Here is a 57,671-nt window from a genome sequence, read left to right on the forward strand (position 1 = left end):
CGTTCCGGTCTTCAACGGACTCACCGACGACTGGCACCCGACCCAGATGCTCGCCGACGTCCTCACCATGACCGAGCACAGCGAGAAGCCGCTGGAGCGCATCGCCTTCGCCTACCTCGGCGACGCCCGCTTCAACATGGGCAACTCCTACCTCGTCACCGGCGCGCTGCTGGGCATGGACGTGCGGATCGTCGCGCCCAAGTCGTACTGGCCGGCCCAGGAGATCGTCGCCGAGGCCCGCGCGCTGGCCGAGGCGAGCGGCGCGACGGTCACTCTCACCGAGGACGTCACCGAGGGCGTCAGGGGTGCGGACTTCGTCGCCACCGATGTCTGGGTCTCCATGGGTGAGCCCAAGGAGGTCTGGGGCGAGCGGATCGGGGCCCTTGCGCCGTACGCCGTGACCATGGACGTCCTGCACGCCACCGGCAACGCCGACGTGAAGTTCCTGCACTGCCTCCCGGCCTACCACGACCTCGGCACCAAGGTCGGCCGGGAGATCGAGGCCGCCCACGGGCTGACGGAGCTGGAAGTCACCGACGAGGTCTTCGAGTCCGCGCACTCGGTCGTCTTCGACGAGGCCGAGAACCGGATGCACACGATCAAGGCCGTTCTGGTGGCAACCCTGGCGGCCTCGCACTGAGCACTGCATGAACATGCACCCAATTGGGTGAACATGCACGAAGGCGACTATTATGTTGCCTCCTGGTGGGGTTCGGGCTCGCACGCTCGAACCCCATTTTCGTGCGGCCCATGCTCCCGAGCCCTGAGCCCGGAGCCGGAGCCCCCCACAGGCCCCGGGGCGCACCTCCCCCACATGTTCCACCAGAGAAGAGACCATCCCCGTGAGTCCGCTGCGCCCACCGAGCCCCACGCGCCCGTCCGGGCCACGCATCAAGAACCCGCACCAGTTGATCGCCGAGTCCGGCGCCGACCTGGAGGGGCACGGCCTCAAGCGCTCCATGGGCCTCTTCCAGCTGGTGTGCTTCGGTGTCGGCGCCGTCGTCGGCACCGGTATCTTCGTCGGCCTCTCCGACAGCGTCGCCGAGGCCGGCCCCGCCGTCGTGCTGTCCTTCGTGCTCGCGGCGATCACCTGCATCTTCACCGCGTTCTCCTTCGCCGAGCTGGGCAGCGCGATCCCGGTCTCCGGCAGTTCGTACTCCTTCGCCTACGCGACGCTCGGCGAGCGCATCGCGTTCCTCGTCGGCTGGTGTCTGCTGCTGGAGTACGGCGTCTCGGTCTCCGCGGTCGCCGTCGGCTGGAGCCAGTACGTCAATGAGCTGCTGAGCAGCCTGTTCGGTCTGCAGCTGCCCGCCGCTCTCTCGGCGGGGCCCGGTGACGGCGGAGTGATCAATCTGCCCGCCGTCCTGGTGATCATGATGGCCGCCACCCTGCTGGTGCGCGGCGTCCGGGAGAGCGCGGGGGCCACCACCGCGATGGCGATCCTCAAGATCACCATCCTGATCATGTTCTGCGTCATCGCCTTCACGGCCTTCGAGCACGGGAACCTCACGCCGTTCATCGCTCACGGAGCGGGCGGGGTCACCGCCGGTGCGTCGCTGGCGTTCTTCTCGTACATCGGCTTCGACGCCATCACCACCGCGGGCGAAGAGGTCAAGAACCCGCGGCGGAACATCCCGATCGCGATCATGATCTGCATCGGCCTGGTCACGCTGCTCTACTGCGCCGTCGCGCTCGCCGCCATCGGAGCCCTCGGCCCGGAGGCCGTCGCCGACCGGCCGGCCGCGCTCTCGATCGTCGTCGACCAGGTCACCGACTCGAACGTCGGCGGCGGGATCGTCGCCTTCGGCGCGGTCGTCGCGATCGCGTCCGTCGTGCTCGCGGTGATGTACGGGCAGACCCGCATCCTGATGTCGATGTCCCGCGACGGCCTGATCCCCCGGGTCTTCGAGCGGGTCTCGCCGCGGACGGCGACGCCGGTCGCCAACACCTGGATCGTGGCGGTCGTCTTCGCGGTCCCGGCGGCCTTCTCCTCGCTCGACGTAGTGGTGAATCTGACGACCATCGGCGCACTGGCCACCATGGTCGCGGTGAACATCGCGGTGATCGTGCTGCGCCGCCGCAACCCTGAGGTGACGGGCTCGTTCCGGGTGCCGTTCTACCCGCTGAGCCCGGTCCTGGGCGTCGGTTTCTGCCTCTATCTGATCTACGGGACGGGCTGGGCGACCTGGGTGCAGTTCGCCGTCTTCCTGGCCGTCGGCGCGGCGGTCTACGCCTTCTACGGCCGCAGCCGCTCCCGGCTGGCCGCTGCCGACGCGGGGTGATCAGGGGGACCGGGGTGGTGCGGGGGCGGCGGGTAAGTTCTGAGGCGTACGGGACGGCAGGGTGAACCAGACCGCCTTGCCGTGCTCCGTCGTGCGGTGGCCGCAGGACGAGCTGAGCGTACGGATCAGCAGCAGCCCCCGGCCGTGCTCCTGCCAGGGGTCCGGCTCGCTGCCGGGCCGCGGATGCGAGAGATCACCCGGCGGGGCGGGGTCGCGGTCGTGCACTTCCACCTGGCAGTGGGTCGGCAGCAGCTCCACCACCAGCTCGATCGGCTCCTCTCCGCGGGTGTGCTCCACCGCGTTGGTGACCAGCTCGGCGGTGAGGAGCTCGGCAGTGTCCGAATCGGCCGGTGCGCCGATGTCCGCCAGCGCCGTACGGATCAGGGCGCGGGCGACCGGTACGGCCACCGTCGAGTGCGGCAGGGCAATCCGCCAGGAGGCAGGGAGGGGGGCATCGGGGAGCACGGCAGGGTTTCCGTTCCGGAGTTGGGTGGACTTTCTGGACGTCAACACTTCTTTCGATTCAACCTTTACGAAGTGCAACGAGTGAGGACAAGGGTCTGCCGACCGGCATGAAGGGGACGTTCGGCACTGCTCTCTCACACTCCGCGTATCGCGTGCCGGTGACGGGAGTCACGTACGAGTGATAAGTTCGGTTGCAGGTACTCGCAGGCAGCGGCCCGACGGCTGAAGGGGAGCCCCCTCCATGAGTCCGTTTCCCAGCTCCGCCCCCCGTACGGATGACTGGCGTCATCTGCGGCTGACGACGGACGACGGAGTTGCCACCGTCACCCTCGCCCGCCCCGAGAAACTCAACGCGCTCACCTTCGGTGCCTACGCCGATCTGCGCGATCTGCTTGCCGAACTGTCCCGCGAACGCACCGTGCGCGCGCTGGTGCTCGCGGGGGAGGGCCGCGGATTCTGCTCGGGCGGAGATGTCGACGACATCATCGGCGCGACACTCGCCATGAACACCGCCCAGCTCCTCGATTTCAACCGCATGACCGGGCAGGTGGTGCGGGCCCTTCGTGAAACCCCCTTCCCCGTCATCGCCGCCGTACACGGTATGGCCGCAGGTGCCGGCGCGGTTCTCGCGCTGGCCGCCGATTTCCGGATCGCGGACCCGTCCGCCCGCTTCGCCTTCCTCTTCACCAAGGTCGGTCTCTCCGGTGGCGACATGGGCGCCGCCTACCTGCTGCCGCGCGTCGTCGGGCTCGGTCACGCCACCCGGCTGCTGATGCTCGGCGAACCGGTCCGCGCGCCCGAAGCGGAACGGATCGGACTGATCAGCGAGCTGACCGAGGAAGGCCAGGCGGACGTGCGCGCGGCGGCGCTCGCCCGCCGCCTCGCCGACGGACCGGCCCTCGCCCTCGCCCAGACCAAGGCACTGCTCACCGCCGAACTCGACATGCCGCTCGCCGCCGCGGTCGAGATGGACGCCGCGACCCAGGCCCTGCTGATGCACGGCGACGACTACGCCGAATTCCATGCCGCCTTCACCGAGAAGCGGCCACCGAAGTGGCAAGGCCGGTAGCGCGATGCCGCCCGACACGAGCACCACCGGCTCGGGGCCATCCGCCGCGACGGCACCCGGCGCGATTCCATCCGCCAGGACGGCGACGGCGCCCGGCGCGCATCCCTCCACCACGAAGCCGACCGGCGTGAAACGGATCGCGGTCATCGGCGGCGGACCCGGTGGGCTCTACGCCGCGGCCCTGCTCAAGCGGCTCGATCCGGAACGCGACATCACCGTCTGGGAGCGCAACGCACCCGACGACACCTTCGGCTTCGGCGTCGTCCTCTCCGACGAGACCCTCGGCGGCATCGAGCACGCCGACCCCGTCGTGTACCGGGCGCTCCAGGACGAATTCGTACGGTGGGACGACATCGACATCGTCCACCGCGGCGTGACCCAGACCTCCGGCGGCCACGGCTTCGCGGCGCTGGGCCGCCGCAGGCTCCTGGAGATCCTGCACGACCGCTGCGAGTCCCTCGGCGTACGCCTCCGCTTCCGCACCGTGGCCCCGCCGGCCGCCGAGCTGGCCGCCACCCACGACCTGGTGATCGCCGCCGACGGAGTGCACAGCCTCACCCGCGCCGCGCACGCCGACACCTTCGGCCCCCGCCTCACCGACCACCGCTGCCGCTACATCTGGCTCGCCGCCGACTTCGCCCTCGACGCCTTCCGCTTCGAGATCGCCGAGACCGCGTACGGGGTGATGCAGCTGCACGGCTACCCCTTCTCGGCCGATGCCTCCACCGTCATCGTCGAGATGCGCGAGGAGGTCTGGCGGGCCGCCGGATTCGACACCTGCGACGTGGAGCACTCGACCGTACGCTGCGCCAAGATCTTCACCGAGGCGCTCGGCGGCCGGCCGCTGCGCTCCAACAACTCCTCCTGGCTCACTTTCCGCACCGTCGTCAACGCCCGCTGGTCGCACGGCAACACGGTCCTCATCGGCGACGCCGCCCACACCGCGCACTTCTCCATCGGCTCCGGCACCAAACTCGCCGTCGAGGACGCCCTCGCGCTCGCCGCCTGCATCGAGGAACAGCCCGACCTGCCTGCCGCGCTGTCCGCGTACGAGGCCGAGCGCCGACCGGTCGTCGAATCGACCCAGCGGGCCGCCGCGGCCAGCCTGCGCTGGTTCGAGGAGCTCGGCACCTACGTCGACCAGCCGCCGCGCCAGTTCGCCTTCAACCTCCTCACCCGCAGCCGCCGCGTCACCCACGACAATCTGCGGCTGCGCGACGCCTCCTTCACCGCCGCCGTCGAGGAGGAGTTCGGCTGCGCCCCGGGCACCCCGCCGATGTTCACCCCGCTGCGGCTGCGCGGCCTCGCACTCCGCAACCGCGTCGTCGTCTCACCCATGGACATGTACTCGGCCGTCGACGGCGTCCCCGGCGACTTCCACCTCGTCCACCTGGGCGCACGCGCACTCGGTGGCGCCGGGCTCGTCATGACGGAGATGGTGTGCGTCAGCGCCGAGGGCCGCATCACCCCCGGCTGCACCGGGCTCTACACCCCCGAACAGGCCGCGGCCTGGACCCGGATCACCGGTTTCGTCCACGCGAGCGCGCCCGGCACGGCCATCGGTGTCCAGCTGGGCCACTCCGGACGCAAGGGTTCCACCAAACTCATGTGGGAGGGCATGGACCAGCCCCTCGACCACGGCAACTGGCCGCTCACCGCCGCTTCCCCGATCCCGTACGCGGACGGTGTCAACCAGGTCCCGCACGCCCTGGACAGGGCCGGACTCGACGCCGTACGCGAACAGTTCGCGGCGGCGGCCCGCCGTGCCGATCTCTGCGGCTTCGACCTGCTGGAACTCCACTGCGCCCACGGCTACCTGCTCTCCGGCTTCCTCTCGCCGCTCACCAACCGTCGCACCGACCGGTACGGCGGATCGCTGGACAACCGGCTCCGCTTCCCCCTGGAAGTCTTCGACGCGGTCCGCGCCGACTGGCCCGACGACCGGCCCATGACCGTCCGCATCTCCGCCACGGACTGGGCCGAGGGCGGCACGAGCGCCGAGGACGCCGTCGAGATCGCCCGTGCCTTCGTCGCGCACGGAGCCGATGCCATCGACGTCTCCACCGGCCAGGTCGTCCCCGACGAGCGCCCCGAGTACGGCCGCTCCTACCAGACCCCGTACGCGGACCGGATCCGCAACACGCTGTGCGTGCCGGTCATCGCGGTCGGCGCGATCTCCTCCTGGGACGACGTCAATTCACTGCTGCTCGCGGGCCGGGCCGACCTCTGCGCCCTGGCCCGCCCCCATCTCTACGACCCGCACTGGACGCTGCACGCGGCGGCCGACCAGGGCTACAGCGGTCCGGGCGCGCCCTGGCCGCTCCCGTACCGCGCGGGCAGCCGCACCCCGCCGACGGGCCGCACGGACGCACCGAAGCCGCGGCTCACCCTGGGGTGACGGGCTCCTCCGCCGCGCTGATCAGCAGCCGGTCCGAGACCGCCCGGAAGCCGATGCGCCGGTACACGCCGTTGCTGGTCGGGTTCGCGAGGTCGGTGAAGAGCAGCACCTCCTGCGCGCCCGCCTCCCGTGCCGCCCGGGCGACCTCCGCCGTCACGGCGGCCGCGTACCCCCGGCCGCGGTATTGGGCAGGTGTGTAGACCGCTGTGATCCGCACCGTGCCGGCGATCCGCGGTGAGACGCCCGCCATCGACACCGGGGCGCCGTCCGCCTCCCAGAGCGTCAGTCTGCCGGACGCCGTCTGCTCGTCCAACAGCCGTTCGGTATGGGTACCGGGCCGGCCGGTCTGGTCGGCGAACGCGAGGAACCAGCGCACCAGCAGTTCCCGGTCGGCGGCGGTGGCGGCCCTGGGCCTCCCCGACGGTGCCCCGGAGGGCGGGACCAGTGTCCCCAGCCGGTAGAGCCGCTGCTCCTGGTCGACCCGGTGGCCCGGCCAGGTGGCGGCCAGCGCCTCGGCGGTGGCCCGGTCCGCGTTGATCCCGGTCAGCGGGAGCGCGGCGGCCAGCGGGGCGAGCGCTTCCGGGGCGACGGTCCCCAGCAGCGGCCGGTGCGGCGGGGTCTGCACCAGCGTCCCCGCGACCTCGCCGTCCGCCCCGCGCCACCAGCCCAGCAGCGGGGCGGCGTCACCATAGGCGTGCGGGCCGCGGCGCCGCAGGGTCGCGGTGACGGTCAGCACCAGGGTGTTCTCGGCGGGCCGGGCGGTCAGCGAGGCACCGGCCGCGTCCAGAAATACGTCGACGTCGTCGGTGAAGGTCCAGGTCATGCTTCATCCTGCCGGGTGCGGATGGCGCGAAGCACCCGGTATTTCCGGGTCACTCGTCCCGCAGCCGGAAACGCTGCAGCTTCCCGGTGGCGGTCCGGGGCAGTGCGGGCAGGAACTCGACGACGCGCGGGCACTTGTGCGGGGCCAGCTCGCTCTTCATGTACGTACGCAGCTCGTCGGCCGACAGTTCCGCGCCCTCGCGCAGCACCACGTACGCCACCACGATCCGGCCGCGCAGCTCATCGGCCCGCCCCACCACCGCGGCCTCGGCCACCGCGGGGTGACGCAACAGGGCGTCCTCGACCTCGGGGCCCGCGATGTTGTAGCCGGAGGAGATGATCATGTCGTCGGCGCGGGCCACGTAACGGAAGTAGCCGTCCGGTTCGCGCACGTACGTGTCACCGGTGATGTTCCAGCCGTGCGCCACGTAGTCCCGCTGGCGTTCGTCGGCGAGATATCGGCAGCCGATCGGACCGCGTACGGCAAGGAGTCCGGGCTCCCCGTCCGGCACCTGTCGGCCCTCGCGGTCCACCACCCGGGCCTGCCAGCCGGGCACGGGAACTCCGGTGGTGCCGGGGCGGATCGCGTCGTCGGCGGCGGAGATGAAGATGTGCAGCAGCTCGGTGGCGCCGATGCCGTTGATGATGCGCAGACCCGTCCGCTCGTACCAGGACCGCCAGGTGGCGACCGGGAGGTTCTCGCCGGCCGAGACACAGCGCCGCAGCGCGGTCAGATCGTGCTTGTCGATGTGGTCGAGCATCACGCGGTACGCGGTCGGCGCGGTGAACAGCACCGAGACACGGTGGGCGGCGAGCGCGGGCAACAGCTGCACCGGGCCGGACTGTTCGAGCAGCAGGGAACTGGCACCGGCCCGCAGCGGGAAGACCACCAGACCGCCGAGCCCGAAGGTGAAGCCGAGCGGCGGACTGCCCGCGAACACGTCGTCGGGCGTCGGGCGCAGGACATGGCGCGAGAACGTGTCGGCGATGGCGAGCACGTCCCGGTGGAAGTGCATACAGCCCTTCGGCCGCCCGGTGGTGCCCGAGGTGAACGCGATCAGCGCGACATCGTCCGCCGCCGTGTCCACCGGACGGTACGGACCCGGCCTGGCCTCGGCCAGCCTCAGCAGGTCGTCCGGGGCGTCACCCCCGTACGCCGTGATCCGCAGTCCCGGTACCTGAGCCTTCACCAGATCGTCGATCGCCCGGATGTCGCACAGCGCGTGGCTCACCCGGGCGATCGAGCAGATGGTGGCGAGCTCGGCGGACCGCTGCTGGGCCAGCACCGTGACGGCGATCGCGCCCGCCTTCAGCACCGCGAGCCAGCAGGCGGCCAGCTGGGGCGTGGTGGGGCCGCGCAACAGGACGCGGTTGCCGGGGACGACCCCCAGATCCGACGTGAGGACATGGGCGATCCGGTCCACCCGGTCCCGCAGTTCCCCGTAGCTCCACACTCCGCCGTCCGGGGTACGGAAGGCGGGGCGGTCGGGGCCGAAGCGCTCGGCCGTACGGTCCAGCAGCTCCGCCGCGCAGTTGAGGCGGGCCGGGTAGTTCAGTTCGGGCAGGTCGAAGAGCAGTTCCGGCCACTCGTCCGGAGGTGGCAGGTGCTCCCTGGCGAAGCTGTCGAGGTGCGCTGAGGTCTTCGGGTCCATGACGGATCGCCCCCTTGTCGCCTCCGGAGCGTATCGTTTGGGTGACGGTAGTCAACGGTCCGCGATAAGAAGAGGAAAACGAGATGCGCCCGCCGGGCGCCTCGGACACCGACAAGAGAGGCGCCGGTATGACGGCATTCTCGCTCGATCCGGCACAAACCGCCTGGTGCGAGGAGCTGAGAGTCCTTGCCGAGCAGCAACTGCGCCCCCTCGCCGAAAAGGGCGACCCGGGCCACGTCAACCGCCCCCTGATCACCGCACTCGGCGAGTCGGGCCTCCTCGACCGGCTGCTGAACTCCGGCGCCCTCGACCTCTGCCTGCTCCGCGAGTCCCTGGCCCGCGGCTGCACGGAGGCCGAGACCGCACTGGCCCTCCAGGGCCTCGGCACCCACCCCGTGGTCCGGGCGGGAACCCCGGCCCTCCGCGAGCGCTGGCTCCCCGAAGTGCGCGCCGGCCGCGCCGTCGCCGCCTTCGCACTCAGTGAACCGGGCGCGGGCTCCGACGCGGCGGCCCTCGCCCTGAACGCCGAACGCGCCCCCGACGGCTGGCGCCTGACCGGCGAGAAGTGCTGGATCTCCAACGCACCCGAGGCCGACTTCTACACCGTCTTCGCCCGTACGACCCAGGGCGCCGGATCCCGTGGCGTCACCGCGTTCCTGGTCCCCGCCGACCGCCCCGGGCTGACCGGCACCGCCCTCGACATGCTCTCGCCGCACCCCATCGGGGCCCTGGTCTTCGACGGCGTCCCGGTCACCGCCGACGATGTGCTCGGCGAACCCGACCGCGGCTTCCGGGTCGCCATGGACACCCTCAACCTGTTCCGCCCCAGCGTCGGCGCGTTCGCCGTCGGCATGGCCCGCGCCGCCCTCGACGCCACGGTGACGCACACCGCCGGACGCACCGCCTTCGGCGGCCCGCTGAAGGACCTTCAGGCCGTCTCCCACCAGGTCGCCGAGATGGCCACCCGTACCGAAGCCGCCCGGCTGCTGGTGTACGCGGCCGCCTCCGCGTACGACGCGGGCGAGCCCGGCGTACCGCGCCGCGCGGCCATGGCGAAGCTGTACGCCACCGAGACCGCCCAGTACGTCGTCGACACCGCCGTCCAACTGCACGGCGCCCGCGCCCTGCGCCGCGGCCACCTCCTCGAACACCTGTACAGAGAGGTCCGCGCCCCACGGATCTACGAGGGCGCCAGCGAGGTCCAGCGCACGATCATCGCCAAGGAGCTGTACGCGAACCGGGAGGCCTCCGCATGAGTCCGCTCCACCGGATCAACCCCGCCGAGCTGTCGCCGCCCACCGGCTTCTCGCACGCCGTCACCGCCACCGGCGGCCAACTGGTCTTCCTGGCCGGGCAGACCGCACTCGACCAGGACGGCAAGGTCGTCGGCGCGGCCCTGCCCGAGCAGTTCGCGACGGCGCTCACCAACCTGCTCACCGCGCTGCGCGCGGCGGGCGGCGCCCCGGCGGACCTGGCCCGGGTCACCGTGTACGCCACCGATGTGGCCGACTACCGCACCCATGCTGTGGAACTGGGCCGGATCTGGAGGCAGTTGGCGGGCCGCGACTATCCGGCCATGGCGGTCATCGGCGTGGCGAGGCTCTGGGACGAGCAGGCACTGGTCGAGATCGACGGGGTGGCGGTGCTGCCGTGAACGTGCCGGGCGGGCCGGGCACACGGTGCCCGGCCCGCCCGGCAACGCGCGGATCGGCGCGGATCAGTACGGCTTCACCAGCACATGCGCCGCGCCCGGAATGCCGATCTTCAGCAGCTCGTCCTCCTCGGGCGTGGTCTCGCTGCCCGTCTCCTGCTTGAGCACCGCACGCGACATGGCCTGCACCCACATGGCCCGGGGGCGGCGGCGCGCCTCCCACGCTTCGAGGGCCGCTGCCACCTCGGCCTCGGCGTCCAGCGACTCGGCGAGCACCAGCGCGTCCTCGACGGCCATCGCCGCACCCTGCGCGATGTGCGGGGTGGAGGCGTGCGCCGCGTCACCGGCCAGCACCACCCGGCCGACGTGCCACGGCTCCTCGACCGTCACCTGGGAGATCCGCGAGTACACCACCGCGGCCGGGTCGGTGACGGTGGCGAGCGCCTCGGCGACCGGACCGGAGAACATCGCCAGCCGCTCCGTGAGCTGCTCGTGGGCCCGCTCCGGGTCCGGCCGGAAGTCCTCCGACTCGGCGAACACCGCACCCAGGTACATCAGTTCCTCGGTGATCGGGGTGAGCAGCGCCTTCGCGGCCCGGCCCGCGGTGCCCATCACCACACCCCGCACCCGGGGCTGGCGGTCCACCGTCACCCGCCAGTTGGCGAACCCGGTGTACTCGGGGACGTAACGCTCCCCGTACAGCCGGGTGCGCAGCGGCGAACCGATGCCGTCGAAGCCGACCACCAGGTCCCAGCGCCCGGTGGCGCCGTCGGAGAGGGTGACGTCCACGCCGGAGCCGTCGTCGGCCAGTTCCGTGATGGTGGTGCCGAAGCGGATCGTGGCCCCGGCGGCCACCGCGGCGGCGTTCAGCACCTGAGCGAGGGCGGGGCGCGGGATGCCGTTGTTCGAGGGGACGTCGCCCATCCTCGGCTGCGGAATCTCGGCGAGTGTGTGGCCGGCCGGGTCGGCGATGGTCAGGATCTCCCACTCGAAGCCCGCCTTGAGGCAGTCGTCGAGCACCCCGATCTCCCGCATGACGTGGAGGGCGTTGGACGGCTGGATGATGCCGACGCCGAGCGCTTCCAGCTCGTCGCGGAGCTCGGCGACCTCGACGGTGTGGCCGCGCCGGGCCAGTGCGGTGGCGAGGGTGAGGCCGCCGATGCCGCCGCCGTGAACCAGGACGCGCAGGGGTGATGCCATCTCAGATCTCTCCAGAGCGAGAAAGGTGCAGAAGGTACGGGGAGTGAGGGGAGCGCACGGTCAGCCGGCCGCGACGGGCAGGCTCATCAGGTGGTCCACCAGAGCCAGCAGCACGTCCCGGCCGAACGGCCGCTCGCGCACGTCGCCGATCAGCATCGGGACATGCGGATCGAGGTCGAGAGCGGCTCTGATCTCGTCCGGCGTACGGGTGTTGTGCCCGTGGAAGCAGTTGATCGCGACCACGAACGGGATGTCCCGGCTCTCGTAGAAGTCGATCGATGCGAAACTGGTCTCCAGCCTGCGGGTGTCGGCGATCACGACACCGCCGAGCGCCCCGTTGACCAGGTCGTTCCACATGAACCAGAAGCGTTCCTGGCCGGGGGTGCCGAAGAGGTAGACCACCAGCTCATCACTGACCGTGATCCGCCCGAAGTCCAGGGCCACGGTGGTCGTGTCCTTCCCGCCGACCCCGGCCAGGTCGTCGACACCGATGCTGGCCTTGGTCAGGTACTCCTCGGTGCGCAGTGGGGTGACTTCGCTGACCGCTCCCACCAGGGTGGTCTTGCCGACGCCGAAACCGCCGGCGATCAGGATCTTGACGGCGGCGGGGGCCGCCTGACTGCTTGTCATGTTGGTTCAGATTCTCCGGAGTCCGTCACGAACGGCGGCCAGCAGGCCCATCCGGGCCCCGCCGGCCGCCCGCGCCACCGAGAGCGGGGCACGGGCCAGCAGGAGGCCCTGGGCGACGAGGTCGGCCAGCAGGATCTTGGTCACCGACACCGGGAGGCCGAGGCCGGACGCGACCTCGGCGACCGCGGACGGCCGGCGGCAGCGCGCAAGGATCAGCCGGTGCTCCGGCTGGAGCCTTCCCGACTGGATCGGCGCACCGTGCTCGTCCCGCGGGTCCTGCGCGGTCGTCAGCACGGTGATGAGGGTGAAGTCGTCCCGCCCGGGAGCGGTCCGGCCCCGGGTGATGGTGTACGGGCGCACCATCGAGCCCGCCCCGTCCTCCTCGGCCTCCTCCTCCCAGTACGGGGTCACGCGCGTTGCCCGTCCCCGGAACCGAAGGCGTCGAACTCACCGCGGGCCGGGGTGCCGAGCTTCTGGCCGACCTGCTGTACGAGGTTGTGCATGGCGAGCGACATGATCTCGGCGTCCACCTCCTGGGAGGCGATCACGGCCAGGTGGGTGCCCTGGGCGGCCGAGATGATGAAGAGCCAGAGGTCGGCGAGTTCGACGATCACCTGGTGGACGCCGCCGCCGTCGAAGAGCTGCCCGACGCCGCGGGCCAGGCTCTGCTGACCGGTGCAGATGGCGGCCAGCCGCTCGGCGTCGGCACGGTCGATGGTGCGCGAGTGGCTCACCACCAGTCCGTCGTCGGAGAGCAGCACGGCGTTCCGGGTCTCGGCCACCGAGTCCACCAGGCCGTCGAGCAGCCAGTCGAGATCCTGGTGAGTGGCGGTTGTGCGTGTCATGACCGTTCTTCTCTCGTGGGGAGGGGGGTGGCGGGTGGAGCGGGCTGCGTCGTCGTCCCGTCGGTCGCGCGGGCCGCGCGGGAGCGGCGCTGGAACGCTCCGATCGCGGCTCCGGCCCGGCGCGGGGCCGGTCGCAGCTGCGGGTTCTCGTACGGGTTCGGCGGCGTGGGCGCGGCGGACCGGGCGGCCGGGTCGATCCGCAGCTCGTCCGCCAGGCTGGCCTGTCGTACCCGGCGCGGCAGCGGGGGCTCCGCACCGGGCGCGGGAAGGGCGGGCCGGTCGGACCCGCTCTCCGGGCGGAGGGCGTCCGGCTCCGGCGGCGCCGGGTGGTCGGGCACGGACACCGGCAGCTGCGCGGGGCGGGCGACGTCCGGCCCGGCCTGCCGGGGCCCGGGGATCGGGAGGCCGGAACGGTCCGCCCCGACGCCCGAGGGGTACGGAGCGGCGTACGGCTGCTGCGGAGCCCGGTACGGCTCCTCCGGCATCGGGTACGGCGGCTGGTCCACGGGGTACTGGCCGGCCGCCGTCATGTACGGCTGTTCGGCCGCGTCGTACGGGGTCTCGTACGGGGTCTCGTGCGCCGTGTAGGGCGCGGTGGGCGCGGTAGGCGCGGGCGGTGCGGCCGGTGCGTTGTACGGGTCGGTGGGCGCCCCGTACGGCTCGTCCTGCGCCGGGACCGGGTTCTCGGGTGCCGTGTACGGCTGCTCCGGGGTGGCGTAGGGCGCGCCCGCCGTGTTCAGCGCGGTGACTCCGGCCAGTGCCTGACCCTGGACGCGGGACGGCGGCGCGTCACCCGGCGCAGGGGCCACCGCTTGGGCCGCAGCAGGCGCGGCGGCGGGGGAGGGCACGCCGACCGGGCCGGACCGCGGCTCGGAGACGGTGAGCTCGTCGGGGACGAGCACGACCACCCGCGTACCGCCGTACGCCGAGGAACGGAACTCCACCCGCAGGCCGTGCTGGTCCGCGAGCCGTGCGATCACGTACAGACCGAGCCGGATGTCGTCGGAGTGGGCGAGCACGTCCATCCGGGGCGGCCGGACCATCAGCTCGTTGGCGGCGGCCAGCTGGTCCTCCTCCATCCCCAGGCCCCGGTCCTCGACCTCGATGGCCAGACCGCGGCTCACCTTGGCGGCCCTGACCTCGACCGGGGAGGGCGGCCGGGAGAAGCTGAGCGCGTTCTCGATGAGCTCGGCCAGCACGTGCGAGACCGGGCCGACGGCCCGCTCCGACAGCCAGGGGCTGCCGTCCAGGTCCAGCACCACACGCCGGTAGTCCTGCACCTCGCCCTGGGCGGAACGCATCACGTCCAGCAGCGGAACCGGCTTGCGCCAGCGCCGGTGCGGGGAGCCGCCCGCGAGAATCACCAGGTTCTCCTCGTACCGCCGCAGCCGGGCGGTGAGGTGGTCGAGGTCGAAGAGGCCGTCCAGCACCTCGGGGTCCTCGTGCTTGCGCTCCAGCTCGTCCAGCTTCTTCAGCTGCTGGCCGATCAACTGCTGGGTACGGCGCGCGATGCGCTGGAGCAGCCGCTCGAAACCGCGGTGCTGATCGGCCTGTTTGACGGCGGCCGCCAGCGCACTGGTGCGCGCCAGGTTGAGTGCGTCGCCGAGCCGGGTCAGCTCGTCGCCCTTGTCGCCCTTGTTGCCGCGCTCGATGGCGCGGGCCTCGGCCTCGACATCGATGCGCTCGCCCTTGCCCAGCCGCTCGACGACATCGGGCAGGGCCTTCTCCAACTCCTCGGCCCGCTCCTGCAGCCCGCCGATCCGGCGGCGGAGGTTACGGGTGAGGCGCCAGGTGGTCCAGATGACCGCGATCACGGCCACCAGACCGACCACCGTGGTCAGCACCATCTTGAACAGCAGTGACATCACACTGCCCTTGCCCTCCTCGACCACGAGGGCGGTGCGGTGCTCCAGCAGCTTCTCGATCTGTGGAGAGAGCTCGTCCATCGCGCCGCGCCAGGTCTTCTCCGCGGCGCCGACCTCGACGAAGCCGGCGGCGTCGGCATCGGCCGGCCGCAGCACCTCGTTCTCCACCCGCGTCTTGGTCTGCCAGGCCGGACTGCGGGTGATCTCCTCCCACATGGCCTTCTCGTCGGACGGCAGATAGGGGACGACCTTGGTGGAGTACTGGAGCGACTGGCCGGACACCGCCTCGCGGACCTGTCGCAGGTCCTCGCTGCTCAGCTTCCCCTCGGACCAGCCGCGCGCCAGCAGGGCATCCGAACGGGAGATCATCTCCTTGGTCCAGAACAGGTCGACGAGCGGCTGCGAGAGCGTGGTGATCCGGCCGTTGTCGACATGGCTGAGCGCGGTGAAGAGTTCGAGGTCGACCGCGATCAGGTCCGTGTAGTAGCCGTACACGACCTTCTGCTGATCGTTGCCGCCCTCGTCCACGAGGGTGCGCTGGGCGGGCAGTTGATTGATCGCCTCGCGGGCCTTGCGGACCGCGTCACGGACCTCGGCGGGGGCGTCGTCGGGCGCCACGTCGGAGAGCGACTGAAAGCTTTTGATCGCTTCGTCGGTCTTCTTGCGCTGCCGCTGCAGCGCATCGGTCGAGCCCTTGTGCCGGGCGAGCGCCTCGGCGCTGAGCCGGCGCTCCTCCTGCAGGTTGTAATAGACGATGTTGGACGGCTGGCCCGCCTTCTGGGCCAACTGTCCCTGGGCCGCCTGGCGTTGGAAGTCCAGCAGGGTCTGGCCACTGGTGACGGCCCAGAGGGCGGCCAGAGCGACGCCGGGGACGATGGCCAGTACGAGCAGGGCTGTCCGCAACGACATGGTGGTCGATTCGGTCCGCCGTGAGGCGCGCGTGCGCAGGGCGTGCTCCTTGACGATGATGCCAGCCTCACGACTGGTCAAATCCGTTGAGAACTTCGACACATCGATATTAGTCACACTGCAAAAATGAAAAGAAAGTGGGCTCACAGGTGCATCACTGATCGCACACAACTCCGCCACGGCGATCCGGAGTGCCTGGTTCAGGCCGGTCCGGGCTGATCAGGGATGGGCCGGGAAGGTCCAGGCGGTCGGGGGCCGGTCCGGGCCGGTTCGAGTAGCGGGCCGGGTGATGCCGTGCGGCTGCGGACGCACCGGGAACACGCCGTACTGCGATCACGGAGGGGTCTGCGGCGGGCATGGGTGAACGGGGCGCGGGTCTGCGGCGAGCGCGAGTGAACGCAGCGCGCCGGGCGGGGCGCGGCGCGCCGTACGGGTGAAGCGCGATCGGGGATATATCTGTATTTAGTGCCCTTTGCCTGTAATGCCTCACCCGGGCCCCGGACCCCCGCCCCCCGCGGGCGCGGGACGCCCCTCGGGGCCGTATGACCGCGCTCATCGTCTGCCACTTCGTCCTGGCCGCCTGCGCGCGACCGCTGGTACGAGCGCTGGGCACGCGCGCCTTCATCGTGCTCGCGCTGCCACCGGCCGCCGCCACCGTGTGGGCGGCCACGCAGTGGAACACCGCCGCCTCCGGCGGCTCGGTCACCTGGTCGTGGCGGTGGATGCCGGCGTACGGCGTCACCGTCGATCTGAGGCTCGACGCGCTCGCCGAGCTCATGGTGCTGCTCGCGGCCGGAATCGGCACGCTCGTCCTGCTCTACTGCGCCTCGTACTTCACCGACGGAACCCCGCAACTGGCCGGCTTCGCCGGGAACCTCCTCGCGTTCGCGGGCGCCATGCTCGCCCTGGTCCTCGCCGACGACCTGATCTCGCTCTATGTGTTCTGGGAGCTGACCACGGTCTTCTCGTACCTGCTGATCGGGTACGACAGCGAGCAGAAGCACAGCCGCCGCTCGGCGCTCCAGGCGCTCACCGTGACCACACTCGGCGGCCTCGCGATGTTCGTCGGCTTCCTGATGATCGGTCAGTCGGCGGGCACGTACCGGATCTCCGCCATCCTCGCCGACCCGCCCCCGGCGAGCCTCGCCGTCTCGGTCGCCGTGGTGCTGATCCTGTGCGGGGCCCTGTCGAAGTCGGCGATCTGGCCGTTCAGCCTCTGGCTGCCGAACGCCATGGCCGCACCCACCCCCGTCAGCGCCTATCTGCACGCCGCCGCGATGGTGAAGGCCGGTGTCTACCTGGTCGCCCGGCTCGCCCCCGGCTTCGCCGACGTGCCGGTCTGGCGGCCCGTCGTGATCGTCCTCGGGGCCGCGACCATGCTGCTCGGCGGCTGGCGGGCGCTGCGGCTGAACGACCTGAAGCTCGTCCTCGCCTACGGCACGGTCAGCCAACTCGGCTTCCTCACCCTGCTCGCCGGGGTCGGCAACCGGGACACGGCGCTGGCCGCCGCCGTCATGATCCTGGGCCACGCCCTGTTCAAGGCGCCGCTGTTCCTCGTCACCGGCATCGTCGACCACGCGGCCGGCACCCGTGATCTGCGCAAACTCTCCGGGGTCGGGCGGGCGCTGCCGCATGTCTGCACGGTTGCGGTGCTCGCCGCCGCGTCCATGGCGGCCCTGCCCCCGCTGCTCGGCTTCGCCGCGAAGGAGGCCGCGTTCGAGGCGCTGCTGCACGGTGACACCGCCGACCGCTGGGCACTGGGCATCACGGTGGCGGGCTCGGCGCTGACCGTCGCGTACACCGTGCGGTTCGTCTGGGGCGCCTTCGCCCGTAAGCCCGGGGCCGAGGACACCCCGGTCCACCGGGTCGGTCCGTGGTTCCTCGCGCCGCCCGCCGTGCTCGCGGTCTGCGGACTGGTACTCGGACCCGGCGTCGGCTGGACCGACCGGCTGCTCGGCGCGTACGCGGACGCGTTCCCCCCGTCCGCGCATCCCTACCATCTCGCGCTCTGGCACGGATTCGGGACCGCCCTGCTGCTCTCGGCCGCCGCCATGGCGGGCGGCGTGGTGCTCTTCGCCGCCCGCACCACCGTCACCCGGCTCTCCCGGCGGATCGCCTGGCCCACCGCCGACAGCGTCTTCGGACATCTGCTGCTCGGCCTGGAACGGCTCTCCCTCCAGCTCACCGGCTTCGTCCAGCGCGGCTCGCTCTCCATGTACCTCGCCACCACCCTGCTCGTGATGCTGGCCGGCCAGCTCACCGTCCTCGGCGTGGACCGGCCCTGGCACGGGGCGCCCGCCCCGAAGATCTGGGACTTCCCGCTGCAGGGCGCCATCGCCGTGCTGACCTGCGCGGCCGCCCTGCTCTGTCTCACCGTCAGCCGGCGGATGAAGGCCGTGGTCCTGGCCGGGCTGACCGGATACGGCGCCGCGCTGCTCTTCGTCGTCCAGGGCGGCCCGGACCTGGCGCTCACCCAGTTCTGCGTCGAGACCGTGTCGGTGATCGTGTTCGTGCTGGTGCTGCGACGGATGCCGGTGCACTTCCAGGAGTCGGTCAGCACCTGGCGGCGTGCCGTACGCATTCCGGTCGCGCTGGCCGCGGCGGCGACGCTCGGCGTGGTGGTGTGGGTCGCGGCGGCCGCGCGTACGGCGAAACCGGCGGGCGCGGCCATGGTGGAGGAGACCGCCCATCACGGGCTCAAGGACGTCGTGGCCACCATCCTGGTCGACCTGCGCGCCTGGGACACCATGGGGGAGTCCGCCGTGCTCGCCGCGGCGGCGATCGGCGTGACGAGCCTGATCTATCTGCACCGCCGCGCCGAGGACCCGTCGCTGCGGGAAGAGACGCGGGGACGCACCGCCTGGTCATTGACGGCCCCCGAGATGACGGGACTTCCGCACGGCGACGAAGGGGCACCGGAGCGCGGCTGGCTCGCGGCCGGGTCCACGCTCGCCCCCGAGCACCGCTCGATCGTCTTCGAGGTCGTGGCCCGGCTGCTGTTCCACCCGGTCCTGGTGCTGTCGCTGTACCTGCTGTTCTGCGCCGAGAACATGCCGGGCGGCGGCTTCGTCGGCGGGCTCGTCGGCGGGCTCGCCCTGATCACCCGCTACCTGGCGGGCGGCCGCTTCGAACTCGCCGAAGCCGCGCCGCTGCAGCCCGGACTCTTCACCGGCCTGGGGCTGTTCATCTCCACGAGCGTCGCCCTGCTCGGCCTCGCCGAGGGAACGGTCCTGCACGCCTGGACCCATCATGGCCGGCTGCCCCTGATCGGCGCATACCACGTGGGCACCCCGGTCCTCTTCGACTTCGGGGTCTATCTGCTGGTCCTGGGCGTGGTGCTGGACATCGTGCGCGCGCTCGGCGCCAAGATCGACCGGCAGATCGAGCGCGCGGCGTTCGAAAGGGCCGCCGCCGCGCGCACCGGCACCCCACCGGGAGCCGCACCCGGAACGGGAGGCCCCACCGGATGACGGTGAGCTTCTCGCTCCTGGCCACCGCCGCGGTGCTGTGCGCGGTCGGCGGCATCCTCATGCTCACCCGGCCCCTCACCCGCATCCTGCTCGGCGCGGTGATCGCGGGCAACGGCATCAATCTGCTCATCCTCGCCGCGACCGGATCGGCCGGCCGGGAGCCCCTCCTCTACGGCGTCCCGCTGCGGGAGGTCACCGACCCCCTGCCGCAGGCCATCGCGCTCACCGCGATCGTCATCACCCTCGCCACCACGGCGTTCCTCCTCGCCATGGCCTACCGCGGCCACCAGTTGACCGGCACCGACGAGGTCCACGACGACGACGAGGACCGGCGCATCGCACTGCGCGCCGAGGTGCTGGGGGAGCGGGACGAACTGCGCGAACGGTACCGGGCCGCCCCGGACGTCACGGAAGAGGAACGCGCCCGGTACCGCGAGGAACGCCGCCGCCTGCGGGCCAGGCTGCGGGCCGATCGCGCCCTCCAGGCCCGAGGCCGGTACGCCACCGGAGACCTCTGGCACGACGTACTGGGCGCGGACCCCGAGGACTACGCCCGGAAACGGCCCCGCCCCGACACCGCCCCCGAAGACGACGCCCAGAAACGGCCCCACCCCCACGCCGACCCGGGAGACACCGGATGAACGCACTCGTCCCCCTGCCGGTGCTGCTGCCGCTCTGCGCCACCGGCCTGAGCCTCGCCGTCGGCACCCGGCTCAAGCAGATCCAGCGCCTCGTCAGCGTCGCCGTGCTCACCGCCGTGCTCGGGCTCTCCCTCACGCTGATGATCGTCGCCGACACCCGCGGCCCGCTCTCCGTCCACCTCGGCGACTTCGCGCCGCCGCTCGGCATCACCCTGGTCGCCGACCGGCTGTCCGGACTGATGCTGACCGTCTCCTCCGCCATCACGCTCTGCGTGCTGGTCTACTCCCTGGGCCAGGGCATGGCCGACCGGGACGAGGAAACACCCGTCGCGGTCTTCCACCCCGCGTATCTGATCCTGGTCGCCGGGGTCTCCTGCACCTTCCTCGCCGGTGACCTCGTCAACCTCTATGTCGGCTTCGAGATCATGCTCGTCGCCAGCTTCGTCCTGCTCACCCTCGGCGGCACCGGACCCCGCATCCGTGCGGGCTCCACGTACGTGATCATCTCGCTGTTCTCGTCGATGCTGTTCCTCACCGCCATCGCCATGACCTACGCGGCGACCGGCACCGCCAACTTCGCGCAACTGGCCGGCCGGCTCGCCGCGCTCCCGCTCGGGGTGCAGACCCTGATCCAGGCGATGCTGCTCATTGTCTTCGCCATCAAGGCCGCCGTCTTCCCGCTCGCCGCCTGGCTCCCCGACTCCTATCCGACCGCGCCCGCCCCCGTCACCGCGGTCTTCGCCGGTCTGCTCACCAAGGTCGGTGTGTACAGCATGCTGCGCACGGAGACCCTGCTCTTCCCCGGCAACCGGCTCGGCGACCTGCTGATGGCCGCCGCACTCGCCTCGATGGTCGTCGGCATCCTGGGAGCCGTCGCCCAGACCGACCTGAAGCGGCTGCTCTCCTTCACGCTCATCAGCCACATCGGCTACATGGTCTTCGGTATCGGCCTCGCCACCCGGGACGCGTACGGCGGCGCGATCGTCTACGTCGCCCACCACATCACCGTCCAGACCACGCTCTTCCTGGTGGCGGGACTCATCGAACGCCGGGGCGGCACCAACGAACTCACCCGGATCGGCGGACTGGCCAAGGCATCCCCGCTGCTGGCCGTCCTGTTCTTCGTCCCCGCCTTGAACCTGGCCGGCATCCCGCCGCTGTCCGGCTTCATCGGCAAGCTCGGACTGATGCGGGCCGGCGTCGCCGACGGCAGCGTCTGGGCATGGCTCCTCGTCACCGGATCGGCGGTGACCAGCCTCTTCACGCTGTACGTGATGGCCAAGGTCTGGAACCTGGCGTTCTGGCGGGCCGCGCCCCCGGGGCAGGCCGCGGCCGGCACCGTCCTGGAGTCCGACTCCGACGAGGACGACAACGACGTCGACGAGGGCCCCGACCACATCCCCGGCAGCGGCGACGAACCGGTCCGCCCCCGCCACCAGCCCGCCGGGTTCGCGGTCGCGGCCACCCTGCACGGACACGCCGTCACCACCACGACGAAACTGCCGCTGCCGATGACCGCGGCCACCGCGGCAGCCGTCGCCCTCGGGCTCGCCTTCACCGTGTGCGCCGGACCGCTGACCTCCTACACCGACCGTGCGGCCGCCGAACTCATCGCACGTACCCCCTACGTGGAGGCGGTGCTCGGCCGGTGAAACGCATCGTCAAGCTGTCCTTCCGGAACAAGGACCTGCCGCCCTTCAGCTGCGAGTTCGGCGGGCGGGGACGCGTGCTCGACCTCCCGCTGATCGCCTGGCTCACCCTCATCTGGGTGCTGCTCTGGTCCGGCCTGAACTGGGCCAACGTACTGATCGGCGCGGTCGTCGCGGTCGCCGTCTGCCTGGCCTTCCCGCTGCCCCGGGTCGACCTCGGACTCCGCCTGCACCCCTGGGGCATCCTCATGCTCGCCGGCTATCTGCTCTACGACATGTACACCTCGGGCGTACGGGTCACCCGGCAGATCTTCGTCGACCACCCGCACCGGGCCGCCGTCATCGCCGTACCGTTGCGCTGCCGCTCCGACCTGATGCTCGCGGCCACCGCCGTCGCCGTGTCGAACGTGCCCGGCGGATCGATCGTCGAGGTACGCCGCGCCACGGCCACCGTCTTCCTGCATGTCCTCGACGCGGACAGACCCGCCGTACTCGACGCGGCGCGGCGCTCCGTCTGGCGGATCGAGGAGCTGACCGTACGGGCCTTCGGCACGTCCGACGAGATCGCCCGCGTCGCCGAACCGCCGCCACCGACCGGGCGCGACAGGGGGGACGGCGCATGAGCGCGCCGGAGAACGTCGACCGGGTGCTGCTCACCGCGGCCGTCGTCGTGATCGTCATCGCCGGTGCGGGGCTCCTCACCCGGATCTGGCGAGGCCCCTCCATGCTGGACCGGGCCATCTCATTGGACGTGTGCGCCGCCCTCATCATCGCGGGCCTCGGCGCCAAGTCCGCCTTCGCGCGCGACCCGTTCTATTTCCCGATCATGCTGGTGCTGGCCTTCCTCGGGTTCACGGGGTCGGTCGGCATCGCCCGCTTCATCGCCGCGCGCGACCGGCCGGCGCTGCGGCAGGAGGCGGGCGGAACCGGCGGCGACGGACGCGACGGACGCGACGGACGCGACGGCACGGGCGGGACCGAGGGGGAAGCGCGGTGAACGTCTGGCTCCAGATCCTCGACACGGCCGGTGCGGTGCTGGTGTTCATCGGTGCGGCGATCTGTCTGCTCGGCGTGATCGGAATGCTGCGGCTGCCGGACGTGCTGTCCCGCAGCCACGCCGCCACGAAACCGCAGACCCTCGGCATGCTCCTGGTCCTCGCCGGGGTGGCTCTGCGGCTGCGCAGCGGCATGGACCTCGCCACCCTCGCGCTGATCGGCTTCTTCCAGCTGATGACCGGTCCGGTCGCCGCCCACCTGGTGGCGCGATCCGCCTACCGGACCGGGCAGATCGACCACAGCGAGCTGCTCTTCGACGAACTGGACGAGCAGTTGACCGAGGAGAACTGACACTCTCCCGCGAGGATCTGCGCGCGGGACGAAAGTCCGGCGGCCGGCAGGTACGGCGAGCGGGCGCGGTCCGTACGGGTGACATCGGGGCGGTCCGGCGTCCTGGACACGAACCGGGGGTGCCGGTCAGTCCGTCGGGGTTCGCGCGGCCCGGCGGATGTACTGGTCCGGAGGGGTGCCCACGGTGGCGGTGAAGTCGCGGACGAGGTGGGACTGGTCGCTGTAGCCGAGTTCGATGGCCAGCTCCGCCCAGTCGACGGACGCCCGGCGCATGGCCAGCTCCGCGGCCTCGTGGATCCGGCACCGGTTGATGACCCACTTCGGGCTGAGGCCCACATGGTCGGCGAACAGCCGTTGCAGCTTCCGTGTGTTCATTCCCAGCCGCTCGGCGAGATCGCCGACCCTGGTCAGGGACCTGTCGGCGACGATGAGGCCGACCACGGCGTTCAACGGCCCGGTCGCGGGCAGGGGCTGTGCGTCCAGAGAACGGAAAAAGGTCTCGACGACGGCCGTCGCTCCGTTCACGTCGTCGGCCTCGGCCAGCACACGGGCCAAGTCGTCTGCCTCGGCGCCGAACACGGCCGACGCCGCGAACCGCTGCCCGGCGACGGCCGACACCCGGCCGCGCAGGAAGGGCCGGAATCCCGCCGGCCGGAATTTGACGCCGAAGACCTGACCACGGCGCTCCAGCCGTCGCACGAACTCATGCGGCGAAATGGCCTCGATCGTGGCGGCACCGGCCTCGAACACCAGATGTACGGCGGCGTGCGGGATCACGCGCTGCTCGTAGGACTCCCCGTCCGGCATGTCCCAACGTACGACCCAGTAGCAGTCCACCGCCCAGGCCAGGTCGGGTGAGGGCGTGTGCCGGGTCAGCTTGAAGTGCTCGAATCCCGCGCGGGGGTCGACGATGCCGCGGGTGTCCTGATCGGTCGGCCGAGTCACCGAACCATGCTAACGAGGCCGCAGTGTCGTGTTTCTTCTAGACCGCATCCCCGGCCCCGCCTAGGCTCCCGCGCATGAGTGAAGTCGATCTTCTTGCGGGTGTGCTGTCCAAGACCGGCGACGTCATCGAGGGAGTCGGAGCCGACCAGCTGAGCCTTCCGACGCCGTGCGACGACTACGACGTCGAGGCTCTGATCAATCACATCGTCGGGTGGCTCCTCGTGTTCGAGGCCGGCGCCCAGGGCCGGTCCCACGACGCCGACACGGCGAACCACAGATGCGGCGCCGACCCCGCCCGCGAGTTCCGCGCCGCCGCGGCCGGCGTCGTCGAGGGCTGGGAGAAGTACGGCTTCGACCGCCAGGTCAGCGTCACGGGCGGCAAAATGCCGGGCGAAACGGTGTTCAGCATGACCCTCATGGAGTACCTGACCCATGGCTGGGACCTGGCGGTCGCCACCGGGCAGCCGATTCCCTACACCGATCAGGAAGCGGCAAAAATCCTGGCCCGCGCGGAGGCCACCCTGCCGCCGCAGTACCGCGGCGAGAACATGCCCTTCGGCCAGATCGTTCCCGTCGACGCGGACGCGTCGGCCGTGGACCGGCTCGTGGCATTCCTCGGACGCCGGCCGGTGCCGTCCCCGGCGCGGTAGCCGCTTCTCCCGGACACGGCCCAGGATCCTGCGGCAGTTACCCCGGGATTACACGACAACGACCCCGGCAATACATGCCGGGGTCGCCCTTCCGGGCCGTGCACGTGAGCGTGCACCAACCCAAACCCCATGCTACGCCTTCGAGGCATTTCCGCCATAAGGCGTCAATGGTGCGGACAGTGCGAAGTTGCGCGAACCCGTCATCCTCGCCCACATGCTGCTCCGTGTTCCGCAACACCGCCGTCCCGATCGGTTTCTCCCACGTGCGGGTGGTGCCCGCGACTAGCCTCCGCATCATGCTGCGTATCACCGACACCCGCACCGGTCACCTCGTGGAGATCCCCGCCGCACCCCGCCGCCTGCTGCGCAGCTGCGTCCATCTGCCGGCCATCGGCACCGGGGTCGGTCCGGTGTATCTGCGGGTGCCGCTGGTGGGTGACGTACTGGCGCGCACCGCGGAGCTGAACGGCCTGCAGGTCGTCACGGTCCTCACCACCCCGGAACTGACGCACGATCAGGCCCGGGCGCTCGACCGCGTCATGGCGGGGCTCGGCATCCATCCCCCCGTCGTTGTCGGAGCTCACCATCCGGGCGCGGCACTCGGCGGCCCCGCCGACGTACACGTGTTCGCCCAGGGCGCCGATATGAGCGACGCCATGGGCGGGGTCCGGATCGATGTGGGGCAGGTCGGCACGGAGCCGCTGGACGAGGGCGTACCCGACCCGGGCCACCTCCTCGCCCCGGATCTCCCGGACGTACTCGTACCGGAGGTCGCCGATCCACTGGCGGTGCGCCTGCTGTTGCTCGGCAGCCCCTACGGCACGCCGGTCACGGTCACCGGTGGAGCACTGGCCGACGCCCGGCGGACACTGCGGCAGTGGCGTCAACAGGTGGCTGACTGGGCGCAGGAACCGTCCAGGCCGATCCCCGCCGACCTGCTGCGGCAGTCACACGAGGCGCTCGTCGACGATCTCGGCGTCGACGCCGTCCTGGATCTGATGGCCGAAGTGGCGGGACGGTCCGACGTGCCGGCCGGTGCGAAGTTCGAGACCTTCGCCCATCTCGACCGCGTCCTCGGCCTGGACCTCGTCCGCGACGTCGGCCACCAGAGCCGTCCGTAACGGCCCGCCGGGCACGTTCCAGCCGTGGCGGTCGCCCCAGTCGTTGTGGAACAGCGGCACAGTGATGCCCTGTTCGACGACGGCACTCTGCAGCTTCTCGATGTAGTCGATGTGCTTGGCCGGGTTGTCGATCTGTTCGTTCTCGACCTGGTAGGCGGTGACGCTGCCGACGCCGTCGTTGCGCGGGAAGCGATGGGTGGTGGCCGCGGCACCGGGAATCCGTCCGGCCGAGTCCGTGGTGCTTGCGGAGACCGGCAGCGGTGCCTGCGAGGGACAGCACGAGACCGGTGGCCGGGCCGCCGACGGCCGCCCGCCGTCGTGAGACGCGCGGGCGGCCTCGCAGCCGGTGGGAATGCTTCGTCATGAACGCCCTTTCGCTGGTGCGCTCATGGGGCGGTTCATCCGTGCGCGGGGGCGGGGACCTATCGCAAGCGGCTCTCCGCCTGCGCGAGGAAGGTGTCGAGCACGCCGTCACCGACCTTGGGCTGGACTCTGCCCCAGGTATTGCGCGGCGGGTCGACCCGCACGGCGCGTGCCTGTTCCCGCAGATTCCGTGATGCGGTGAGCAGTTGTGCGGCCGTGTTCTTGTCGCCCGCGCTCCAGGCGTCGAGTGCGTCGAGCATCGTCACGGCTGCGTCGCCCCACAGCCGGGTGGCGTCGAGCCAGGGCCCGGCGTCGGTGACGAATCCGGGCTGGACGGCGCCCCCGCGGATGACCGCCGGCGCGTTCCGGATCGCGGTTGCGTACGGGCGCAGCTCGTGCACGGCGTCGGCCCGGTCGCCGGAGTCCCAGGAGGCCCAGAACTCCGCTGTCCGGTGGGCGAGTTCGGGAGCCTGCGGCTGCCAGGGCGTGGCGCCGAAGGTGGGCGCCAGGTGTTCCAGGTCGCCGAACACCAGCAGGGCCTCGGTCGCCGCCCGGTCGCCGCCCGCGAGGTAGGCCATGGCGCGGCGCCCGTTGGCGCGTGCGTCGTACGCCGTGTCGTTCCAGGTGAAGTCGGCCGTGCCGAAGACGGCGACCTTGCTTGCGTACGGCTGGTTCATGGGGTTGGCCACGATGCCGGTGAGATGGGCGGAGAGTCCTGCCTCACGCTTGTCGTACGGCGCGAGGAGCAGCCGTCCGCTGGTGTTCCCGTAGTCGTTGACGGGATAGTTGTCCCACACGAACACCTTGCGTCCGAACAGCTTCGCCGCCCCTTCGGCCTGCTGGTCGGTGATGCTGGGCGGCACGACGTCGGTGCCGGTCCACATCACCTCGATCGCGGGGTCCAGCGTGGTGCGCAGGGTCTGCTTGTAGGCGGTGTCGGTCAGGTCTCCGTACTCGGTCGGCACCATCTGCAGCGGCTGCGCGCCCGGGTGGGTGGCGATGAAGGTGTGCTGTACGTCGTTGAGGAGGTCGGCCTGGGCCCTGGCGGCCGCCTGGCGGCCCGGCTCGCCGAACGCCGCCTTGTCGCCCGCGCAGTTCCAGCGGGTGTAACTGATGTCGTCCAGCGGGATGGAGAACGCCCGCGTGCCCAGGTCGTACATCGCCTGGAGCTTGGCGTCGAGGTCCTTGCGGTGGGCCGGGTCGGAGTAGCAGATCGACTGGCCGGGGGAGACCGCGAAGGTGAAGCGGACGTGGTTGGCGGTGGCGCGCCGTACCAACTCGCCCAGTTCCGCGAGCTTGTCGGCCGGGTAGGGGTCGCGCCACTTGCTGCGGTGGTACGGGTCGTCCTTGGGCGCGTAGACGTAGGTGTTGGCCTTCACGTCGCCGTAGAAGTCCATCTGGTCCAGCCGTTCGGCGTGTGTCCACGGCTGTCCGTAGAAGCCCTCGATGGTGCCGCGCAGCGGCATCGAGGGGAAGTCGGCGGCCTGCGCGCCGGCCACCTTCCAGGAGTCACCGGCGCGTACGAACAGCTGGCGCAGCGTCTGTACGGCGTAGAACTGTCCGGTGGCGTCCGTGCCGCCGAGGGCGATCGCCGATCCGGGCCTGTGCGCCGAAACCCGCAGGGCGTAACCCTCGGCGTGGTCGGGGGCGGCCGTGGTGCCGAGTTCGCGGGCGACGTCCGGGCGGGTGGCGGGCCCGAGTCGCACGGTGAGCAGGCCCGCGGCGGCCGGGGGCACGTTGCCGGGTGCGACGACGTCCACCCGCCCGGCGCCGTGCGCCTTGAGCTCTGCGACCAGGCGGTCGAGGGCTGCGGCGTCGGTCCGGTCGTCGGCCACGACAAGCACACGGTCCGTGACAACGGCGTCGGAACCGGAGCGGCTGATGGACTGCGGGTTGGGTGAGACCGGTGGGAGGGCGGCAGTGCCGCCCGGACCGGCCGCGCGGGCGGAGCTGGAGGGTGATGCCAGGCACATCACGGCGGTCGCCGTGGCCAGCAGGCAGGCGACCGATGTCATGTCGCGACGTCTCACGGATTCTCCAAGTGGTCTAAACCAGCGAAGTGTTCAGGAGAATCCCGCAACCAGGTCGGACCGTCAAGGACTTCCGTGCGATCCTGTTTGGTCCAGACGTTTAGTAATGTTGGATACCGAGACATTGGAGACAGGCGGTATCGCGTCCGGCACATCGCCCGGATCCGGCCTCCAGGCGGACGTCGACGTCGATATCACCGTGCGAGACCGCAGGGCGGTCAACAGTCCGGCAGCTACGCGGACGTGGGGGATCTGAGTTCGGCCTGTCGTATCACGCGGGCAGAGAAGCCGAGCACTGCGGCGAGCAGGCAGATCGCGCACGGGAGCGACGGGGCTGCCGGCCGAACCGGCTTCTGCGCGACCCCGCCGAGGTACCTCCGCCCTCGTCCCCTCGTCCCCTCGTCGCACACCGGGCAGTCCACGAATCCGCTGACCGGTCCGCACTCACGACGAGGAGCGGTCGGTGCCCTGTTCTGTGTGCTCCCCACGCTGCGCGACCGCGTTCGACCGTCGCCCCGACTGCTCACCTGCTCACCTGCTCACCGCCGAGCGACGCACAGGCGGAAATTCCCTGGCGTGGTGGCCGGGAAGGGCGGAGACTCGGCCACATGGCGGACATGCGGTTGTTCCTGGAGGCGGTCACCGCGTGGGCGGCCGGCGGCCCCGGCGAACCGGCGCGTGAGCTGGCCGCGCGGCTGTCCGTCCGGAAGGCCGTCCTGCTGGAAGGCCCGAGCGATGTCGCAGCGGTCAGCGCGCTGGCCGCGAGCCGCGGACGGAACCTGGCGGCCGAAGGAGTCTGCGTCCTGCCGATGGGCGGTGCGATGAGCGTCGGGCGCTTCGCCCAGCTCCTCGGGCCACCCGGCCTGGACCTCCGCCTCACGGGACTGTGCGACGAGGCGGAGCTTCGCTACTACGCCCGCGGCTGGGAGCGGGCCGGTGCGGCACAGCACGGGTTCTTCGTCTGCGCGGCGGATCTGGAGGACGAGCTCATCCGCGCGCTGGGCGTGACACGGGTGGAGGAGGTCGTCCGGGCGGAGGGCGACCTCCGCGCGCTGCAGACCTTCCTGCACCAGCCCGCACAGCGGGGCCGCACCTCGCAGCAGCAGTTGCGGCGCTTCCTCGGCACGAAGAAGGGGCGCAAGATCCGCTACGGTCGCCTCCTCGTCGAGGCCCTCGACCCCGACCGCGTACCCGCCCCACTCGACGACCTTCTCACCAGCCTCTGACCGCTGGGCGACGCCCGATACGGGCCATCGACACCGGCATTCCTTTTTGGGAGACGTGCAAGGTAGCCGCGATTGTTGCCGAGTTGGCCGGAGTCTGCCACGGAGCAGGCGGGCGATCGGCCGTCGGACTCCACTGTCAGTGCCTCCCCCTAGGGTGAAACCATCACTCGGGGAGCCTCGGAAAGGGAGTGGAAGCGTGTCCACCAACAAGATCCAGCACAAGGTGAATCACGTCGCGCTGGTAGTGGACTGTTCGGGTTCCATGCGTCCGCACCAGGGTCAACTCATTCGCGTCGTGGACGAGTTCGTGGCAGGTCTGAAAGCCGAGTCGGACAGCCTCGGCCATGAGACCCGGATCAGCCTCTACTCCTTCGACCACAAAGTGGAGAACCTGGTCTGGGACATGGACGTGAAGCATCTGCCGTCCATGCGGGGCCTGTACAAGGTCAACAACGGCGCTACGGCCCTCATCGAGGCCTCTCTGAAATCCCTGGACGACCTGGGCCATATCTGGGAGGAGTACGGCGAGCACAGCTTCCTCCAGATCGTGGTGACGGACGGCGAGGAGAACGCCTCCGGCGGCGACCGGCGACACGACGGCGACATGGCCATCCTCGGCCCCTGGCTGGACAAGATCGCGGCGAAGATGGGCGGGCTTCCGGGCCACTGGACTTCCGCGATCCTCGTTCCGAACTCCCTGGCGAAGCGAACCGCCCAGAACTACGGTTTCCCGGCCGGAAACATCGCCATCTGGGATGCGGATTCCAAAGAGGGCGTCGAGGAGGCGATCGGCACCGTGCGCGCCGCCGCCACCAGCTTCCTCCGGGGCCGCGAGCAGGGTGTGCGCGGTACGAAGAACCTGTTCGCCGTCGGCCAGGACATATCGGTCGACGAGGTGCGGGCGAACCTCGAACCGATCTCGGCCGACAAGTATCGACTCCTGAAGGTCGACAAGGAGGTCGAGATTCGATCCTTCGTCGATTCGCATCCGGGCGTGACGTACGAACGCGGTTCGTGTTACTACCAGTTGGGCACTCGGGTGCAGGTTCAGCCCAATAAGGAAGTCATCGTGGTCGAGAAGGACACCGACCGCGCCTATACGGGGGACGCGGCGCGCAGCCTTCTGTTCGGCACGGGTATCGACGGGACCGTCTCCGTGAAGGCGGGGAACAATCCCAAGCTGGAGGTATACGTGCAGAGTCGTTCGGTGAATAGAAAGCTCAAGCCGAAGACGCGTCTGCTCATCATGCTCTGAGAGTCAGGAAAAGGGTGAAGAGTGGCGGTCCAGGATCAGTCGCGAAACGTCGGCCGGTCGTGGACCTCACTCGATGCCGGCTCCGCGAGCGCGGTAGTGCACGGCCAAGAGCCGGCAGGTGAGCGCCTCCGGTAACTAATAACGGGGCATCGAGCCGACCGAGATCCCCCGGAAGGCCTGAAGAAGCCTGAGGGAGTACATATCGGCATCATGTACCGCTTCAAGGGCCTGGAATACCTGCGCGTGATCATCGCGGGCGTCTCCGAGAGCCTGGTCCCACGGGCGTCGGTGGACCAGTGGGAACGCACCGACCGCACCCGCCACAAGCGCGAACTGCAGCGCGCCAACTCGCTGTTCTTCGTCGCGGCGACCCGCGCGCGGGACGCCCTCGCGATCTCGTGGAACGGAGAGCCGAGCCGTTTCCTGACGCCCTTGCGGGCTGCCACCGATCGGAACCAGTGACCGCCACACCGCAGGACGTTGCAGCGGGATCACGAGTCGGGGCGCTGTTTGAGCATATTCGGTCCAGCATCCACACCGGAAGATCGTCACGAGTCGCATCAGCTCAACGGTCCGGTGGCCGGCCCTCTCCATGGTCAGCGAACCGTGCCAGTCTCCCGGCCCTGGCCTACGTGTTCCCGCCCACTCACGGTCCGGATTACGGCGATGGACCCCACGGTGCTAGCCGTCGCGCTGTCCCTCGTCTCCGTGGGCGCCGGGAACTCCCGGCCTCGGGCGTAAAGCCCCAGAACAGTCCCACGGGTGCCACCGCCCCCGGTGAAACCTGCATCCATACAGGTCAGATGGGGTGCGGTGACCCTTCGGGCAGGACCCGGTCAGATGTCCCGGAAGAGACCAGGCGACCCCGTGTGAGGTAGGTGTCGGTCCGGTTCAGGCTGCCGCGACGGATGTCCGGTCGTCGGCTCGTGCGGTGAGAGAGGCGGAATAGCGGCGCAGGAGCAGGATCGCAGTGGTGGCGAGGCCGGTGAGCAGGCCGAGCCAGATGCCCACGGCTTCGAGGTCCAGGGCGTAGGCGAGGAGCCATGCCGCGGGCAGGCCGACGGCCCAGTAGCCGATGAGTGTGATGCGGAATCCGCTCCTGGTGTCGTCGAGTCCGCGCAGCAGGCCGACGCCGATGTTCTGGGCGCAGTCGAAGAACTGTAGGAACGCGGTCACGATCAGCAGGTGGCCGGCGATGGTGAGCGCCTTGTCCGAGCCGGACTCCAGGAAGGGGGCCAGGACGAGCTCGGGCAGGGTGAGGTAGAGGATGCCGACGACGATCATGACGGCTCCGGCGCAGGCCAGCGCGGTGTTCTTGATGCGTCGGGCGTCGTCGTAGCGGCCCAGTGCCAGTTCGCGGCTGACGTTGATCGAGGCGGCGTGGGAGAGGCCGACGGCGACCTGGAAGACGATGTAGACGAGTTGGTTGACGGCTGTGTGCGCGGCCAGTGCGGCGGGCCCGAAGGACCCGGCCATCAGCGCGGTGAGTGAGAAGAACCCCGCTTCGGAGCCGTAGGTGGCGGCGATCGGAATGCCCAGGCGCAGCAAGCGCTTGAGGACTTCCGGATCGGCCTTCATCAGGTTCAGGGACAGCAGCGGGGCGAGGGCGGTGTCCTTCTTCGCCGACAGGTAGAGGGCGATGAAGGTCAGCAGGTAGACGCTGGATGTGGCGATGCCGACGCCGGTCAGACCCGTGCGGGGCAGGCCCCAGGTGCCGTGGATGAGGATCCAGTTGAGACCGGCGTTGACCGCGACCGAGGCGATGGTGATCTGCAGCAGCGCCTGGGGGCGTTGCATGCCGACGGTGAACTGGCGGATCACCTGGAACCAGAGGCAGGGCAACAGGCCGGGGGCGAGCGCGAAGATCACGGTCTGCGCGCGGTCGGCGACTGCGGCGTCCTGCCCGAGCCAGGGCAGGGCCCGCCCGATCAGGATCATGAGGACGGCGCCGGCGATGCCCGCGAGGGTGGCCAGCGCCATGCTGGCGCGGACGATGCCCCGCACCTCCTCGCGGCCTTGTCCCTGCCCGTCCTGGTCGGCATCCTGAGCGGCTTGTTCGGCGCGGGCTCCGGCGGCGGCGATCTGGTTGCCGACGGAGGTGACCAGGCCGACGCCCATGGTGCGCAGCTGGTTGAAGATGACGATGGCCAGGCCGCCCGCTGCCAGTTCCTGCGTGCCGAGGAAGCCCATCATGACGGTGTCCGTCGTGGTCAGGGCGACCTGTGCGAGCTGGGTAAGGATCAGCGGGACGGCGAGGGTGGCGAGGGCCCGGCTGTCGCGGAGGAGGAGGGCGAGCACGGTTACCGGTTCCTGCGGAGTTTGGTGAGGAGTTCGTCGATTGCCCGTTCCGCGTCGGGATCGAGGAGGCCGCGGGCCTGCATCCAGTCGTCGTTGAACACGGTGTCCATGTACTTCTCCCCGCCGTCATTGATCAGGGCGACCATAGTCGTCCCCGGCGGCAGCGAAGGCAGGCGGGTGAGCGCCTCGTGGACCACACCGCCGGCGGAGCCGCCGATGAGCAGGCCGGTACGGGCAACGGCCCGGCAGGTTGCGAACGCCTCGATGTCGCCGACCTTGACGCCCTCGTCGAGCAGGTCGAAGTCCACCAGGGCGCCGATCTCGGCGCCCTCGGGGGTGCCGGTGCCGGACTGGTAGTAGTCGTGAGCCGGCCCGCCGAAGGCGATGGAGCCCTTGGGCTCGACTCCGATGGTGGAGAAGCCGGGTATGAGGGTGCGTAGTTCGCGGGCGGTGCCGCACAGTCCGCCGCCGGTTCCGACGGTGTGCGGGCTGAGCAGCACACTGCTGCTGGCGCCGGTCTGCTCGCTCTCATGGCCGGGCGAGGGCAGGGCGTCACTGAAGCCGTTCGCGGCCTTCGCGACGCGTTCCAGGAGTGCGGGGGACGTCGCCGAGGTACCGAATTCTTCGAGTATCTGCTCCGCTGTCGTGCGGAGTTCACCCACGGTGTGGGGGGCGAGCTGGCGGACAGGTGTGGCTGCCGCGCTCATGGCAAGAAGATCCGTTCCGTGCGGAAATGGCAGACGGTGTCGCCGGTGCGCAGCAGGCGGCGGTCGCCAACTGGCCGTAGCGCAGGGCGATTCAGCCCGCAACTGCGGGTGCTACGGCTCCCGGCGGCGATCGAACGTTAGCATCGAATTTAGGTAAGGCAAACCTTACTTTCGAGCTATGATGGCTGGAATCCCTCAAGGCGGGATCGGCCGATGGGTGAGTGCGCAATCTCTCGCACGTGAGCCATCCCGTCTTCTCTTGCGGAAGAGATTGTCCTTAGGGTAGGCAAACCTAAGGCATCTTTGGATTGCCCGGAACATGGAGCGAGGACGTACGTGGATATCAACAGACGTCAGGTGCTGGTGGCCGGCGGGGTGATAGGGGCGGCCGCGCTGCTGGCGGCGTGTTCCTCGGGCAGCGGTGACACCGCGGCCAACTCCGCCGGCAAGGGCGGCAAGCCCCGAAAGGGCGGCACCCTGCGCATCGGCGCGCTCGGCCGGGCCGGCGCCATCACCCGCGACCCGCATGGCACGCAGGCCAATGAGAGCGACTACCTGATTCTCGCGCTCACCTTCGACACGCTCGCTGTCCCGGGAGCCAAGTCCAACACCGTGCCCAGGCTGGCCTCGTGGGAGTCCTCTGCGGACCTGAAGACGTGGCGCTTCAAGGTGGCCAAGGGTGCTGTCTTCCATGACGGCACCCCGGTCACAGCCGACGACGTGGTCTGGTCGCTGCGCCGACTGCGCAACACCCCGGCCGGCGCCGCCCGCCTGCCCGGAGTCAAGAACGCCGACAGCATCACGGCCGAGGGCGCCGACACCGTGGTGGTTGTCTCCGAGTATGCCAACGCAGAGCTCCCCCTCATGACGCGATTTGCCACGTTCGTCATGAAGAAGGACACCCCGGACAAGGCGGTGGCGAAGGCGCCGGGTACCGGCCCGTTCAAGCTGGACTGGTACCGCAACGGCAACGCCCGTCTGGTGCGCAACGACAAGTGGTACGGCGGCACCGTCTACCTCGACGCGATCGAGGTGACCATGTTCGAGACGCCGCAGGCCATGGCCAACGCCCTGTTCGCCGGGCAGATCGACGTCGCCTCCAACGCCGGCCCGGTCGCCGCACGCACCGCGGAGTCCCGCAAGGAGATCCAGGTCGTCCGCCGCCCCGACGACATGTCGATGCCCATCGTCATGCGCACCGCCGACGGCCCGTTCGCCGACCCGCGGGTGCGGGAGGCCATGCGCCTGGTGGTGGACCGCGAGGTGATGGTCAAGCAGGCCCTCTCCGGATATGGAAACATCGCCAACGACATCATGGGAACCGGCGACCCCGACTACGCCAAGGACATCCCGCAGCGCAAGCGCGACCTGACCAAGGCCAAGCAACTCCTCGAAGACGCCAAGTTCGACCTGTCCAAGACCTATGAGCTGTACACCACCGAAGACGTCTCCGGCATCGCCGACTCCGCGACCCTGTTCGCCTCGCAGGCGCGTGAGGCCGGGATCAAGATCAAGGTGGTCAAGCAGGAGTCGGGAACGTTCTACGAGAAGACCTGGCTCAAGGGCGACCTCTACACGAACTACTGGGGCACCAACGACTCGGTGGTGTTCTTCGCGTCCAAGACCCTGCTCAGCGGCGCCGGTCAGAACGAATCGGGCTTCGCCGACAAGGAGTTCGACGCCACCTACCGCAAGGCCATCGGCACCACGGACAAGCAGGCGCGGGCCAAGGCCATGCACGAACTGCAGCAGATCGAGTACGACCGTTCCGGCTACCTGCTGTGGGGCATGGCCGACGGCGTCGACCTGGCCGCTGCGAAGGTCCAGGACCTGCCGAAGCTGCCCGGCTACGGCCGCGTCCAGCTTGAGAACGTGTGGCTGAGTTGAGCCACGCACCCAAAGACAGCGCGGTGGCCGCTCCTGCCGGCACAGGGGCGGCCACCGCGCGACGCCGCCCGTTCCCGCTTCCGCTCCTCGGCCGCTTCGCTGCGGCCGTGGGGCGGCGGGTCCTCATGCTGGTCATCCTGCTCGCCCTGGTGTTCGCCGCCGTCGAGCTGCTTCCCGGAGACGCGGCCACCGCGACCTCCGAACGTGGTGAGAGCGTCGCCGACATCGCAGCCCGCCGCCACTTGCTGGGACTTGACCGGCCGGTGTGGGAACGTTTCTGGGACTGGACGACGGGGCTGTTCACCGGGGATCTGGGCGTCAGCGCGCGTGGCGAGAAGGTCACGCACATGCTGGCCGACCCATTCCCGAACACGCTGCTGCTCGCGGCCGTCGCCCTCGTCCTGACTGCGGCGGCATCTCTGACCCTGGGATGCTGGGCCGCCGCCCGCCCCGGCCGGCTCACCGACCAGGTCATCGGCCATGCCTCGACCTCGGCATTCGCCCTCCCCGAATTCGTCGTCTCCGTCGGCCTGTTGTTGCTGCTGTCCTTGTGGACGGGCTGGCTGCCCGCGGTGACCGTGGCCGGGGCCGACGGCAAGCCGGCCACGTGGACCATGCTGATCATGCCGGTCCTCGCCCTGGTCGTCCCGCAGACCGGATGGAACACCACCATCGTGCGCGGCGCTCTCGCCGACCAGGCGGCCACACCACACGTCGAGGCCGCCCACCTGGACGGCCTGCCGGTGCGCCGCGTCATCTGGCGCCACGCCCTGCCCGGCGCCGTCCCGGCCATCGCCACCGGCCTCGCCACCTCTACCGGCATGCTCCTGGGCGGCACCGTGGTCGTGGAAACGCTCTTCAACTACCCCGGTATCGGCAGCGTGCTCGCCAGCGCCGTATCCACCCGCGACACCCCGCTCGTCGCCGGAGTCGTCGTCTGCGCCGGTGCTGCCATCAGCCTGGTCCTGCTGGCCGCCGACCTCGTCCGTGCCCGAGTTCTGGGGAGTCACGCATGAGCACCGCCCTCACCGCAGCCCGTGCGCCGAGGGCCCCCGCAGGCCGCGGACGGATGATCCGCCGTCTGGTCCCGGGCGTCCTGCTGGTCCTGCTGGCCCTCACCGGCCCGTTCCTTGCCGCGCACCCCCTCGACAAACCGGTCACCGCTCCCTTCGCCACCGCCGGCGACGGCGTACCACTGGGTGGGGACCAACTCGGCCGCGACGTCCTCAGCAGGCTCCTTCACGGCGGAACCGCCCTGATCAGCAGCGCCCTCCTGGTCGCCGCCGTCGTCACCGCGCTCGCCGCAGTGGTGGGCTGCTTCGCCGTCCTGCACCCGGCCGTGGGGAGGGCCGTGGAACGCACCGCCGACGTCTTCATCCTGCTCCCGCCGATCCTCGGCATCATGCTCATCGCGCTGGCCTGGCCCGGCGGCGGACGATGGGCCGTCATCAGCGCCGCCATCATCCTGGGCACCCCCTACGCCCTCCGCATCGTCGCCGGCGCAGCCGCTCCCCTCGCCGACGCCGGGTACGTCGAAGCAGCCCTCGCCGGCGGCGAATCCCTCACCTACACCGCCACCCGCGAACTCCTGCCGAACCTGCGCGCCACCATCCTCGCGCTGTTCGGCCTGCGCTTCGTCGAAGCCGTCTACGTCATCTCCATGGCCGGTTTCCTGCAGATCGGTCCCCAGCCACCTGCCGCGGACTGGGCTTTGATGATCCGGGAGAACTCCTCGGGCATCCTCCTCAATCCATGGGCGGTCGTAGCCCCCAGCCTGGCCATCGCCGCCCTCGCCATCAGCGTCAACCTGGCCGCCACCTCCCTCGCCCCCCGCTCCGCACGCAAGGCGGTGACCATCCCGTGAACAGCCCCCTACCGTCGCCCACCACCAACGAGACCCCCGACCCTGCGTCGGCCGGCCAGGACAGCGCATCCGCGACAGTGGTGACGGTGACCGACCTCAGCATCCGGATCCCCGACGGACCCGTTCTGCTCCAGCCCACCAGCCTGACCGTCCGGGCCGGGGAGATCACCGCCCTGACCGGGGCCTCCGGATCCGGCAAGACCACCCTGCTGCGCACCCTGATCGGCTACCTTCCCGCCCAAGCCACCGCCCACTGCACCGCGTTCGACGTCCTGGGCCACCACGTTCCCAGCCTTGACGCGACGGCACTGCGGACCATGCGCCGCACCCAGGTCGCCTACGTCGGCCAGGACCCCGGCTCAGCGCTCAACCCCCGGATGAAGATCCGCCACCTCGTCGCAGAAACCGCCCCCACTGCGAGCGAACAGGCCGTGCTGGACCTGCTGCGCGAATGCAAGCTACCCACGGACGGCGGATTCCCCGACCGCAGACCCAACGCGATCTCCGGCGGCCAGCAGCGCCGCGTCGCCCTCGCCCGCGCCCTCGCCCGCACCCCCGACCTACTGCTCCTCGACGAACCGACCGCGGGACTCGACGAAGCCCTGCGCGACGACATCGCCAGTCTGCTGCGCCACCTGGCCACCTCGCGCGGTCTGGCCATTGTCATGGCCTGCCACGACCCCGAACTCGTCGATGCCTGCGCCGACCACGTCGTACAGCTCACCACCGCGCAACCGCGCCTCCCTCGACAACGCACACCGCTGACACAGCAGAAGGCCGAATCCGCGGACTCTCCCGCGGACGGGATCACGGCACAGTCCGTCAGCGTGACCTTCCGCGGCCGAGGAACAGCCCAACTGGCACTCGACAAGGTCGACTTCATAGCACCTTCCGGCTCGGCGACCGCGATCATCGGGCCCTCCGGATCCGGCAAGACCACCCTGCTGCGCGTCCTCGCCGGCCTGCAGCGGCCCGACGCCGGATCCCTCGTCCTTGACGGGCACCCGCTGGCCCATGCAGCCCGCAAGCGTCGTCGCGAACACCACAGGCGCATCCAACTGGTCCCGCAAAACCCACTGGCCGCGCTCAATCCGTCCCGCACCATAGGCGCGGCCCTGGCCCGGCCCCTGCGCCGCCACACCGAGCTGACGAAGGCGCAGATCGCAGCCCGGATCACCGAACTGCTCGACCAGGTCGACCTGCCGGCCGACTTCGTCCACCGCTACCCGCATGAACTCTCCGGCGGGCAGCGCCAGCGCGTCTCCATCGCCCGAGCCCTCACCGCCAACCCCGACTTCCTGCTCTGCGACGAGATCACGTCCGCGCTCGATCCCGACACCGCCATCGCCATCGTGGAACTCCTGCAACGCCTGCGCACCGAACACAACATGGCCATCACCCTCGTCAGCCACGAGACCCACCTGGTCACCGCCTACACCGACACCGTGCACATCCTGGAAACGGGACGACTCACCGCGCACGGCCCCACCACGGCACTCATGCCAACCTGACCGCCAGTAGGTGAGGACCCAAGGCTGATGGCCTTCGCGCCGGCAGCGCACCGACCATCGCACCGGGGCACCGGCGTACTGATTGCGCCAGTGCGTGCCATCGGCTCAGGTGGGGGACCGCCTGGGGCCAAAGCCCCAGCGAAGTCCCACAGATGCCGCCGCACCTCCTCTTGGCCTGCATTCGCGCAGGTCAGGAGGGGCGGCGGCCTCCGCCGATCAGATGTCCCGGAAGAGACCTGGCAGCTTTGTGACCTGCTGCGATGGGTAGTTTGGGGGCTCTGATCAGCAGGAATGGCCTTGCGCGTCTTTCACGCTCGTGCCCGCGTATGCAGCCGAAAGTCCCAGAGAAGTCCCAGGGATGCCCCATGCTCCTGGGCCCGTGACCGTGACCGTGACCGCCCGCCCGCGCGGCCAGGAGGTCGCACCGAGACGCGGTCGCGGCCGGCTGCGGTGGTCGACGGACCGCGAAGAGACCCTCTTGAAGCCGTCATCCGCGCCGCGCTGACCTGCGGAAATCGGCTGGTGGGCGTCCAATGACCAGGGTGGGCATGAAGGTCGCCTCTCAGCAGTTCGCGCAGTGCCCCCGGCTGGCCGCCGGATCCGGAGGGGTGAGGAGTCGGAAACGAAGGGGGCGAGTGTCGCCGCCTACGCTTCGGCCCACTCGAGCCATTCCTGCTCACCTGCCGGAATACGGTCGCCGTCGGCTCGATTGTGCGCCGCCAGGCACACGCGGCGAAGCCCCGTAACCGGGGGCGCCGCCGCGAGCTGCCCGTATATCCTCGACATCCCGCTGCCAGCGCCGAAGGGGAGGGCCGTCACCGTGGAGCCACTGAGCGGCCAGGACCCGCCCCGGATCGGCGGGTACACCCTGCACGGACGCATCGGCTCCGGCGGCATGGGTCTGGTCTATCTCGGCGAGTCCGAAGCGGGCCACCTGGTTGCCGTGAAGGTGATCAGGGCGGCCGTGCTCGATGAGGACACCCGGGCCAGGTTCGTGTCCGAGGTCGACAGCCTCAAGGTCGTGTATGGCCCCTTCGTCGCCGCGTTCGTGGCCGCCGACGCCCACGCCGACCAGCCCTGGCTCGCCGTCGAGTACGTCGCGGGACTCGACCTGCGTACGTACGTCACCGGGCACGGGCCGCTGCCCCCGGCCGAGACCGCCAGCCTGGGCGCCTTGCTCGCCGAGGGGCTCGGCACCATTCACGAGGCAGGGCTGCTGCACCGTGATCTGAAGCCGCAGAACGTCCTGCTCGCCGAGTACGGGCCCAAGGTCATTGATTTCGGCCTTGCCGTCCTCGCCGAGCGGCGCTCCGTACTGACCGCGACCGGAGTCGTCGTCGGCTCAGTCCTGTGCATGCCTCCCGAACAGGCCCGCGGCGAGACCGAGCTCGGCCGTGCCGTCGATGCCTACGCCCTCGGTGCCTGCCTGCTCTACGCGGCGACTGGCCACTACCCGTACACCGGGCCCAGCTGGCAGGCGGTGGCGTTGCGCATCGAGGACCCCGCCGCCGAGCCCGATCTGGCGGGTCTGGCACCGGAGTTGAAGCCAGTGATCTCCGCCATGCTGGCCAAGGACCCGGACGACCGGCCCGCACTGGAGGAGGTCACCCGGCAGCTGGTGGCCGTCATCCGGGCTCTCGGCCTTACCCCGGGTGCGGCCAAGCGCAGGCTCACCGCCCGCACTCCGGTGGTGCCTCTCCCGGACACCGAACCGCTCCCGCCGCCCGTGGACCGCGCGTACACGCCGACGGTCATCGATGTGGCCGTCGACGCCGACGAGAGCCCCGAGCCCGAACCGGAGGACGAGGTGCCGACCCCTGCCGCCGAGCAGGAACCGGAGCGCACCGCAGCCGGAACCGGCGTCCGCCTGGCCGCACCCCTGCGCATCGCCGAATCCCTGCGCGCCGCCTACGCCCGCGAGGCCCGCTTCTGAGGGTGTGCGGTAGCCGCCCGGAGCACCCCGCCCGCGTGAAAGACTTGTGAAGCACAGGGGCCCAGCGACCGACACGCATCAAACGAAGGAATCACGGGTGGCAGACCAGGGGGAGACCCGGTACCCGGCAGGCGCGCAGATCCACGTCCGTGACGAGGAATGGCTGGTCAAAAGCGCCAGAAGTACCGACCGGGACGGCGACAGGATCGAAGCCGTCGGGGTCTCGGAGTTCGTACGCGACGAGGAAGCGGTCTTCTTCACCACGATCGACGATGTCGAGCTCGTCGACCCCGAGAAGACCGTCCTGGTGCCCGACACGTCCTCGTACTTCCGCAGCAGCCGTCTCTTCCTCGAGGCAGTCCTGCGCAAGACCCCGCTCCCGCAGTCCGAGCGCGGTCTGGCCCTGGCCGACCGCTTCCTGCTGGATCCGCTCAGCTACCAGCAGCGCCCCGCCGAGCTCGCGCTCTCCATGCGCAACCTGCGCCCCCGCATCCTGATAGCCGACGTCGTGGGACTGGGTAAAACCCTCGAAATCGGTCTCACCCTCGCCGAGCTCATCCGCCGCGGACGCGGCGAGCGCATTCTCGTCGTCACCCCGCAGAGCGTGCTGGAGCAGTTCCAGCACGAGCTGTGGACCCGGTTCTCCATCCCCCTGGTACGCCTGGACTCCCTCGGCATCCAGCGGATCCAGCGCGAGATTCCGGCCGGCCGGAACCCGTTCACGCACTACAAGCGCGTCATCATCTCCGTCGACACCCTCAAGAACATCGGCCAGTTCCGTCATCACCTGGAGCGCATCCAGTGGGACGCGGTCGTCATCGACGAGTCGCACAACCTGATCAACCCGGGCAGCCAGCGCCGGGCCCTCGCCGAGATTCTCGGCCCGCGCACCGACGCACTGCTGCTCGCAAGCGCCACGCCGCACAACGGCGACAAGCAGTCCTTCGCCGACCTGGTGTCCCTCCTCGATCCGGCGGCGATCGTCGACGCGAACGACTACGACCCGGAGAAGGATCTCGGGCACCTCTACATCCGCCGTACGAAGATCAGCCCCGAGGTCCGTGACCAGATGGGCGACGAGTGGGCCGACCGGGGGCCCACCCACTCCGTGCACTGCGCCGCCACCGAGGCCGAGGAGCGGATCTTCGCCGAACTGACAGCGCACTGGCTGCCGGCCCCGCCCACCACGATCGAATTCGGTACGGCCGACCAGGACCGGGTCTCGGTCAGCACCGACCCCCTCTTCGCCCACAACGTCCTCAAGACCTTCCTTTCCTCCCATGTCGCGCTCGGCCAGATGGTCACCAACCGCAGCAAGAACCTCACCGCGAAAGCTGCCAAGGACGCGCAGGACGGCAAGTGCCACGACCTCGCCGTCGATGTCGAGCAGGATGCACTGACCCGCCTGCGCATGCTCACCGACTCCATCGGCGACGGCAGCGCGCCCGGTGACTCGGCTAAACTCGACGCGCTCGTGGAACAGCTGCGACAGATCGGTATCCGCCCCGGCAGCAAGAAGCGTGCCGTGGTCTTCTCCGAACGTGTCGAAACCCTCAAGTGGCTCGCCCGCGTCGTGCCCGCCCGGCTCGGTTTCCCGCTCGGCAGCACCCCGGAAGAGGCAGCCGTCGGCACGAAGGGCGATCCGGCCAAGCGCTTCCGCAAGCCCGTCCTCCTCATGCACGGCGGACTCGTCGAGCAGGAACAGCAGGCGATCCGCGAGGCATTCTCCCTCGCCGACCACCCGGTGCGGCTTCTGTTCACCGGAGACGTCGCCTCCGAGGGCGTCAACCTGCACCGCCAGTGCAGCGACCTGATCCATTACGACATCCCCTGGTCGCTGATCCGGATCGAGCAGCGCAACGGCCGCATCGACCGGTACGGACAACGCGTCCAGCCGGAGTTCCGCGCCCTGATCCTCACCTCCGCCGTAGCCGGTGCGAAGGACGACCGTACAGTCGCCGAGAAACTCCTGCGCCGCGAGGAGGAGGCCCACAAGCTCAACGGCACGGCAGAAGCGGAGACCGGCTACTACCGGGCCGAGGAGGAGGAACGCCGCCTCACCCGCGAACTCGTCGAGGGCGGCAGCGTCGAGGACTTCTTCGACGCCGCCCCGTCCGGCGAGGACGACGGCATGCTCGCCGGCCTCTTCGGCCAGGTCGACACGATCACCGACCAGGAACTTCCGGCGCGCGCCGAACTCCCCAGCCTCTTCGACGACACCGCGGCCTTCGTCGACACCGCGCTCGCCGAGGTCTTCGACGAGCAGGCCGACGAGCGGATCGGCCTCACCCGCAGCAAGGACGCCGACCACCGCCCGTACCTGTCGCTGTCCCCGGCGAAGGCCCCGGACCTGCTGCGCCGCCTGAAGGCCCTGCCGCCCTCCTACCTCAAGGAGCAGGGCGTCGCCGAACGGATGCTCCTGACCTTCGACCGGGAGCTGGCCGACCGCAAGCTCACCGACGCCCGGGAGAGCTCGGACACCCTCTGGCCCAACGTCTCCTTCCTCACCGACATCCACCCGGTGGTGGAGTGGCTGACGGACAAGGTGCTGGTGGAGTTCGGCCGTCAGGAGGCCCCCGTCATCACCTCGCCCGACGCCAGGCATCCCACCTTCCTCGTCCAGGGCATCTACTCCAACGCGCTCGGCCGCCCCACGGTCGTGAAGTGGATGGCCGTCACCGGACTGCCCAGCACCCCGGTCGTCACCTCCATGTCGGACGCATTGCGCGCCGTGGGCGTCGGGCCGCGGCTCGCCGTCACCGGCGGGCCCCGCGACCGCGACCACCTCCAGTCCCTCGTCCCGGCAGCCGTCGCGGCCGCCCGCGCCCACCTGGAGCGTACGAAGGACGCCTGGGCCGACCTGATCAGCGAACCGCTCGCCGACTACCGCAAGCAGCTCGCCCGATGGGAGAAGGACTCGCTCCTGCCGGGCGTCACCAGCCGCAAGCAGCGCCAGGTCGAGAAGACCGCCGACGACCAGGCGCACCTGCTCGACCAGCTGCAGACGACCGGCCGCCCCCTGCTACGGGTCCTGGCCGTCCTGGACCGGCCCGCACAGAGCCACAGCCTCGAACCGGCGGACAGCGGAGACCTCACGTGACGTACGACTCCCTGGTCAACCAGGGCGACTTCCTCTCGGCCCACTACCTGGCCGAGGTGCTGCCCAAGGACCTCAAGGCCAAGGACGGGCTCCTCGCTCACTGGGCCGCAGCCGAGGACGAGGCCCGCCGCACCCACGCGGCGGCCGTCGCCGACGCCAAGCGCCTGGGCGAGGACCCGGCGACCGTCCCGCCGCGTGCCCGTACGCCCCGGGAGGGCCTGCGCGCCCTGCACGGACCGTACTTCGCCTCCCGCGCCGACTTCGAGAAGGACGAGGAGGCCCTCGGCCGGCCGGACGCCCCCGTCCCTGCCGACTGGCCCAAGCGGGTCACCGGCCTGCACCTGGAGACCCTGCGCGCGCTCGGTTTCACCGAGGCCCACGAGCAGACGCACACGGTCCACCGCTCGGAGCGCGAGTACACACTCACCGTCGCGCACCAGGAATCCGGCATCGTCGCCGTCTCCTGCGGCTGGACCGCCCAGCCCGACGCCGCCCTCGACCCAGAGGGGCCGGGCCGGCTGCTGCACCCGGTCGCCCTGGAGGCATCCGGATCGCTCACCGACGGCAAGGCGCTGGCCGACTTCCTCTTCGAGTGCGAGAACCCGCCGCGCCACGTCCTGCTCCTCGTGGGCGGCGTGATCGTTCTCGCCGACCGGCTCACCTGGTACGAAGGCCGCTACCTCGCCGCCGTCATCGACGAGGCCCTGGGCCGCCGCGACGACCGCAACGGCGGCGAACTCGACACGATCGCCGCCCTGTTCGGAGCCGACTCGCTGCGGGTGCCCGCCGAGGGTGGCACCGCCCCGCTCGCCGACTTCGTCGACAAGTCCGGCAAGCACGCCGTCGGCGTCTCCACCGAGCTCCGCGAAGGCCTGCGGCTGTCGGTCGAGTGGATCGCCAACGAGGTCCTGGACCGCCTCCGCGATCCGAAGAACGGCGTCGCCCCCGCACAGCTCGACGACCCCGTCCGCCTCGCCAAGGAGCTCAGCCGCGAGTCGCTGCGCTACCTCTACCGCATCCTCTTCCTGCTGTACGCGGAGGCCCAGCCCGCCCTCGGAATCCTGCCCGCCGACTACCCCGAGTACGACCGCGGCTACGGCCTCCAGCGCCTCGGCGACCTCGTCACCCGCGACCTCATCGGCGAACGCTCCCGTAACGGCTACCACCTCTACGAGTCCCTCGACCTGCTGTTCCGCATGGTCGAGAAGGGCCACCGCCCCTACGGCACCGAGCCCGAGGACGTCGAGGCCGAGGCCGCGCTCCAGGAGGCCACCGCCGTCGAACGCGAGGCCGACGACCTCCTCGCCGCCTCCGCGATCACCGAGGCCGAACACACCGAACGCCTCCGCGACGCCGCCCGCACCCGCCGCACCGTCGGCCGCAGCGCCGACGAGGGCCTGCGCTTCGAACCACTGCGCTCCGACCTCTTCGCCGAGAGCGCCGTACGCCTCATCGCCGACGACCAGGTCGAGAACCCGGCGTACGACCCCGCCGCCCCGGACTCCAAGCGCGGCCCCTACCTCGACACCCGGCTGCGCAACGAGACTCTGCACAAGGTGCTGCGCCGCCTGATGCTCACCAAGGGCAAGGGGAAGGAGCGCGGCGGCTTCATCTCGTACGCCCAGCTCGGCATCAACCAGCTCGGCGCGGTCTACGAGGGCCTGATGTCCTACACGGGCTTCATCGCGCAGGAGGATCTGTACGAGGTCGCCAAGGGCGGCGACGCGTCCGGCGGCAGCTGGATGATCCCGGCCTCCAAGGTCCACGAGTACGCCGACGACGTCTTCGTCCAGCGCGTCCGCGACGAGACCACCGGCCACCTCGAACGGGTCGTCCACCCCAAGGACTCCTTCGTCTACCGCCTCGCGGGCCGCGACCGGCAGACCTCCGCCTCCTACTACACCCCGAAGTCCCTCACCGAGGTCACGGTCGAGCTGGCCCTCAAGCACCGCCTCGACCAGGACGGCACGACCACCCCGGCGCGCGAGCTGCTGGAGTGGAAGATCTGCGAACCCGCCCTGGGCTCCGGCGCCTTCCTCAACGAGGCGATCGACCAGGTCGCCGCCGAGTACTTGCGCCGCCGCGAAGGCGAACTGGGCCGCCGCATCGACACCGAACGCCGCCAGATCGAGCTCCAGAAGGCCAAGGCCTACGTCGCCCTGCACAACGCCTACGGCGTCGACCTCAACGCCACCGCCGTGGAGCTGGCCGAGGTCTCCCTCTGGCTCAACACCATGCACCCCGGCATGCGGGCTCCCTGGTTCGGCCTGCACCTGCGCCGCGGCAACTCCCTGATCGGCGCGGGCCGCAAGGTGTACCAGGGCAAGGACCTCCACAAGGGCGCCTGGCTCGCCAAGAAGGACGCCCTCTCCCCGGACGAACTCCCCTTCCGCGACGGTGACCTGCCCGAGGGCGCCGTCCACCACTTCCTCCTCCCGGCGGTCGGCTGGGGCGCGGTCGCCGCCGAACCGGAGGCGAAGAAGCTCGCCCCGGCCCAGGCTTCGGCGCTCGCCGGCTGGCGCAAGGGCATCCAGAAGTCCCCGAAGGGCACGGCGTTCGCCGAACGCGAGGACGAGCCGGCCGCCGATCGCGCCAAGCGGTACGCCACCTGGCAGAAGCGCAACCGTGACTCGGAGGCCGGACGACTCCAGCGGCTGGCCCGCACCACGGAGTTCCTGTGGCGGATGGTCGCCAAGCGCCTCGAACTCTCCGAGGACAAGATCGCCCGCCGCATCGACGTCTGGGGCGCCGACTGGCTCGACCAGCCCGACCAGGCCATCGACCGCCAGCGCGTCCTGGACGACCTGACCGCGATCGGCACACCGTACTGGCGGCTGAAGAAGGTCATGGACGCCTGGTGCGCCCTGTGGTTCTGGCCGCTGGACAAGGTCGCCGAGCTCGACGGCACGGCACGGGCGTACGAGGTCGGGGGCGGCGTCGTCAGCGAGGCCGACCTGGCCGCGCTGCTGGGCGGGGCTCCTGCGTCGCGGGCGGCGGAGTCTGACGCGCCCGAGCCGACCGACGGGCCGGCGCCGGGGGACCAGGGCTGGGAGAAGGTGTCCCTGTTCGGAGAGCCCGTCGAGGAGGAGCCGAAGCAACGGTCCTCTTCCGGGCAGCGGCGCGGCGGCAGCCGCCGGTCACGCATCCCGACGAACCGCTGGCGCGACACCATCCCGCTCAAGTCCCTCCCCGACTGGCTCGACTTCCTGGACTGTCTCCTCGGCACCCACGAGGTCCCCGAGGGCTCGTTCCTGGACGCCATCGAGGACCTGGACGTCCTGACGACGTACGAGAAGGACCTGGTCGCGGTCCTGGGCATGGACGAGGCCCAGCACCTGACGGGACGCTTCCCGTGGCTGGGCGTGGTGGAGACCATCGCCGGCTCGACGGAGAAGGACATACAGGCGGAGGACGGGCACGGCTTCTTCCACTGGGAGCTGCACTTCGCGCATGTGTTCCGCGGGAGGAGCGGCGGGTTCGACCTTCAGGTGGGGAACCCGCCGTGGGTGCGGCCCAAGTGGGAAGAGAACCCGGTTCTTGCTGAGCACGAGCCTTGGTTCATGCTCACGGAGAAGGCTTCTCGCGCTGAACGTGCGCGCCGCATTGACGAGCTGTTGGCCGCCGAGCCGACACGCTACGTCTTGTTGCGCGAGTTGGCCTCACTCAGCGGCACGGTCGCCATGCTCGGGTCGGAGCAGATGTACCCGCTTCTCAAGGGGACTCAGCCGGACCTGTACCGGGCGTTCAGGTGCACGACGTGGACGCACACGGGGCACGACGGCACGGTGGGTCTTGTCCATCCGGACTCGCACTTCAGTGGTGACAGGGAGGGGAGGCTCCGAGAGGCTGCCTACAAACGACTCCTGGTCCACGGCGACTTCGCCAACGCTAGCAACCGCTTTTTCCCCCCGCCGATCGGTCACGCAAGCCACTTTGGTGTCCATATCTATGGGCGGGCGGGCGAAGTCGCCTTTGATCACCTGTCGTGGCTATTTTCAGTCGCTGCGCTGCGTTGGTCGTACGGTGACGATGGCACGGCTCCCGATCCAGGTGTCCGCTTCGGAGGCAGCTGGGACGAACGACCGCACAGCAAACGGATCGTACGAGTAACGGAGGAGACCCTTGCCTTGTGGCAGCGCCTGACGGGTGACGAGGACCTTCCGGTACGACAAGCACGACTGTTGTCCCCCGTGAGCACTGCGGAGGCCCAAGCTATTGGGGCACTGGCGGACTACCCGGTGCGGCTGGCAGCCCACAGTCCGCAGATTGCCAGCGGCTACCACGAGAGTGGAGCGAAGGTCGCCGGTTTGATCGACTACAACCCGGTGGACGCGAATGGCGCTGGCCATCTACCGACTGACTGGTCTGAGGTAATCCTCAAGGGATCCCAGATCGGTCTTGCGAACCCAATGTTCAAACAGCCGAGCCAGGGCGGCGGCGAGCTGCTGGGCCTGAACCCAAAGACAATCGCCGACGATGCCGTGCCGGAGTCCGAGTACGTCTGTGTGGCTGAGGAGACGACTTTCAAGGGTGGGCAGGAACGATGGATAGACCACCGCTGGTTGGCTGATCTGAGGGCCTCGAAGACGGCGGTGGGTTGGGCGCGAGCTGCTGTCGCGGAGTCTCGGCTGGTGGCCGAGAAACAGGTCACGGAGCCCGAGATGGACGCGTGGCTGGTGGACTGGGCGCGGAGGCCGTACACGGAGTTCTACCGGGTGGCATGGCGAATGATGATTGCGCCGGACACCGAGCGGAGCCTTTACGTGGTCCTGTTGCCGCCTGGTCCCACACACGTGCACGCTGTCCGTAGTGCAACGATGGCGGATCCGTGCAGCACTGCCCTGACCGCTGGCATCTGGTCGTCGATTCCAGCTGACTATCTCCTGCGGACAACGAAGGTTCGTAATCTGGACGTAGCTTCAGCGCGGCGACTGCCAGCGCCTTCGCCAGATCACCCGCTGGCTTCACCTCTCCTGCTGCGTGTCCTACGGCTCAACTGCCTGACGAGTGCATACGCGGAACTCTGGGCGGAGCTATTCGACCCGACTTGGTCGGCTTACGAACCGTGGGCGTACTCGTGGCCCGGGTTGCGTCCCCTGCACGAAGTGGCATCCACGTGGAACCGCGATACACCGCTGCGCACGGAGCGTGCGCGCCGAAGTGCACTGGTGGAGATCGATGCCCTGGTAGCTGTGTGGCTAGGCGTGAGCGCTGACGCGCTGATGGCCATGTACAAGTCCAGATTCCCAGTCATGCAGGATTTCGAGGCCGTGACCTGGTTTGACGCGAATGAGCGCAGGTTGGGAGGCGTTCGTCACGCTTATGGATTCGGTCAGACCAAGGACCACTACGAGCAGCTCCTCGCCTTCAACGCCGGCGAGCGTTCTGAGACTCCCGAGGGCTACACCGCGCCCTTCTACAAGGCCGACCGCGAAGCCGAGATGCGTGCTGCGCACGCCTACTTCACGCAACGGATGAAGGACGCCTGAGAGGAGCGCCCCGGAGCCGGACTCGAATCGGCTCGGGGCGCTCGGTCAGACCTGAGCGGCGTACGAGACGAAGCTCATCCACGATGTGGGCGACAGGTCGAGCTGAGGGCCCTGCTCAACCTTCGAGTCGCGAACGTGAACCGCCTCGGGGGCGGTTGCCACCTCGACGCAACTGTCGCCGGAACCTCCGCTGTGGCTGCTCTTGAACCAGGCCAGTTCTGTGGTGATCATGCTGCTCCTCGCATCCTCCGCAACAGGCTCGTGGAGTCCTCCAGGGTAAGAGCCTGTGACCGCATCCTGGCATACCGCATCTGGAGCATGCTGACCACTTTGCGGTCGGAGTTGAGCTGGCCGCTTTCCTGCCCTTCGCAGTACGCCAACCACTTGTTATCTCGGGTCTCCAGCAGCTGAATGGGTCCATCCAGCCCCGCGTGATCCACCCGCATCTGCGGCATGATCTGGATCTCGATGTTCCGCAGCTCCGATTGCCTCAGCACGTGCTCGATGAGGTCACGTGTCACGGCCGGCCCACCCGTGCACCGCAGGAACAGACCCTCCTCCAAAATGAAGCTGTAAGCCGTATTCGGCCGCTCCCGCAGTAACCGCTGCCGCTCCAGCCGAGCCGCCAACTGCGCCTCGATCTGCTCATCGCCCAACGGCGGCAACTGGTTGACGAACAGCCGTCGCGCGTACGCCTCCGTCTGCAACAGCCCTGGAATCAACCGGCACTCGTACGTGTAGAGGCTCACCGCCTCCGCCTCCAGCTGGGCCCACTGTCGGAACCAACTCGCCAGCCCCGGCCGCCGTGACAGATGCCGCGCCGCACCCCGCAGCGTCCCGAACGCGTCCAGCACCTCTTCCGCCCGTTCCACGAAGTCCGCCGGCGGGAAGCGCCGCCCCTGCTCGATCGAGGCAACGGTCGGCACCGAGTACCGCACCCGGGGGGCGAACTGCTCCTGCGTCAGCCGCGCCCGCTTCCGGAACGCCTTCACGACCTCCCCGAAAGCCTTCAGGCTGTCCGAACTCTCCGGCTCCACCCCACCGTTGCCCGCCGCACCCCCACAGGCGCCACCTGCGCTGACCACCGCTTCGTCCAACCGGCCCACCTCCACGTACCGTCCCACCAACCCACCCATGCTCACGCGCCGTTGCAAGCAGTTTCCACTCTCCGCACCCGTACGCTGACTCAGCGTACGGGTCTCCGGGCTTGTGAAGCGGGCGCGGAATGAACGCACCCAGCAACCTCCGTTCGGCGCCTTCGGATACTCCGGGACGGGGGGCGTGAACGACCGGTCGCGTGTGGCTTGTCCTCGATCAAGCGCAACAACCGGACGGGCATGCCTGGACTCATTCGATATGATCATTTGCTGCACAGTGCCAAGAGTCGGCAATTGCAGGGGGATGCATGTCGTTCGATGAGGAATGGGCCGGTCTGAAGTCCGAGGCGCTGGCGCGCCGGGCCGCCGGTATGCAGCTTAATCAGCTGCCGGCCGACCAGGGTGGCGGCCCAGGAGGTTCGCCCACCGACGGCACGCTGGACTACAACAGCGCGTCCATCAACGGGAACGCCAATCTGTTGATCGAGATCGCGGGATTCCTTTACGAGGGGCGGCCGGACGGTGACCTGTGCACAATGGCGCGGGAACCACGGGCCCACAGCGACGTAGCCGCACAGGTCGAACGCTTCGGCAGGTTCGCTGACGACCAGTACCAGGACGCGGTCGCGCTCTTCGCTGCTCTCGCCACGCGACTCAAGAGCGCCGGGACGGACTTCGTCACCGTGGACGACGGCAACGCCCAGCAGTTCCTGGAAACGATCCTGCGTGACGGTAGCTACGTACCACCGGAGGCGAAGTGAGCGGGCTGAGTCACCGCAGTGACGTCGAGTTCCTGGAGGGCTGCAACCCGGCCCTCGTGGAGCGGAACGCCGATGAATTCACCAGAATACGCAACATGCTGGCAGAGGCTGACGAGCCCGCCGAGCGGGCTGAGAAGAAGACGCACTGGCATAGTGAGGGAAGTCAGCGCTATGAGGCCCGCGTCGCTGAGGCGCGCAAGCTGGTGACCAACCTTGCGGAGGGTTATGGCAAGGCGGCCAGTGCGCTCCGTGGCTATGCCTACGCGCTGACGACCGCGAAGAGCCACTATTCCAACGGCAAGGCCAATGAACAGGCGCTGGCCGAACTGATCGCCACCAAGGGAACCGCGATCACCCGTGAGGCGCAGGACGCGGAGCCCATGCGTCAGTGGGAGGACATGCGCGGTACGACGGGCGTGCTCGACTTCTTCGCTGAGCTGACCATGGACGTGGACGACATCAAGGACGAGGCGAACCGACTGCACGATGCTGCGGGGGGCAATTTTCACCTCGCCAAGACAACGGAGAAGGAGGCGCGTGACATCTGCGTACACGGAATGAAGCAGGCCTACGACCTGCTTCCTGAATTCCGATTGCGGAACGTCCCGCGCGTGGACATCTTCTCGGCCATCGCCGCCATGCAGCGCGAGGCCCACGAGGCCAGCAGCAACCCTCTGACTCATCTGCCCGGCAGCGGACCGAAACAGGACTACACGGGACAGGTCGGCAGTGCTCCGGTCTCGCCGACGCTTCATGACATCAGGATGCAGGTCGCCAACCTGCCTCAGGCGAAGGATGGTTACTGGCTTCCTCCGTCCTCGGACCAGGAGAAGAAGGAGTGGATCGCGGCGAACAAGGAGATCATCCAGGCTGCGGCGAAGAACTCCGGACTGCCTCCGGACATGGTCGCGGGCATCGCATGGCAGGAGATCGCGGGCCAGCCGGGGTACGCGGACGACGTGGTCGATACGATCCGTGAGCAGGCCGACGCACCCTGGGGGCTGAGCCCTATCTCACCGGAGAATCTGCCGGGTCGTCTCGGTGGTAGCCCCGACGAGACTTCCTTCGGACCCATCGCGATCCAGGTTCGACGTGGTGCTGAAGTGCTCGGTTATGATCCGGACAACCTGACCGAACACCAGCGCGCCGTCGTGGAGGAGTCCCTCCAGGACCCCGGGCAGAACATCTTCATCGCGTCCGAATACCTGGCGCAACTCAAAGCGGAGAGTGAGTTCGCCAACGTGCCCGCAGAGGAGATGACGTCCGCCCAGTACCAAGAACTTGCCGCGCGGTACAACGGCGGGCCCTACTGGGAAGGCGACAAGGCCCAGGCGTACGGCCGGGGATTCAACAACGACCTCGACAACGCCAGGAAAGCACTGCGCTGATGTCCGACCAGTTCGAAACCACACGTGCGCCCGAGGACGACAGCGGCTGCCTTCGACGGGTCATGGCTGTACCGCTGACACTCCTCTATGTGATCGCAGCATTCTGTTGCTATACGGCGCTGATCACTCGCCCTTCGGGGAGCTGGGACCAGGACGCGTACGGTGCGATCACACTGATGTGTTTTCTCGCCATCGTGGTCAGCGGCCTCGGACTGCTCGTCACGGTCGTCCCTCCCACGGTTCGGCGCGCGATGGGCCCCTGGTGGCTGGCGCCGCCGCTGATGCTCAGTGCGATCGCGGTGGCCCGGTGGGTTTTGGGAGGCTGATGGCTGTCCTGTGATGGGGCGGCCTTCAGGCCGGCCGGGACCACCTGGCGCATCGGATGCTGGGGCGGGATTTCGAGCTGGTGCTGACCCGTGCTCCCGGGGTCGTCCTGCGGATCGAGGTGTCCGATGCGCGCGGTGAACGGCGGCCGCCCGCACCGGGCAGCCACGGCCGGTCCGGGCCCGCCGAGGAATCGGGCCGGGGCTGCTCCTGGTGGAGGCACTGGCCGACCGGTGGTCCGTGCATGACCGGGTGCCCGTGGGGAAGACCGTACGGGCGGAGCTCGACCTGCCGGGCCGTCCATAGCTCCCAGGAGCCACCGCCTCTATAGGCTGGTCCGACGGGCGGTGACGCGCAGCGAGACGGCGAGGGCGGCAGGGCAACGAGATGGACGACCTGGAGGACAGCGGCTTCCGGCGGCCGACGGGGCGGGAGCGGGCCGTCGGATACCAGCGGTACGTCGCCGACTGGGAAAAGGACCCGATCCCGGGCGTGCACAACCCCGTCGAGATCGGCTCGGACGGATTACCGACCGGCGTCGAGCTGGAACAGCCCGCCGACGAGGTGGATTCGCATGGTGCGGCGTTCCCGTTCGAACCGGAAAGCATCAAGATCGAGACACAGGCCAGCACGGTCGACCTGCTGCTGTCCCGGCTCCGGGAGGAGATGATCGACCTGGCGCCGGACTTCCAGCGCCGGGCCGGAATCTGGAGCGACGTCCAGCAGAGCCGGCTCATCGAGTCGCTGCTGCTGCGCATCCCGATCTCGTCGTTCCACATGGCCCAGGACGCTGATGACAACTGGGCGGTCGTCGACGGCATCCAGCGGCTCACATCGATCGCCCGCTTCATGGCGCCCGAGGCCGTCGACATGGAGCCGCTCGCGCTGCGAGGGCTGGACTATCTGCACGACTTCACCGGCAAGCGGTACAACGACCTGAGCGGTCGGCTGCGCATCCGGCTGCGCGAGACGCAGTTGGTCGTGCACATCATCCAGCAAGGCACCCCGGAGGACGTCAAGTTCAACATCTTCGCCCGGATCAACACAGGTGGCATGCCGCTCACCCGTCAGGAGATCCGGCACGCGCTCGTCAAGGGAGACGCCCGGGAGTTCCTCGCCGATCTCGCCGAGGAAGCCGCTTTCGGGGAGGCGACGGGCTGGAGCATCTCCAACGAGCGGATGTCCGACCGGGAGATGGTGCTGCGCTACCTCGCCTTCCGGCTGTCGGTACCGGCGGACTACCGGCAACGGGACTTCGACCAGTTCCTGGTCGACACCATGCACCGGATCAACCGCATGTCCCCGCAACAACGCCGGGACGAAGCACGCCAGTTCCGAGAGGCGATGAAGTGCGCCTCGGGCATCTTCGGGGAGTACGCGTTCCGTAAATGGCGGGGACAGGCCCGCAAGTCGCCCATCAACAAGGCCCTTTTTGAGACAGTCGCCGTCAATCTCGCAAACTTGGCCGATCATGAACGTGACGCGCTGGTAGCGTCCGGTGACAAGGTCCATGCGAGGTTCTTCGACCTCATGAAGGACTGGGACTTCGACCGTGCCATCTCCATCGCCACCGGTGATCCGAAGAAGGTGCAGCGACGGTTCGAGGACATGGGCAAGCTTTTCCGGGGGGTACTGAGCGGTGATTGAACGGCTGACGCTGACCAACTTCAAGGCTTTCCAGCACGCGGAGTTACCCCTCGCGCCCCTCACCCTGCTCACCGGGCTGAACTCCTCCGGCAAGAGCAGCGTCCTCCAGGCCCTGGCCCTGCTCCACCAGTCGTACACCGCCGGGGACCTCGACCACGCCAGGACGCTCGCCCTGGAGATCGCCGGAGGCAGCCCCCACCGTTCGCGCCACGACAACGGCTTCCTGCTCAACGGTGAACTGGTCACCATCGGCGTCGGACAGGACGTCCTACACGAGGACTTCACCGGGGACGAACCCGAGATCACCCTGGCTGTGAGCGAAGGCGCGTACCGCTACTCCTGGACCGTCGGATACGCCCCCGAGCAGAACCTGCTGCCCCTCACGTCCGTCGAGCTGCCCCTCACCGAGGGCGCCGACCGGCCGGCCGGGGACCCGGCGATCGTCCCCCGCTACTTCACCGGCGGCTTCCAGTATCTGCACGCCGACCGCATCACCCCGTCCGAGCGCTACCCCCGGGACCATCACATGGTCATCGGGCGCGGATTCCTCGGCGTACGCGGCGAACACACCGTCAACTTCCTCCGGCACCACGCCCGCGACGAGGTGCCCGACGGTGCGATGCGCCACCCGAAGGCGGCGTCGCACCGGCTGCTCGACCAGGTCAACGCCTGGATGGGCGACCTCTGCCCCGGGGTGGACCTGCAGGCCACGCCCATCGAGGGCACGGACGCGGTCCGCCTGTCGTACGGCTTCCCGGACGGCCTGTCCACGACCAGGCGCCGCCCCACGAACGTCGGCTTCGGCCTGACGTACGCCCTGCCGATCGTCGTCGCCTGCCTGACCGCCACGCCCGGTGCACTGGTCCTGCTGGAGAACCCCGAGGCACACCTGCACCCGCACGGTCAGACCCGGATGGCGGCGCTCGCCGCAGCCTCCGCCGCGCAGGGTGCGCAGCTGGTCGTCGAATCGCACAGCGACCACGTGCTCAACGGGATGCGGCTCGCGGTCAAGGAGGGCGTCCTCACCCCTGAGCAGGTCGCCGTGCACTACTTCCGCCGGGAGAACGGGGATACGCGGGTGATCACCCCGCGGATCGACGAGGACGGGCTGATCGACCAGTGGCCGGACGGCTTCTTCGACGAGCTGGAGAACACGCTCGACAAGCTGCTCGAGTGAGACGGCAGCCGTCCCGAGCACGCACACACAGCCGGCACCGGGGGCGGGGCCGGGCACCATCGCGGAGGGGGCCACACGTGCCGCTGCTGTTCCTGAACGAGATCTCCTGCGGCACCGGCTGCGAGCCGGCACACGCGGACCGGGCCATGACGGAATTCGCCCGGACCACCCGGGCCGTGGCGAAGGAGGATAGGACGCCGACCGTGCTCGTCAGCGCGGTGGAGCTCAAGTCCCTCCAGATCGCCGAGGGTTACCCGATCGGGAAATGGGCCGGGAACCCCCGCAACCGCGACGCCTGGCTCCGGTTGCGGCAGATGCAGAACAAGTCGCCGTTCAAGGTGGCCTTCCCGGACGAGAAGGAGCCGTACGACGTCGAGTACCGGCACGAGGGCGACCGGGCCGACGGGATCGGCGCCGCGCACCTGCTCGACGGGCTCGCCGTCTCCTTACCTGTGGCGGCCCGCTGGGACACCTCGACGCTGCGGGTGGAGCGCGAGCAGCTCAACGATGTGGACGACCCGGACACCGAAGTCAGCGAAGTCAGCGAGGTCGAGGTACGCCATCTCTCGGCACGGGACCACGTCGAGGACCACCTGACGTGGATCCGCGAGCGTGCCGCGTGGCTCCTCAAGACCGGACTCGCCGACGTACACAGCGGAGCGGCCCTGTGGGAGAAGCGGGCCGAGCTGTTTCCGCGGCTGGGCTTTCTGCCCCACGTGGAGCAGCAGCTGCGTTCGTTGCTGCAGGTCTCGGTGCACGTCGTCCTCAGACGGCTCGCCGAACTGGACAGGGCCGTCACCGACTGGGACCCGGACATCCGCCCGGAAGGGCCCCTGTGGCCCGGGTCCACGCGCCCCGAGCACGAGCAGCGGCGCAGGTCGTGCTGGTTCCCCGACCTGGACGGGACCCAGCAGCTGTTCGACCTGCACATCGACTTCCCCCCGAGGCCCGGCAGGCTGCACTTCCGCCTCGTGCCGAAGACGAGGACGGTGCACATCGCGCACATCGGCAGGAAACTCGGCGTCTGACCGCTGCGTCCGCCCGGCCGCGGAAGCCGCGGGTCCGGCCCCTCCGCCGGACCGGAGAACCTGTCCGGCCTATACCGTTGGCGTCCCGGAACCACTGAAGAAGGAGGGGCGCGTGCGACCGACTCTCGCCGCCGAACAGGTACGGGGCAGCCTCGGCCAGTACCTCTCGACGACGTACGCGCTGGCCGACGAGGGCACCCGCAGTGCCCTGGAGCACTTCCTCGCCGACGCGGACGACGGCATCTTCCGCGGCCCCTACCTGCGGATCCGAACCCCGTTCCGGTCGGCCGAGGACAACAGCTGGCAGCGGCATCTGACGTGGTTTCCGCGCCCCTTCCGGCCCCACCGGCACCAGGAACAGGCCTGGGAGCGGCTGTCCACCCTGCACGGACCCGCCAGGCCCACGTTGGTCACCACCGGGACCGGATCCGGCAAGACCGAGTCCTTCCTCGTCCCCCTGATCGACCACTGCCTGCGCGAGCGCGAGGCGGGTCGCGAGGGCGTCAAGGCCGTCCTGCTCTACCCGATGAACGCGCTCGCCACCGACCAGGCACATCGCATCAACGACTACCTGGCGGGCGACGACCGGCTGAGGGGCACGGTCCGGGCCGGTCTCTATATCGGGGACACGGCTTCGCAGGAGTTCAAGCAGTCGGTGCCCGAGGTCGCCGTCGACCGGAACGAGATCCGGCGTACGAGGCCCGACATCCTCATCACGAACTACAAGATGCTCGACCTGCTCGTGCAGCGGCCCGAGGACCAGCGACTGTGGGAAGGCTCCTCGCTCGCCTACGTCGTCCTGGACGAGTTCCACACGTACGACGGCGCACAGGGCACCGATGTCGCGCTGCTGCTGCGGCGGCTCGGCGCCGTCACCGGGCTCGCCGAGCCGGGCCGGCCGCTCGGCCCGGTGTGCCCGGTCGCCACGTCCGCGACCCTCGGTGAGGGCGGCACCGACGCCTCCGGCACCGCCAT

General features: G+C 69.8%; 45 protein-coding genes and 2 pseudogenes (2 of these 47 running past the window's edge). 33 read left to right on the plus strand and 14 right to left on the minus strand.

Annotated elements, in window-relative coordinates; translation table 11 throughout:
- Together argF and ACFVV1_RS09370 are read left to right on the plus strand one after the other, a co-directional pair.
- On the plus strand, positions 1 to 640 hold the 3' portion of the coding sequence (gene argF / locus ACFVV1_RS09365; protein ID WP_389986904.1) for an ornithine carbamoyltransferase. 368 nt of this gene lie to the left of the window's left edge; 640 of the gene's 1,008 nt are visible here — the last part of the coding sequence; its start codon lies off the left edge, out of view; it ends in the stop codon at positions 638 to 640.
- A 202-nt stretch (positions 641 to 842) separates the two neighbouring features.
- The gene (locus tag ACFVV1_RS09370; protein WP_389986906.1) at positions 843 to 2,282 is read left to right on the plus strand and encodes an amino acid permease; all 1,440 of its coding nucleotides are present in this window, start codon (positions 843 to 845) and stop codon (positions 2,280 to 2,282) included.
- Here ACFVV1_RS09370 and ACFVV1_RS09375 read toward each other — a convergent pair whose 3' ends face one another.
- Entirely contained in the window at positions 2,283 to 2,747 is a 465-nt protein-coding gene (locus tag ACFVV1_RS09375) for an ATP-binding protein (RefSeq protein WP_389986909.1), read from the minus strand.
- A 241-nt stretch (positions 2,748 to 2,988) separates the two neighbouring features.
- Here ACFVV1_RS09375 and ACFVV1_RS09380 point away from each other — a divergent pair, with 241 nt between their 5' ends.
- Positions 2,989 to 3,816, plus strand: a complete 828-nt coding sequence (locus ACFVV1_RS09380; protein ID WP_389986912.1) for an enoyl-CoA hydratase family protein — start codon at positions 2,989 to 2,991, stop codon at positions 3,814 to 3,816.
- Between the two features lie 4 nt (positions 3,817 to 3,820).
- Entirely contained in the window at positions 3,821 to 6,214 is a 2,394-nt protein-coding gene (locus ACFVV1_RS09385) for a bifunctional salicylyl-CoA 5-hydroxylase/oxidoreductase (protein ID WP_389986915.1), read from the plus strand.
- On the opposite strand, the gene ACFVV1_RS09390 is transcribed toward ACFVV1_RS09385, so the two are convergent.
- Together ACFVV1_RS09390 and ACFVV1_RS09395 are read right to left on the minus strand one after the other, a co-directional pair.
- Positions 6,201 to 7,037: a GNAT family N-acetyltransferase gene (locus ACFVV1_RS09390; RefSeq protein WP_389986918.1), complete on the minus strand. Its 837-nt coding sequence runs from the start codon at positions 7,035 to 7,037 to the stop codon at positions 6,201 to 6,203. The genes ACFVV1_RS09385 and ACFVV1_RS09390 overlap by 14 nt on opposite strands.
- A gap of 49 nt (positions 7,038 to 7,086) precedes the next feature.
- On the minus strand, positions 7,087 to 8,688 hold the full coding sequence (locus tag ACFVV1_RS09395) for an AMP-binding protein (protein ID WP_389986921.1): 1,602 nt from the start codon (positions 8,686 to 8,688) through the stop codon (positions 7,087 to 7,089).
- A gap of 128 nt (positions 8,689 to 8,816) precedes the next feature.
- Here ACFVV1_RS09395 and ACFVV1_RS09400 point away from each other — a divergent pair, with 128 nt between their 5' ends.
- Positions 8,817 to 9,944: an acyl-CoA dehydrogenase family protein gene (locus tag ACFVV1_RS09400; protein WP_389986924.1), complete on the plus strand. Its 1,128-nt coding sequence runs from the start codon at positions 8,817 to 8,819 to the stop codon at positions 9,942 to 9,944.
- Positions 9,941 to 10,342, plus strand: coding sequence for a RidA family protein (locus ACFVV1_RS09405; protein WP_389986927.1), 402 nt, complete (start codon positions 9,941 to 9,943; stop codon positions 10,340 to 10,342). Before ACFVV1_RS09400 ends, ACFVV1_RS09405 begins: the two co-directional genes overlap by 4 nt.
- Before the next feature lie 63 nt (positions 10,343 to 10,405).
- Here ACFVV1_RS09405 and ACFVV1_RS09410 read toward each other — a convergent pair whose 3' ends face one another.
- The 5 genes from ACFVV1_RS09410 to ACFVV1_RS09430 are packed head-to-tail and all read right to left on the minus strand — an operon-like array spanning position 10,406 to position 15,869.
- Positions 10,406 to 11,539: an FAD-dependent monooxygenase gene (locus tag ACFVV1_RS09410; protein WP_389986929.1), complete on the minus strand. Its 1,134-nt coding sequence runs from the start codon at positions 11,537 to 11,539 to the stop codon at positions 10,406 to 10,408.
- A gap of 60 nt (positions 11,540 to 11,599) precedes the next feature.
- Positions 11,600 to 12,169 carry an ATP/GTP-binding protein gene (locus ACFVV1_RS09415; RefSeq protein WP_389986932.1) on the minus strand — a complete coding sequence of 190 codons (570 nt, stop codon included), beginning with the start codon at positions 12,167 to 12,169 and terminating at the stop codon, positions 11,600 to 11,602.
- 6 nt (positions 12,170 to 12,175) lie between these two features.
- Complete coding sequence (locus ACFVV1_RS09420; protein ID WP_389986935.1) at positions 12,176 to 12,580, minus strand: DUF742 domain-containing protein; 405 nt, start codon at positions 12,578 to 12,580, stop codon at positions 12,176 to 12,178.
- Positions 12,577 to 13,014, minus strand: a complete 438-nt coding sequence (locus ACFVV1_RS09425) for a roadblock/LC7 domain-containing protein (RefSeq protein ID WP_389986937.1) — start codon at positions 13,012 to 13,014, stop codon at positions 12,577 to 12,579. The genes ACFVV1_RS09420 and ACFVV1_RS09425 overlap by 4 nt, the downstream gene beginning before the upstream one ends.
- Positions 13,011 to 15,869: a nitrate- and nitrite sensing domain-containing protein gene (locus ACFVV1_RS09430; protein WP_389986940.1), complete on the minus strand. Its 2,859-nt coding sequence runs from the start codon at positions 15,867 to 15,869 to the stop codon at positions 13,011 to 13,013. The genes ACFVV1_RS09425 and ACFVV1_RS09430 overlap by 4 nt, the downstream gene beginning before the upstream one ends.
- Positions 15,870 to 16,330: 461 nt before the next feature.
- On the opposite strand from ACFVV1_RS09430, the gene ACFVV1_RS09435 reads away from it, so the two are divergent.
- From ACFVV1_RS09435 to mnhG, 6 genes are read left to right on the plus strand one after another with little or no spacing between them, the layout of a single operon-like run.
- Complete coding sequence (locus tag ACFVV1_RS09435) at positions 16,331 to 19,258, plus strand: Na+/H+ antiporter subunit A (protein ID WP_389986943.1); 2,928 nt, start codon at positions 16,331 to 16,333, stop codon at positions 19,256 to 19,258.
- A complete protein-coding gene (locus ACFVV1_RS09440) occupies positions 19,255 to 19,899 on the plus strand; it encodes a Na(+)/H(+) antiporter subunit C (RefSeq protein ID WP_389986946.1) in 645 nt (214 codons plus the stop codon). The genes ACFVV1_RS09435 and ACFVV1_RS09440 overlap by 4 nt, the downstream gene beginning before the upstream one ends.
- Positions 19,896 to 21,551: a Na+/H+ antiporter subunit D gene (locus ACFVV1_RS09445; protein ID WP_389986948.1), complete on the plus strand. Its 1,656-nt coding sequence runs from the start codon at positions 19,896 to 19,898 to the stop codon at positions 21,549 to 21,551. The genes ACFVV1_RS09440 and ACFVV1_RS09445 overlap by 4 nt, the downstream gene beginning before the upstream one ends.
- Positions 21,548 to 22,171, plus strand: a complete 624-nt coding sequence (locus ACFVV1_RS09450) for a Na+/H+ antiporter subunit E (RefSeq protein WP_389986951.1) — start codon at positions 21,548 to 21,550, stop codon at positions 22,169 to 22,171. The genes ACFVV1_RS09445 and ACFVV1_RS09450 overlap by 4 nt, the downstream gene beginning before the upstream one ends.
- Positions 22,168 to 22,545 (plus strand): monovalent cation/H+ antiporter complex subunit F, encoded by a 378-nt coding sequence (locus ACFVV1_RS09455; protein ID WP_389986956.1) that lies wholly within the window; start codon positions 22,168 to 22,170, stop codon positions 22,543 to 22,545. Before ACFVV1_RS09450 ends, ACFVV1_RS09455 begins: the two co-directional genes overlap by 4 nt.
- Positions 22,542 to 22,895, plus strand: a complete 354-nt coding sequence (gene mnhG / locus ACFVV1_RS09460; protein WP_389986959.1) for a monovalent cation/H(+) antiporter subunit G — start codon at positions 22,542 to 22,544, stop codon at positions 22,893 to 22,895. The genes ACFVV1_RS09455 and mnhG overlap by 4 nt, the downstream gene beginning before the upstream one ends.
- Positions 22,896 to 23,021: 126 nt before the next feature.
- Here the strand turns inward: mnhG and ACFVV1_RS09465 are convergent, their stop codons facing one another.
- Positions 23,022 to 23,840, minus strand: coding sequence for a DUF6597 domain-containing transcriptional factor (locus ACFVV1_RS09465; protein WP_389986962.1), 819 nt, complete (start codon positions 23,838 to 23,840; stop codon positions 23,022 to 23,024).
- Between the two features lie 74 nt (positions 23,841 to 23,914).
- Between ACFVV1_RS09465 and ACFVV1_RS09470 the strand changes: the two genes are divergently transcribed.
- From ACFVV1_RS09470 to ACFVV1_RS09480, 3 genes are all read left to right on the plus strand, one after another.
- On the plus strand, positions 23,915 to 24,490 hold the full coding sequence (locus ACFVV1_RS09470) for a TIGR03086 family metal-binding protein (protein WP_389986965.1): 576 nt from the start codon (positions 23,915 to 23,917) through the stop codon (positions 24,488 to 24,490).
- Positions 24,491 to 24,786: 296 nt separating this feature from the next.
- Complete coding sequence (locus ACFVV1_RS09475; RefSeq protein WP_389986968.1) at positions 24,787 to 25,611, plus strand: hypothetical protein; 825 nt, start codon at positions 24,787 to 24,789, stop codon at positions 25,609 to 25,611.
- 157 nt (positions 25,612 to 25,768) lie between these two features.
- Positions 25,769 to 25,933: a hypothetical protein gene (locus tag ACFVV1_RS09480; protein ID WP_389986971.1), complete on the plus strand. Its 165-nt coding sequence runs from the start codon at positions 25,769 to 25,771 to the stop codon at positions 25,931 to 25,933.
- A gap of 100 nt (positions 25,934 to 26,033) precedes the next feature.
- On the opposite strand, the gene ACFVV1_RS09485 is transcribed toward ACFVV1_RS09480, so the two are convergent.
- Positions 26,034 to 27,947 carry a beta-N-acetylglucosaminidase domain-containing protein gene (locus ACFVV1_RS09485; protein ID WP_389987326.1) on the minus strand — a complete coding sequence of 638 codons (1,914 nt, stop codon included), beginning with the start codon at positions 27,945 to 27,947 and terminating at the stop codon, positions 26,034 to 26,036.
- A gap of 665 nt (positions 27,948 to 28,612) precedes the next feature.
- Between ACFVV1_RS09485 and ACFVV1_RS09490 the strand changes: the two genes are divergently transcribed.
- The 3 genes from ACFVV1_RS09490 to ACFVV1_RS09500 all read left to right on the plus strand — a co-directional run bounded on the left by ACFVV1_RS09490 (position 28,613) and on the right by ACFVV1_RS09500 (position 30,947).
- Positions 28,613 to 29,230, plus strand: coding sequence for a TOPRIM nucleotidyl transferase/hydrolase domain-containing protein (locus tag ACFVV1_RS09490; RefSeq protein WP_389986974.1), 618 nt, complete (start codon positions 28,613 to 28,615; stop codon positions 29,228 to 29,230).
- Positions 29,231 to 29,426: 196 nt separating this feature from the next.
- Positions 29,427 to 30,485: a VWA domain-containing protein gene (locus ACFVV1_RS09495; protein WP_389986977.1), complete on the plus strand. Its 1,059-nt coding sequence runs from the start codon at positions 29,427 to 29,429 to the stop codon at positions 30,483 to 30,485.
- Between the two features lie 210 nt (positions 30,486 to 30,695).
- Positions 30,696 to 30,947, plus strand: a complete 252-nt coding sequence (locus tag ACFVV1_RS09500) for a 3'-5' exonuclease (RefSeq protein WP_389986980.1) — start codon at positions 30,696 to 30,698, stop codon at positions 30,945 to 30,947.
- Between the two features lie 429 nt (positions 30,948 to 31,376).
- On the opposite strand, the gene ACFVV1_RS09505 is transcribed toward ACFVV1_RS09500, so the two are convergent.
- Together ACFVV1_RS09505 and ACFVV1_RS09510 are read right to left on the minus strand one after the other, a co-directional pair.
- Complete coding sequence (locus tag ACFVV1_RS09505) at positions 31,377 to 32,783, minus strand: MATE family efflux transporter (protein ID WP_389986983.1); 1,407 nt, start codon at positions 32,781 to 32,783, stop codon at positions 31,377 to 31,379.
- A gap of 2 nt (positions 32,784 to 32,785) precedes the next feature.
- Positions 32,786 to 33,265 (minus strand): annotated as a pseudogene (locus tag ACFVV1_RS09510) (pyridoxal-phosphate dependent enzyme); the annotation flags it as partial.
- A gap of 561 nt (positions 33,266 to 33,826) precedes the next feature.
- Between ACFVV1_RS09510 and ACFVV1_RS09515 the strand changes: the two are divergent.
- The 7 genes from ACFVV1_RS09515 (at position 33,827) to ACFVV1_RS09545 (ending at position 49,274) form a co-directional block, all read left to right on the plus strand.
- A complete protein-coding gene (locus tag ACFVV1_RS09515) occupies positions 33,827 to 35,377 on the plus strand; it encodes an ABC transporter substrate-binding protein (protein WP_389986986.1) in 1,551 nt (516 codons plus the stop codon).
- A gap of 23 nt (positions 35,378 to 35,400) precedes the next feature.
- Positions 35,401 to 36,393 (plus strand): ABC transporter permease, encoded by a 993-nt coding sequence (locus ACFVV1_RS09520; protein WP_389986989.1) that lies wholly within the window; start codon positions 35,401 to 35,403, stop codon positions 36,391 to 36,393.
- Entirely contained in the window at positions 36,390 to 37,241 is an 852-nt protein-coding gene (locus ACFVV1_RS09525) for an ABC transporter permease (protein WP_389986992.1), read from the plus strand. The genes ACFVV1_RS09520 and ACFVV1_RS09525 overlap by 4 nt, the downstream gene beginning before the upstream one ends.
- Positions 37,238 to 38,752: an ABC transporter ATP-binding protein gene (locus ACFVV1_RS09530; RefSeq protein ID WP_389986995.1), complete on the plus strand. Its 1,515-nt coding sequence runs from the start codon at positions 37,238 to 37,240 to the stop codon at positions 38,750 to 38,752. The genes ACFVV1_RS09525 and ACFVV1_RS09530 overlap by 4 nt, the downstream gene beginning before the upstream one ends.
- 820 nt (positions 38,753 to 39,572) lie before the next feature.
- The gene (locus ACFVV1_RS09535) at positions 39,573 to 40,685 is read left to right on the plus strand and encodes a serine/threonine-protein kinase (protein WP_389986997.1); all 1,113 of its coding nucleotides are present in this window, start codon (positions 39,573 to 39,575) and stop codon (positions 40,683 to 40,685) included.
- 97 nt (positions 40,686 to 40,782) lie between these two features.
- The gene (locus ACFVV1_RS09540; protein ID WP_389987000.1) at positions 40,783 to 43,785 is read left to right on the plus strand and encodes an SNF2-related protein; all 3,003 of its coding nucleotides are present in this window, start codon (positions 40,783 to 40,785) and stop codon (positions 43,783 to 43,785) included.
- Entirely contained in the window at positions 43,782 to 49,274 is a 5,493-nt protein-coding gene (locus tag ACFVV1_RS09545; protein WP_389987003.1) for a hypothetical protein, read from the plus strand. The genes ACFVV1_RS09540 and ACFVV1_RS09545 overlap by 4 nt, the downstream gene beginning before the upstream one ends.
- A gap of 45 nt (positions 49,275 to 49,319) precedes the next feature.
- Here ACFVV1_RS09545 and ACFVV1_RS09550 read toward each other — a convergent pair whose 3' ends face one another.
- Together ACFVV1_RS09550 and ACFVV1_RS09555 are read right to left on the minus strand one after the other, a co-directional pair.
- Positions 49,320 to 49,505, minus strand: a complete 186-nt coding sequence (locus ACFVV1_RS09550) for a DUF397 domain-containing protein (RefSeq protein ID WP_389987005.1) — start codon at positions 49,503 to 49,505, stop codon at positions 49,320 to 49,322.
- Positions 49,502 to 50,371 (minus strand): Scr1 family TA system antitoxin-like transcriptional regulator, encoded by an 870-nt coding sequence (locus tag ACFVV1_RS09555; RefSeq protein WP_389987008.1) that lies wholly within the window; start codon positions 50,369 to 50,371, stop codon positions 49,502 to 49,504. Before ACFVV1_RS09555 ends, ACFVV1_RS09550 begins: the two co-directional genes overlap by 4 nt.
- 308 nt (positions 50,372 to 50,679) lie before the next feature.
- On the opposite strand from ACFVV1_RS09555, the gene ACFVV1_RS09560 reads away from it, so the two are divergent.
- The 8 genes and pseudogenes from ACFVV1_RS09560 to ACFVV1_RS09595 form a co-directional block, all read left to right on the plus strand.
- A complete protein-coding gene (locus ACFVV1_RS09560) occupies positions 50,680 to 51,132 on the plus strand; it encodes a hypothetical protein (protein WP_389987010.1) in 453 nt (150 codons plus the stop codon).
- On the plus strand, positions 51,129 to 52,520 hold the full coding sequence (locus ACFVV1_RS09565; RefSeq protein ID WP_389987013.1) for a hypothetical protein: 1,392 nt from the start codon (positions 51,129 to 51,131) through the stop codon (positions 52,518 to 52,520). Before ACFVV1_RS09560 ends, ACFVV1_RS09565 begins: the two co-directional genes overlap by 4 nt.
- Entirely contained in the window at positions 52,520 to 52,846 is a 327-nt protein-coding gene (locus tag ACFVV1_RS09570) for a hypothetical protein (RefSeq protein ID WP_389987016.1), read from the plus strand. Before ACFVV1_RS09565 ends, ACFVV1_RS09570 begins: the two co-directional genes overlap by 1 nt.
- 53 nt (positions 52,847 to 52,899) lie before the next feature.
- Positions 52,900 to 53,150 (plus strand): annotated as a pseudogene (locus ACFVV1_RS09575) (ATP-binding protein); the annotation flags it as partial.
- 81 nt (positions 53,151 to 53,231) lie between these two features.
- Complete coding sequence (locus ACFVV1_RS09580; protein ID WP_389987019.1) at positions 53,232 to 54,491, plus strand: DUF262 domain-containing protein; 1,260 nt, start codon at positions 53,232 to 53,234, stop codon at positions 54,489 to 54,491.
- Positions 54,484 to 55,668: a DUF3696 domain-containing protein gene (locus ACFVV1_RS09585; RefSeq protein ID WP_389987022.1), complete on the plus strand. Its 1,185-nt coding sequence runs from the start codon at positions 54,484 to 54,486 to the stop codon at positions 55,666 to 55,668. The genes ACFVV1_RS09580 and ACFVV1_RS09585 overlap by 8 nt, the downstream gene beginning before the upstream one ends.
- 77 nt (positions 55,669 to 55,745) lie before the next feature.
- The gene (locus ACFVV1_RS09590; protein WP_389987025.1) at positions 55,746 to 56,696 is read left to right on the plus strand and encodes a hypothetical protein; all 951 of its coding nucleotides are present in this window, start codon (positions 55,746 to 55,748) and stop codon (positions 56,694 to 56,696) included.
- 112 nt (positions 56,697 to 56,808) lie between these two features.
- Positions 56,809 to 57,671: the beginning of a DEAD/DEAH box helicase gene (locus ACFVV1_RS09595; protein WP_389987028.1), read on the plus strand. 5,890 nt of this gene lie beyond the right edge of the window; 863 of the gene's 6,753 nt are visible here — the first part of the coding sequence; it begins with the start codon at positions 56,809 to 56,811; the stop codon falls past the right edge of the window.

The organism is Streptomyces sp. NPDC058092 (genome assembly GCF_042884935.1).
Classification (GTDB): Bacteria; Actinomycetota; Actinomycetes; order Streptomycetales; family Streptomycetaceae; genus Streptomyces.

Coding starts and splice junctions, on each gene's coding strand:
- ACFVV1_RS09380 (WP_389986912.1), top strand. CDS start 2,989: ATGAGTCCGTTTCCCAGCTCCGCCCCCCGTACGGATGACTGGCGTCAT.
- ACFVV1_RS09385 (WP_389986915.1), top strand. CDS start 3,821: ATGCCGCCCGACACGAGCACCACCGGCTCGGGGCCATCCGCCGCGACG.
- ACFVV1_RS09390 (WP_389986918.1), bottom strand. CDS start 7,037: ATGACCTGGACCTTCACCGACGACGTCGACGTATTTCTGGACGCGGCC.
- ACFVV1_RS09395 (WP_389986921.1), bottom strand. CDS start 8,688: ATGGACCCGAAGACCTCAGCGCACCTCGACAGCTTCGCCAGGGAGCAC.
- ACFVV1_RS09400 (WP_389986924.1), top strand. CDS start 8,817: ATGACGGCATTCTCGCTCGATCCGGCACAAACCGCCTGGTGCGAGGAG.
- ACFVV1_RS09405 (WP_389986927.1), top strand. CDS start 9,941: ATGAGTCCGCTCCACCGGATCAACCCCGCCGAGCTGTCGCCGCCCACC.
- ACFVV1_RS09410 (WP_389986929.1), bottom strand. CDS start 11,539: ATGGCATCACCCCTGCGCGTCCTGGTTCACGGCGGCGGCATCGGCGGC.
- ACFVV1_RS09415 (WP_389986932.1), bottom strand. CDS start 12,169: ATGACAAGCAGTCAGGCGGCCCCCGCCGCCGTCAAGATCCTGATCGCC.
- ACFVV1_RS09425 (WP_389986937.1), bottom strand. CDS start 13,014: ATGACACGCACAACCGCCACTCACCAGGATCTCGACTGGCTGCTCGAC.
- ACFVV1_RS09435 (WP_389986943.1), top strand. CDS start 16,331: ATGACCGCGCTCATCGTCTGCCACTTCGTCCTGGCCGCCTGCGCGCGA.
- ACFVV1_RS09440 (WP_389986946.1), top strand. CDS start 19,255: ATGACGGTGAGCTTCTCGCTCCTGGCCACCGCCGCGGTGCTGTGCGCG.
- ACFVV1_RS09445 (WP_389986948.1), top strand. CDS start 19,896: ATGAACGCACTCGTCCCCCTGCCGGTGCTGCTGCCGCTCTGCGCCACC.
- ACFVV1_RS09455 (WP_389986956.1), top strand. CDS start 22,168: ATGAGCGCGCCGGAGAACGTCGACCGGGTGCTGCTCACCGCGGCCGTC.
- ACFVV1_RS09470 (WP_389986965.1), top strand. CDS start 23,915: ATGAGTGAAGTCGATCTTCTTGCGGGTGTGCTGTCCAAGACCGGCGAC.
- ACFVV1_RS09475 (WP_389986968.1), top strand. CDS start 24,787: ATGCTGCGTATCACCGACACCCGCACCGGTCACCTCGTGGAGATCCCC.
- ACFVV1_RS09485 (WP_389987326.1), bottom strand. CDS start 27,947: ATGTGCCTGGCATCACCCTCCAGCTCCGCCCGCGCGGCCGGTCCGGGC.
- ACFVV1_RS09490 (WP_389986974.1), top strand. CDS start 28,613: ATGGCGGACATGCGGTTGTTCCTGGAGGCGGTCACCGCGTGGGCGGCC.
- ACFVV1_RS09500 (WP_389986980.1), top strand. CDS start 30,696: ATGTACCGCTTCAAGGGCCTGGAATACCTGCGCGTGATCATCGCGGGC.
- ACFVV1_RS09525 (WP_389986992.1), top strand. CDS start 36,390: ATGAGCACCGCCCTCACCGCAGCCCGTGCGCCGAGGGCCCCCGCAGGC.
- ACFVV1_RS09550 (WP_389987005.1), bottom strand. CDS start 49,505: ATGATCACCACAGAACTGGCCTGGTTCAAGAGCAGCCACAGCGGAGGT.
- ACFVV1_RS09560 (WP_389987010.1), top strand. CDS start 50,680: ATGTCGTTCGATGAGGAATGGGCCGGTCTGAAGTCCGAGGCGCTGGCG.
- ACFVV1_RS09570 (WP_389987016.1), top strand. CDS start 52,520: ATGTCCGACCAGTTCGAAACCACACGTGCGCCCGAGGACGACAGCGGC.
- ACFVV1_RS09580 (WP_389987019.1), top strand. CDS start 53,232: ATGGACGACCTGGAGGACAGCGGCTTCCGGCGGCCGACGGGGCGGGAG.